Consider the following 57,671-nt stretch of genomic DNA (forward strand, 5'->3'; position numbering starts at 1 on the left):
GGCTACTGCCACTGCAATGCCTGTCGCCAGCGCTCCAGCGCGCCGTGTACCGGTTTTATGATGATGGACGAACCCAGTTTTGAACTGGTGGGCGAGACACACAGCTACCGCGAGACCGGCGGTTCTGGCGCTCCGATTGAGCACCAGCGTTGCAGCAAATGCGGTTCTGCGATTTATACCAAACTGTATGCTCTGAAAAATATTCTGGCGGTTCCGGAAGTACTGCTCGACGATAGGCAGGTATTCCAGCCACAGCAGCATGTCTGGGTCAGCGCTAAGCAGGACTGGTTCGAAATTAACGATGGTTTAATGCAACAACCCGGACCACCAAAACTGTCTGCAGAACTGCTGGCGAGGTTGCCGCGTTGATTCCGGGTTGATTCCGGGTTGGCGCTGGATTTATATCTCACTTCGGTAGTCCTCCTCCGGAAACGGCAGTTCATCAAACTCCAGCTGATGGTCATCCTCGTACTCAAAGCCGTCGTCCAGCTCTGGAGGCTCAATGTCATCCGCGGCATCATCGTCGAGCGGGTCGCTATGGTTGTCGTCAGAGTCATAGTCTGGCTCATCGTCCCGAACGTGGTCTGAATCATGTTCGTGATGATGAGGGTCATGATCGAAGTCACGTTGTGCGTCATCAAACCAGAACGCATCCTCGTCTTCATCAAAACCAATGCTGATGCTGTCGTCGATTTCCAACCCGTCGAAGGCTTCCGGCAGTTGCACTTCAAAACCTTCCAGATACAGCTCCGCATCTTCCATCGGGAACCCTTCGAGCCAGAATTCATCCGCCAGTTCCAGTAACCGGGTCAGTGGCATAGGGTGCCAGTCGTCGACGATAAACTCGTTGTTCTCCAGTTCACCGCTGAGCGTCAGTGGTTGATCCAGTGCTGGTATATCGTCTTTAAACTGCAGCTTCTGCTCACCCAGCATAAAGCTGCCTTGAAGCGCCGAAACGGGCCCGGCAAGCAGTGCAATTTGCTCTGGCCAATCGCGTATCAGGCTGGCGCGGATCGTTTGATCCGGTGCCCGTAAGCCACTGACTGCGAGCCATTGTCCGGCAACCAGCTGGTTTACCGCCAATGGCTGTTGATGCTGATCGAGCAGTCGTGTGCGGTTATCAACAATCACCCGTTGGCCAAGAATCTGTAACTCGGTTTTGTTGTTTGCCAGATTCTGCACCGATGTCAACGGGCCAATCACGTTATTCACCGAGTGAACTTCGATTGCCTGATAATCTTTACCGGATTCATCGGCGAGTACAGCAACCACCTGACCTAAGCGAATATCGTCGCGCTGGCTTTGCGCGCCGTCGCGGAAGTAACGGGTATGCTGCGGCAATAGGATATGGCGATCGTTCACCCAGATGCTGCCGAAGGCGCTAACGCTGCCAACAATGGTGGCTTTGCCGGGTTGCTTTCCGCTACCACCCAGACCATTTTGTGGGGTATTGGGTTGTTGCTGATCAACCGGGCTGCCGGTACCTCCGAGGCCATTACGTGCCTGCTGACCGGTGCCACCCAAACCATTTTCCGGTTTGGCGAAGGGGGCTTTGCCGGTTCCTCCGAGACCATTATCAACAGCCGGAGTGCGGGCTATTATGCGGCCCTGATATTCGATCTTACCGCTTTTGCTGGTTTCGACAGAGCGCCAGTGTGACTCCTGCGTTGAGCAGGCGATCAGTAAGCCACACAGCAGCCAGAGCAGTCGCTTACTGGTGCGGTTCATGACGCTCATCCTCGTCGAACACATACATGCCAACATTAACGCGCTGGTGAAAATTGCCTGGCTGATCCTGCTGCTTCAGTTCCAGTGCGCGCTGGTTCAGGCGTGTCAGCAATGCCATGCCTTCGTCGGCGGCCAGTTGTTTCAATTCTTCAACCGAGGCTTCCGACAATCCGTCGTAATACAGGCAGCGTTCAAATTTTGCCGGTTGTTGAAGCAAATTATTGCTGACGGTGGCGATATGGTCGGCGAGGTTCAGACCCAGGAAGAAGGCTTTCTCGTCGACACCTTGTTTCGGAACAAACGCATTAGGTGTGAGTTGAATCTTCAGCTCACCCTCTTGCTCAATTTCTTCTGCGGCACCCAGGCGCAGCCACTCATCCAGAACCACCCTGGCACGAATATCTTTCTTCGCAACTTGCTCAACCAGCGCTTCAAAGCTGGGTTGTGCATCCCCGGTTTGCTTAAACGGCAACGCCAGCGGCTGGGCATTCGCATCGCAATAATGGGCCATCCAGTATGCGGCAATCTGAACGCCAAGGCTGACCACCTCTGGCGTGTGTGTGGTTTGTTGTGGCTCGCCGCGCAGGCGTTTGATGTCTTTACGATGAATGCCGGTGAGCAAGCTGAGGCGGGTGTCGGTCTGGGGCTTGCCCGGTAGCGGGAAGTCACGTTCGGCGACATCAACCATGGCTTTTTTCAGCCATTCCTGCACCACCGGATAGGTGATCTGAAACGACAGCAATAGTTTTACCAGCGGTTTCAACAGGCGCTGAACCGCTTGATTGAGGGCTTTTGGAGCGGCGCTGCGGCTCGGTTGCTGTGTGTCGTGGGGCTTATTCATATAACAAGCATACCTAAGCGAGGGATTTTTTCCCACTGTTTTACCCGAATGTGATGCCTGTCACAAAACCACCAGTATTAATGTTTTGACAAGGGAAAAATTCCCTCGTAGTGTGGAAATGGAATTGAGGGAATATTTCCCTCGAATTGTCGGGTGTTAAATCAAGCACCAATTCCTGGTTACCCGGCAGAGCAATCACAACGAATCGGAAGGTGAAAGCTATGAAGATGATTAACAGTAAAACACTCGCGCTCAGTACCCTGGCGGTTGCGCTTTCAACGGCACTGCCGAGCTATGCCGGTGTCGTCAATGCACCTCAGCAGCGCATTATTGGCGGTGTTGATGCAGGAAAAACGGCATATCCGTGGATGGTATCGATTAAAAGTAAGACCAGTGGCCAACATTTTTGTGGTGCCAGTCTGATCGACAAACAATGGGTATTAACGGCGGCCCACTGTCTTGAGGAGGTTGGCGCCGACGATATTCAGGTCACTATCGCGGAATATGATCAGGAGTCGAAGGATAGCGGTGAACAAACCCTGCTGGTCAGCGCTATTTATATGCACCAGGACTATGACCCAGACCACGATATTGCGTTGCTTAAGCTGGCCGAAGAGTCGGATAAGACACCCGTTGCGCTGGCCGATGCAAACTTTATGGCCAATCTGAATGTTGGAACTGAGCTGACGACTATCGGCTGGGGGCTGACCAGAGACGGTGATTACAGCAGCCTTGCAACGATTTTACAGGAAGTAAAAGTCCCCCTTTACAAGCAGGCCGACTGTAAAATCAACTACGGCAAACTGGATGTCGAGATTACCAGCAATATGGTGTGTGCGGGGTTACCGGCAGGCGGAAAAGATTCGTGTCAGGCTGACAGTGGTGGCCCGTTATTTGTGCAGTCCGGCGGCAGCATGGTGCAACTGGGCGTGACCAGTTTTGGTGAGGCTTGTGCCAAAGCCAGCTTTCCCGGTGTATATACCCGTGTAGCGGCTTATCGCGATTGGATTATTAAAGCGAAAAAAGGAGAGGTGCCGGCACATAAGCCGGATGACCAATCTGGTGGTACCGACAGCCCGTTAGAACAAGAAGTGCTGGGATTACCGCAATCTATCGATTTATTCGTCGACAGAGGACAGCAATCTGCCAGCGACCAGCTGACGTTGGAGAATCCGAAAGAAGCCAAAGCCAATTTGCTGGTGAGTGATATGACCATTGATGGTGATGGTTTCTCTCTTAAAGAGAACAGCTGCGCTAACCAGGCGATTGAGCCGGGTAAGAGCTGTCGTTTCAGCGTGAGCTACCAAGCTCAGGGCAACAAGTCTTTTGCTGAGGGTCAGCTGCAGTTGAAAACGAATCATCAGACTCATCAAACCATTGAGGTCGATTTGTTTGCCCTGAACGGCAATGCTTTTGATGAAGCAGATGATGTGAGCTGTTCGATTTTTACTGAGCTTAATCTGACCAACGATAAAGAGGATGCTGATGGCGACAACGGCTGTGACAATAAAGAACCAGACGATAACGCTGATAACAACGATTCGAACGATGACAACACTGATAATAACAGCGATGAAAAAGATGAGAACAAATCCGAGGTTACGTTTGCTGGTGCACTGAATCCGCTGATGTTACTGGGCTTGTTAGCGCTGCCATTGGTGGGCCGTCGCAAATCATAATTACCAGAAGAAGAGATTCTCAGCCGGGGCAACCCGGCTTTTTAACGAATGAATAAGCTGGCCGTTGGTCAGCGAACTCAGGAGTCGCATAATGGAAAAATTCTCATTGATGTGCAGTTTGGTACTGATGGCCGGTTGCGGTGCAACCAGCACCAATAACCCTGCAGAGCCATCAACACTGGAAACCCTTTACGGTTATCGCTGGCAGGGAAATGTTCTGTTTGTGGATGTGGTGAGCCATGGTTGCACCAAACCGCAGGATTTTGAACTCGACTGGCCAGACACAGACAGGCTGGTTATCAAACGCTTAAGGCCAGACCGTTGTCGGAAGGCTGCTACAATAACGACGTTGAATTTCGAAACCGACCAGCGCAGGGGTCAGTCGATTCAGGTTATTAACCCGATTCAGGCGACCCGGATTAAAGCGTTCAATAACTGATTTCCCGACTGCAATTTCAGCGGCTGGCGCCAGATACAGAGAATATGAGCAAACGTCTTCTGATTATTACGGTTATGCCGATTGCGATGTCTGTCGCAGCCGCAGAGCAAGTACAGACCTCCTGGTCTTCGTTCTTTTACCAGGGCGATTATGGTGGCGACTCTGACACCGATACCTGGGTTAATCAGCTGCGCTTGAATTATCGCCACGATAACTGGCAGCTGGGGTATAGCCAGGCTGTTATTCAACAGCACGGCAGTCAGCGAATTGTTGATGGCGACAATCTGGATGAAGAACAGCCAGATGATGATCAGCTGGCTGATGAATTTGATGTGGACAGCCCGGATAATGACGATCCGGATCCAGAGCAAAACGAACCCGAGCGATATTCAACCTTCTCCCATCATCGCAGTGGTTTGTCGGACCCAAGTGTGCTGCTGAGTTATCGCTGGGCAGACAGACGATCTTTGCTGGACAAAAGCCAGGGAAGCTGGCGACTGGCGCTGCGTTGGAAGTTACCACTAACTGATGAGCAGGAATTTTCCAATGGCCGTCATGAGTGGCGCTTGTCGATGCATCGTTCGCAGCGTTTTGAGCAGCTGACGTTGAGTGCTTCACTGGGTCACCACTGGCGACAATATCAGGCCAACAAAGACAACGATCAGCGCTGGTACACGCACATAGGTGTGATGTTTTTTCCGGGTAAGTCAACCGGTTTGGGCGCGTCCTATTTTTATAAACAAAAACTGGAATCACAGTCTGAGGCAGCGCGTTCGGTTGCAGTAAATGGCTACTGGCGGCTAAACCGTGCGCTCTCGTTGACCGCCAACGCCGGCTTTGGGTTATCGGAAATTGTGGCTGACCATTACCTTGGTATCAGCGTTAATTACCGTTGGCGGCTGTAGGGCTTGCAGTAAAGCGCAATGCGGTACCAATCCTGTGCATATCTTCTGGCATCGGGGCATAATGCTCGCCTTGCAAAATGTGTGTGATGGTTATGATTTTTCTGTTGTTCCTCGCCGTGGGTGCGGTTGCGGGTTTGTTAGCGGGTTTGTTTGGTATTGGCGGTGGTATGGTCATTGTGCCGGTACTGGTGTTGACCTTTGCGGCTCAGGGCATCAGTGCAGCGGTGTTAACCCATATGGCGGTTGCTACCTCATTGGCCACCATTGTGTTCACATCCATCAGCTCTGTACGAGAACATCATAAAAACGGTGCGGTCGACTGGCCATTGGTCAGCATGATGAGTGTTGGCATTATTGCTGGCACCGCCGTTGGTGTATCGCTGATCACCAGTGTGCCGGGTCCGGTTTTACAAAAAATTATTGGTGTATTTGCCTTATTAGTCGCGATCAAGATGTTCTTTGGTCTCGATCCCAAGAGTGATGGTTCACGTCCGGGTCATACTGGTTTGATCACAGCCGGTGGTGTGGTGGGATTTGGTTCTGCCTGGTTTGGCATTGGCGGTGGAACCTTCACCGTGCCGTACCTGACCTGGATGCAAACCCCGATGCGACGCGCAGTTGCCACCTCGGCGGCCTGTGGATTACCCATTGCCCTGACCGGCGCCATAAGTAATGTGTTTGCCGGTTGGAATCACTCCGACTTACCGGCCTGGACCACCGGATTTTTATACTGGCCAGCAATTGGGGGGATTGTACTGACGAGTGTGCCGTTCGCTAAAGTGGGTGCCCGACTGGCCCATAAGCTTGACCAAAAATTACTGAAAAAAGCCTTCGCCCTGCTGTTGGTTGTGGTTGGATTGCGCTTCTTGTTGTCTTAACCGACGGTTTTCCATTTTCGCTTTAATAAAATTGCCGGATTCGTTGCTCATACTCAGCCGCTGATCCCGCCGCAAGGATGTTGTTATGTTGACTTACCCTGAGATTGATCCGGTTGCGATTGCGATTGGCCCATTAAAGGTTCATTGGTATGGCCTGATGTATCTGTTGGCCTTTGGTACCAGCTGGTGGTTGGCGAATCTGCGTGCCAGGCGCCCTGGTTCCGGTTGGACGCCGGAGCAGGTATCTGATCTGATTTTCTTTGGTGCCATGGGGGTTATCCTCGGTGGCCGTCTGGGCTACGTATTCTTCTATAACTTCCCGAAACTGCTCGAAGATCCGTTGATGCTGATCCGTATCTGGGAAGGTGGGATGTCGTTCCATGGTGGTCTGATCGGCGTTTTGGTGGCGCTGGCCTGGTTCGGTAAAAAATATCAGAAGCAGTTTTTTGATGTCGGTGACTTTGTTGCCCCTTTTGTTCCGCTGGGCCTGATGTTTGGTCGTATCGGTAACTTTATTGGTGGCGAACTCTGGGGTCGCGTGGCCGATCCACAGTCTGTGCCCTGGGCGATGGTGTTTCCGCGTGCCGGTGAGTTACCGCGTCACCCGTCGCAGTTGTATCAAGCGGCGCTGGAAGGCTTCCTGTTGTTTGTTATTTTGTGGTGGTTCTCGAATAAACCACGCCCACAAAAAGCCGTTGGTGCTGCATTTCTGATAGGATATGGCGTTTTCCGCACCATCGCCGAATTCTTCCGTGAGCCGGATGCCCATATCGGTTTTGATCTGTTTGATTGGGTCAGCCGTGGTCAGCTGCTGAGCATGCCGATGATTGTCATTGGTATCGCCTTTATGGTGTGGGCTTACCGCGGTGATAAGGTCCGTCAGACGGCCTGATGAACAACTTTTACTGAGAGCTAACGATGAAACAATACCTCGATCTGATGCGTCATGTACGTGAAAACGGCACCTTTAAAGAGGATCGTACCGGTACCGGTACTTACAGCTGTTTTGGCTATCAGATGCGTTTCGATCTGAGTGAGGGTTTCCCGTTGGTGACCACCAAAAAGCTGCACCTGCGCTCCATCATTCACGAGCTGTTGTGGTTCCTGAGTGGCGATACCAACATCAAATACCTGAAAGACAACGGCGTTAGCATCTGGGACGAATGGGCGGATGAGGAAGGTAACCTCGGCCCGGTTTATGGTTCCCAGTGGCGCAGCTGGCCAACGCCGGATGGTGGTCATATCGACCAGATTACTCAGGTGGTGGATCAGATCAAAAACAATCCGGATTCCCGTCGTCTGATTGTCAGTGCCTGGAACGTAGCGGAAGTGAACAATATGGCATTACCGCCGTGTCACGCGTTCTTCCAGTTCTATGTTGCCGATGGCAAATTGTCCTGCCAGTTGTACCAACGCAGCGCCGATATTTTTCTTGGTGTGCCGTTTAATATCGCCAGTTACGCTTTGTTGGTTCATATGGTGGCGCAGCAGTGTGATTTAGAGGTGGGTGATTTTGTCTGGACCGGTGGTGATGTGCACTTATACGCGAACCATCTGGAACAAACCGATCTGCAATTAAGCCGCCAGCCGATGCCACTGGCGAAGCTGAAAATCGGCCGTAAGCCAGACTCGATCTTTGACTATCAATTCGACGATTTTGAGATTGAAGGTTATCAGTCCCATGCCCATATCAAAGCACCAGTTGCGGTTTGATATCGTTATAACCCCTTAAATAATAAGGGTTATGGCGCTCTGGAATGAGATTTGGATAACTTTTGATCAGCCCCTGTCCCAGCATGTCCATCGATTGCAAAAAAGTGGATAGCAGATGGGGTAAATGTCAGTCATGACAGGATGAGTCGCTGTCATTTGACGACTGCTGGCTATACTGAGAAAACGTTCATCGATCAGTTTTCTTATGTCTCCGACACCCCATTCGAAACCCGAGCTGTCCAAGGTTCATATATTGTCCCTGCTGGAACAACAGAGTGTGCCCGCTGATTTGCACTCGGCAGGCATACCGATGGTCGAGTGTGTGGACGAAATTTGCAGCTCTGCGATGAATCAGGACAGTACCATTGTGATTCTGGCAGAGCGCATCAACAGTGAACTGAAAGCCGCGATTGAACGGATCCAGCTGACTTTGACTGATGCTGCGATTATTGTGGCACTGCCTTCGGTGCAGCAACTGCATTACAACAGCGTTAACCTGATTGGCCTGGGAGTGCACGAATTGGCCAGTTGGGACGAGTCCATCATGACCGATTGGCAGCGCCTGATAGAGCAGGCACGTGCCCGGCGCGCCTATGAGTCGCAGTTGAAACGTTTTTCCCATTACGACCCTTTGACCCAGTTGGCAAACCGAAGTCTGTTTCAGGATCGGCTTGAGCACAGTTTGTTGCAGAATCAGCGTCGTGCCCGCGGCGTGGGTGTGTTGTTTCTGGATCTTGATCGCTTTCGGGTGGTAAATGATATTTATGGCCATCACATCGGTGATCAGCTGTTGGTGGCGTGCGCCGAACGCATGATGGAGAAGGTGCGGCGTTCGGATACGCTGGCGCGTTTGGGGAGTAACAGTTTTGCCGTCATTCTTGATGATGTCGACGACGATGACGGCATGTACCGGGTATCAGATAAACTGAATCAGGCTTTCACTCAGCCATTTGATATTGCCGGGCACGAGATTTTTGTCAGTACCAGTATTGGTATGCAGCTCGCTAGTCGGGTTAATTTTGATGTGGGTGAACTGGTGCGCCATACCGAGCTGGCATTGCATGATGCCAAACGTAATGGCCGCAATGCCAGGGTGTTGTACCGAGAACACCACTCGCCGGCAGATAAGGTCCGCCTTGGTTTGGAGAGCGCGCTGCATCATGCACTGGAGCGCCAGGAGTTGTATCTGGCGTACCAGCCTCAGATTGACTTGAATAGCTGTGAGTTCATCGGTGTCGAAGCGCTCATGCGGTGGCGCCATCCGGTATTGGGTAATGTGCCTCCGACGGTATTCATCCCGGTATTGGAAGATACCGGTCTGATCGATCGCTTTGGGTTATGGGCAATTCAGTCTGCTTGTGAGCAATTTTCTCGGTGGTTGCAACAGCAACAGATTCCGTCCGTTGCAAAACTGTCGGTTAACTTGTCGCCACGTCAGTTCCGGCAGCCGGAGCTGGCGCAGCAAATCAAAAGCGCATTACAGAGCAGTCGGCTTTCGCCAAAACGACTGACGCTGGAAGTGACCGAAAGTATGTTGATGAATAACCTCGACCAGGGCATCGAAATGCTGGCACATCTGCGACGCCTTGGTGTTTCCGTGGCTATAGATGACTTTGGCACCGGTTATTCCTCGTTGTCTTATCTGAAAGATCTGCCGATCGACTATCTCAAAATTGACCGTGTCTTCGTCAAAGATATCGTCACCGACGACAATGATGCTGCCATCGCCAATTCAATCATTGGTCTTGCTCACAATCTGGGGCTTAAGGTGATCGCAGAGGGTGTCGAGGATAAAGACGTGTTGGAACGCTTGATAGCCTTTGGCTGTGATCAATATCAGGGTTACTACTTCTCGCGGCCAATTCCTGCGGAGGAAATACCCGAAAAGGCAGGGCACTGCCGGGGCTGACTTTTTACAAGCTGCGGATGGCTGGTTATGATCGGCCCTCATTGTTTGTTCTGGGTAGCTGTTTTGAAACTCTCACTGATTGTAGCTCTGGCCGAAAATCACGTTATTGGCCGCGATAATAAACTCCCTTGGTATCTGCCGAACGACCTGAAATATTTTAAGCAGATCACACTGGGTAAGCCGGTGGTGATGGGCCGCAAAACTTATGAGAGTATCGGTAAACCACTGCCAGGGCGCAGTAACATCATCATTACCCGCCAAGCTGACTACCAGCCACCAGGAGCGAACAACAGTGTCAGGGTTGTTGCGTCGCTGGAACAGGCCCGTGAGCTGGCTGAGGATATTTGCCTGATTGATGGTCAGGGTGAGGCCATGATTATTGGTGGCGCCGAGATTTACACTCTGGCGCTGCCATTGGTTGATCGTATGTATCTGACTGAGGTGCACGCCGACGTCGAAGGTGACGCCCGTTTCCCGGAATTTGATCGTGCCGCCTGGCGTAAGGTAGCCGGTGAAGATTTTGCAGCAGAAGGGCCAAACCCTTATGCCTATAGCTTTAATATCTACGAACCTGCCTGATTGCGGGTTGTGTCTATAATCTTTGTCTAATCAGTAGCTTAAGAGAAATATATGGGTGTGGAAAGACCCCGGTGGCAGCGCGAGAGTCTGATTGCAGAGATGCCTGAGTTGCAATGGCAGCAGCCATGTCTGGCCGAAAGCGAGCAGTGGCGGGCTTATCGGCAATTCTACAAACTCGACTTCGCGGAGCTTGATCAGGTCAGCCATTTTGCCGGTTTGCTGAAAACGGCAGGTTACGATATTGCGGTGCAAATCTGGCGGCAGCCAGGAGCACGGGGCACGGCATTGCTGTTACATGGCTATTATGACCATACCGGTATTTACGGTTCTCTGATTGAATTTTGTCTGCGTCAGGGACTGGATGTCGTTATCTTTGATTTACCCGGTCACGGTTTGTCGTCTGGCGAACGTGCCGCGATTAACAGTTTTCAGGAATACGATGAGGTGTTCAGTCTGGTTTTACAGCAGGTAGAGGTGCACCTAGGCGGACCGCTGTATCTGTTTGGTCAGAGTACCGGTGGCGCTATCAGTATTAATTATCTGTTGAAGCGCCAGCTGACTCCGCAGCAGTCTCCATTTAAAGCGATCACCTTATTTGCGCCGTTGGTGCGTCCCAAAGGCTGGGCGAAAGCACGGGTGCTGCACAGTGTTTTAAGCCTGGTTCTTCGCCGCGTGAAGCGCAGCTTTAAGCAGAACTCGGCGGATGGACATTTCCTGAAATTCATCGCTGAACACGACCCATTACAACCACATCATCTCAGCGTTCGCTGGGTGGGTGCATTGCGACAGTGGATTCCATTTGTCGAATTAAGTCCAAACTGTGATGTGCCTCTCAATATAATCCAGGGTGACGCAGACAACACCGTGGACTGGTGTCATAATCTTGAAATACTGTCGCAGAAGTTCCCCAATCGGCAGGTTTTTATGTTGACCGGCGGACAGCATCATGTCGTCAACGAATCGGCTGAGAATCGCCTGAAGGTCTATCAGCAGGTTGCCAGTTGGCTGAATTTTGATTAGCCCGGCAGATTGAACGCAGCAGGAAAGCAACCAGGATGGTTGCTCAAGATACGGAAATCACATAATAGGAGTAACCCATGGAAGAACGAGCAGAAAATAATAAGAAGCTAATCCGGCAGTTTATTGAACTCACCTGGAACCAAAAACGCTTTAATCTGGCTAATTCGTTAGTCGCTCCGGAATTTACTTATCATGCCAGCATGATTGATCATCCGATGACTTTGCAGAATATGGGGGTTGTGGTGCAGACGATTCAGGACGCATTTGATGATTTCACCATAGCGATTGATGAGCTGGTGGCCGAAGGTAATCAGGTGGTGTCACAATCCACCTTCAGCGGCACGCTGGTTAAACCTTTCATGGGATTTGAGCCAACCGATCGCTTGCTGGCACTCAACGCCGTCACTTTCTGGAAAATCCGCCAGGGTGTTATTCAGTCTGGCCATTCGCTTCTTGATACCGCAGATTTGATGCACCAGGCCGCAGGTATCATGGGTAAGAAGCAGAGTCTGGCGGTTATCTGAAGCCGCCATTGCCCCGACTAATGGTTGGCCAGCTCGAGAATCAAATCCCATTGATCTTCGCTAACCGGCTGCACTGATAACCTGCCGCGGTTGAGCAGTACCATATCGACCAGCGCAGGGCAGTTCTTGAGTTCTTTCAGCGTTACGGTTCTGGCAAGTGGCCGGACTGCTTCTACTTCGACGGTAATCCAGCGCGGATTCTTCAGCGACGATTTCGGATCGTAATAATCGGAAGCCGGATCGAGCGCAGTTGGGTCTGTGATTCCCGTTGCCGTGATACGACAAACCCCGACAACTCCAGGATTTTTACAACTTGAGTGGTAGAAAAATGCCAGGTCTCCGGATTTAAATTCATCCCTAAGTAGGTTTCTTGCTTGATAATTGCGCACTCCATCCCATAATGTGCGCTGATTCGGCGCACTTTCAAGATCAGAATAACTATAAGCGTCGGGCTCGGACTTGAGTAACCAGTAATTCATTAGCTTGTTGTGTTGAGAAACGGATTGGTGCGGCTTTTGCTCAGCCTATCATCGTATTGTCATCGCTGCGAATCAGAATACTGGCGCAGAATAATTATTACAGCACTGAGGCAATCATAAGCTTCAGGCTCCGGGCAGTTTTATTTTGGGGAAGTAGATACATGAAGAAACCAGACCTGTTGGTGTTCCTGACCATCATCGTAGCGTTAGGCGCTGCTGTTACCGGCATGACCGCTGAGCATAAACGCCCAGCTCATGTGATCGCTGCAGAGAGCAGTATTCGTTAGCCAATGAACTCAGAAACGGCGGAAGGCAGCTTCAGTTGCAATGGCTGTGAGCGGAATATCCCAGGCTTCGGCGGGCAATTGCGGCAATTGCTGAAATTCGTAGGCGCAGCCTATTAATGCAGGTTTATGCCCAGGCAAGTGCATGAATTCCAGTGTGCGATCGTAATATCCGCCACCCATACCCAAGCGATTGCCATGTTGGTCGAAGGCAACCAGAGGTAAGCAAACGGTGCTCAGGTAGCGTGCATTGGCATGTTGACCAAAGCGGAAATCCGGCTCGCTGATACCGTAACGATTGCGCCTCATGCGGGTGTTTCGGCAATAACGAATAAAACGCAGATGGCCCTTTCTGAGCGGGTGTAATACCGGCAGAAAAATCTGTTTTCCTCGCTGTTCCAGATCTTCACAGACTCGTGCAGGGTCAATTTCACCGTCATTACTCAAGTACAGGGCGACTCGTTTGCCAGCCATAAACTGACTGCTTTTCCGTAATGTTGATAACAGGCCGCGGGCAGCACTCTGGCGGCGACGCAAGGGTAAGTTACGGCGCTTGTTGCGGATCAGTTTACGCAAATCAGATTTGTTCATGGATTGAGACAACAGAAGAAAAGAATGGAGCTCCCCACTGTGCCGCTGTCATAAATAAAGGCCTTGAACCCTGTGGTCCAAGGTGGCAGGCCAGACATCAAATTAGGCTTTCCGTCGAGCGGACATGCACACATTAACGAATGAACCTTCCATAATAAAAAGCATCGGCTCAGGTCTTTATTGACTGGCTAACACCCCAGGGAGCGCGGAAAAGTATAACAAAATTGGCGGGTTGTGGAGGCTGTTTTTGTTGCAGAAATACGGAGATTTTGTAGCTTTTTTGCTTGACCTGAAATGCGATTTCAGGAAGTGCTTCAATGTTGTGGGCCGGTCTGCGAGTTGCGGCCGTCCCTTTTCAGCGGGTGGCTTGAGCGTTCTGATGATGCCGATCAGAGCTCCAGTTGTGAATCTTTATCCAAAGCATCATCAATCATCTGATGAATCTTATCCAGACGATCATTTTGATGGCCTTGCTGCTGCTGCATTTCCAGCAGGTCGTGAGCCAGGTTCAGAGCGGCGATCACCGCAATACGGTCTGTGCCCAGTACCTTGCCAGCGGTTGAACTGGCGTTCTTTATTTCGACCATTTTTTCGTTCAGATAACGCGCGGCATCTTTCAACTGAGCTTCGGCACCATCCGGGCAATTCACCCGATAGTCACGATCAAGGATATTAAGTTCCAGAGTTTTCGCGTTAGCCACTGTTGCGCTCCAGCGTTTGCAGGCGGTTGATCATTTCGTTCACTTTGCGACGGGCAATCTCGTTTTGCTGAGTCAGCTTGGCACGTTCGGATTGCCACGACGCTTCAGCCGCACGCATCGCACGGTTCTGCTCGCGCAATTCATCCTGAACGCGCAGCAGCTTCTCGATTTTTTGTTGCAAATGTTGCAGTTGTAAATCTTGCATCGTCTTAACTATAAACAGCATGACCGGTTGAGCTCACTACTATAAGAGGCTGTTACCGGATGGGTCAATTGCAGTAACGCATCAGCGATCGTTTGCTGCCGCGAATATTTCTCCGCCATCGCTCTGCGCCAATGTTAGAATAAGGCATTTTTATAAGCCCTGTTTGAGTTTCCCGTATGAATATCGACTTTTCCGACATCGCTGACATTTGGCTGGAGTCGCGCTGTTACCAAACCCCTTCGGCATTGCACGGTTGGTTGACTGGATATTTGAGTGCCGGAGCGCGGTTAACGACCGATAAATGGCTGCGTGAAGCTGAAGATTATCTGGAGCTGGATGAAGCGCCCCAGGATAAGTTGAAAGCCGCGCTGGTCGATTTTTATGACCAGGTGTTAAAGGGTCTGAGTGGTGAAGATATGAGCTATCAGCCGTTATTGCCACCCGATGACGAAGCGGATGTGGTTGAACAGGTTGATTGCCTGGCCGAATGGAGTAAAGGCTTCCTCGATGGTATTGGCGCTTCCGGCAAATTGCAGGGCAATAAGCTGGCAGAAGACGTGACGGAGGTGTTGCGTGATTTGGATGCTTTCTCAAATGCCACCATTGAAGATCCGAAAGACCCGGATAATGAGGCGTTGTATCTGGAATTGGCAGAGCACGCCCGAATTTCTGCATTAACGGTGTTTTACGGTATGAACCAGAAACCCGCAGTAGAAACGGAACGCAAAACCCTGCACTGAGGCCCTTATGATCAAACTGGATTCCAGCGAATATGCCCGTCGTCGTCAACAGTTGATGGCGGCCATGAGCCCGAACTCGATTGCCATCGTTCCGACGGCGCCCCTGACCACCCGGAATCGGGATGTTGAGCACCCGTTTCGCCAGGATAGCGACTTTTATTACCTCAGCGGTTTTGCCGAAGAACACGCGGTGTTGGTTTTGGTACCGGGTCGTGAACACGGGGAATACGTGTTGTTTTGCCAGGAAAAAATCAAGGAGCAGGAAATCTGGACGGGTCGCCGTGTTGGTCCGGAAGCCGCTCCCGAGGTTTTGGGTGCTGATGACGCGTTCCCGATCACTGATATCGACGATATTCTGCCAGGCCTGCTTGAGGGCAAAGACCGGATTTACGCCAGCCTGGGTGTGCGCCAGGACTTTGATCATCAGCTGATGCAGTGGGTTAATCACATTAAAACTCAGGTGCGTAATGGCTCCACTCCGCCACGTGAGTTCAGTGCGCTGGATCATTTATTACATGAAATGCGTCTGATTAAAACAGAGGCTGAAATTGCAGTAATGAAAGCAGCAGCCGAAATCAGTGCCGAAGCACATAAGCGGGCCATGCAGATGGTTAAACCCGGCATGATGGAATATCAGCTGGAGGCAGAAATTCTGCGTACGTTCATGGCGGCAGGCAGTCGCTGGCCGGCTTATCCATCCATCGTGGGTACGGGCGACAACGCTTGTATCCTGCACTACACCCAGAACACCGATGAGATCAAAGACGGTGATCTGATTCTGATCGATGCCGGTTGTGAGTTGGATTATTACGCCGCAGATATTACCCGTACCTTCCCGGCAAACGGCACATTCAGCGCCCCACAAAAAGCGTTATACCAGTTGGTGTTGGATGCTCAGATTGCCGCTATTGAACAGGTAAAACCGGGTAATCACTGGAATCAGCCTCATGAAGCTGCGGTCCGTGTGCTGGTGGCTGGTTTACTGGAGCTGGGTCTGCTCGAAGGTGATGCCGATGCAATCATTCAGGAAGAAAAGTATCGCCAGTTTTACATGCATAAAACCGGACACTGGTTGGGTATGGATGTGCACGATGTCGGGGAATACCGTATTGACGGCGAGTGGCGCGAGCTTGAGCCGGGCATGGTATTAACGATTGAGCCGGGTCTGTATGTGAGTCCCGACGATGACACCGTGGATGAGCAATGGCGTGGCATTGGTATCCGCATCGAAGATGATGTGGTGGTGACCAAAGGTGGCTGTCAGGTATTGACTGTTGATGTGCCAAAGGCCATTGATGCCATTGAAGATTTGATGGCCTGATTGATCAGTATTGTCAGTCAACAATGCTGGTGACACGTTCTTGTTTTAACCGCTGGAGTGAACGAGTAAAACAATGAGTACCGAACACAAAGTTGATATCGCGATACTCGGTGCAGGCATGGTCGGCGCCAGTCTGATACATTTGTTGCGTCAGTCGCGCGAGCAAGGTTTAACGATCGGGTTGATTGATCGACAACCACTGATCAGTGAAGACTGGTCCCAGGATATCAGTCAGCGCCCACCCAGCTTTGATGGCCGGGCTACGGCATTATCCTATGGTACGCAGCAGCTGTTCGAGAAACTGAACCTGTGGAAAAACATTCAGCCTGCGGCCTGCGCTATAGAGCACATTCAGGTATCGGATCGGGGTCACTTTGGTCAGGCACACCTGCATGCGGCTGAGCAAAACACCGAAGCCCTGGGCTATGTCATAGAGAACGCTGCTCTCGGCCAGGGGTTGTTAGCCGATGCAGAAGAGCTGGCGAACGTTGAGTTGTTTGCACCTGCCGTGGCGGAAAAGGTACGTATGAATGCCAACGGTGCGGAATTAAGCTTCGCCGATGGGCACACACTGCAAACTCAGTTATTGATCATGGCGGACGGTGGTCGTTCTCTGCTGGCGTCCCAATTGGGTATTCAGCATTCACGAAAAGCCTACGGCACCCACGCATTGGTCACTCAAATTGAATGTGACAGCGATCATCAGCACTGGGCGTATGAACGCTTCAGCAGTGACGGTCCAATTGCGTTTCTGCCACTGCAGAAGCGATGTTTTGCGTTAGTCTGGACCATAAATGACGACGAAATCGATGCCGTTAAATCACTGAACGACGATCAGTTTTTACAGCGTCTGCAACAGCAAATTGGTATGCGTTTGGGTAAGTTTATCCGCGTTGGTGAGCGGGTGAGTTATCCGTTGGCGTTGGTTCAGGGTAAAGAGCAGGTGCGGCGCTCTCTGGTGCTGTTAGGAAATGCTGCACATAGCTTGCACCCGGTGGCAGGCCAGGGGTTTAACCTGGCACTGAGAGATGCCGCGGTATTGGCGGAACATCTGAATCGCGCGTTTGCTAATGGCGAAAATCTCGGCGACCTGAACCTGCTTCAGGCCTACGAACGGCAGCAACAAGCTGACCAGCGCAATACCATTGTTGCCAGCGATGCTCTGCCAAAACTGTTTGGCAGCAAAAATTCGGCGATGACTTTTGTACGCGATGCCGGGTTGTTAAGTCTTGCGGCAGCACCAACGGCGCGCCGCTTATTCGCCCGCCATGCCATGGGACTCGGACACAAGGCAGCAGCTTTATAAGAGATGCTTATGAACGATAAACACTACGACGTTGTAATTGTGGGTGCTGGTCTGGTCGGACAGGCGATTGCTGCAACGATCCTGATGCAGCAGGAGAGGCAGTCCTCACGCAAAACACTGTCAATGGCCGTGATCGATCCGACACACGTTTCAGAGCCGCCATTATCAACCCAGCTGGACGATTACGATCTGCGTGTCAGTGCACTCACCGCGCAGACTCAGCAGTTATTGGCGGATCTCGGTGCCTGGCAGAAAATCCCGGCGGAGGCATTAAGCCCATACACCGAGATGAGGGTGTGGGATGGTGAAGGTACTGGCGCGGTCAATTTTGCTGCAGCGGATCTGCATGTCGATAACCTCGGACATATTGTTGAAAACCGTCAGACGTTATGGGCGCTACAACAAGTATTGAACGATGCCGGTGTCGAATTTATTCATCAGCCGGTGCGTTATCTCGACAATCGTAATGCCAATGGCAACACGCCGGTTGTGTTGGGTAATGGTGACACCGTACAGACGCAATTGGTGATTGGTGCCGATGGCGCACTATCAAAGGTTCGCCAGTGGGTCGGTTTGCCAACCCGCGAATGGGATTATCAGCAGCATGCGATCGTGGCTTCGGTTGAGTGTGAAAAGCCGGTTGCTGCTACCGCTTGGCAACGCTTCCGCCAGCAAGGGCCATTGGCTTTTTTACCATTAGCTAACCATCCGAACTTTGCCTCTATCGTTTGGTCAACCACTCCTGAGGAGGCCGAGGAGCTGCTGGCGCTGGATGATGGGGCGTTCAGTAACGCGTTGGAGCAAGCGTTTGAAGGTCGTTTGGGCAGCATTGTTTCTGTCTCAAAACGATTGGCTTTTCCATTACGTCAGCGCCACGCCAAAGACTATTGGTGTGACGGTGTGGTGTTAGCTGGTGATGCTGCGCACTCGATTCACCCGCTGGCCGGCCAGGGCGTTAACCTTGGTTTTAAAGATGCCGCGGTCTTAGCAGAAGAGTTGGTGCGAGGTTTCAATAAGGGGCTGGATCTGGGGAGTGCGGCAGTGTTAGGTCGCTACCAGCGTCGTCGCCAGACGGATAACCTGGTTACAATGGCGGCAATGCAGGGGTTCAGAGAGTTGTTTGGTGCCGAGGCCCCAATGGTTCGCTTGTTGCGTAACGAAGGGATGCGCTGGTTCGATAAGCTGCTACCGGTGAAGCAACATATCATGCAGCAGGCAATGGGATTAAAAAACTAGCCCTGGCTAGCTGCGTCGCCACGACCGCCTTGCCACACCTCTGTAATGACTCACTGGCAAAGCGGTAGCTCACTTTAGTGTGGCCAGAGCGGGAGTGAGAGTTCTTTTAAACACTCTGCCTTTCACGATGTATTTTTGCCTTATTCTGACTGTGAAATCTGCAAAAATTCGCAGGTTTCTATGAGGATCGGGTCAGCGGTAATTCTGCATGCCAATGCCCATTTCAGAAAAATTCGCTTCCATTTGTTCCAGGTCGTACTCACCTAAGCCCAGGTAGGTCAGAACCTCATCCCCGAATGTTTGCCATTCGTGGTCTTCACGTTGTTTGCCGAGAATGCGGTAATTGCCACAGATATGCTCGGACATTTTGAGAATGCCGAGCAGCGTTTTCAGTTCCGAGTCTTTTTGGTTGGTGCAGTTAAAATAACGACCGACGTTATGATGTTCAGCTACAACGTCACAAAGAATCTTCGGTAGTTTCCATGACTTTGCTGTGTAATAGCCAATGACTGCATGATTGGTATTCAGCAGCTGGTTCTCGATATCAATCACCCGTTGGGCGGGGTCATGGGCGTAGGATTTCTCCATTACCTCCAGATAGTTATCGAAGCGGGCCATCAATAACGGGATTCCACAATTGTGAAATAGCCCAAGCAGGTAGGCTAAATCCGGGTTGGGATAACCCACTTGCTTGGCAATCTGGGTGGCGACCTGAGAGATATCGGTGGCGGTGTCCCAGAAGCGGTTCATATTCACAATGGTTTCATCACTCATCTGGCTTTTAATCGAAACGCCATTGATGATATTGACCACACTGTTCAGACCAATCAGATTAACGGCCTGTTCTACCGAGGTAATACGATTGCTGAGTCCGTAAAACGGCGAATTGACCACTTTTAACACGGTGCCTGCCAGGCCAACGTCCTGGCTGATCAGTTTGGAAATTGAACCCATATCCGGATCTGGCATCAGCTGCTCGATCTGTAGATCCACAAGAATCTGTGGCTGTGGCGGGATGCGGATACCTTGCAGGATTCGTTTGATTTGCTCTTCGCTGAGTTCCTGAGACATATCTGTGAGTGTTTGCTGGCTGTGATGTTTCAAGTTTAGGATAAATTTCAGACTTGGTATGTGGCGCTTTGTTATCTCAAATGTCTTTATGTAATAGGCGATTTTTTACTCAGTAGGGGTATATAATGCGCCGCCGTTTTACTGTGCCCTTGTGCAACCTCTGAGGATCTTATGCTTGCTTCCCTGCGCCTTAAAAATAAAGCCGAACGTCGCCTTAAAGGTGGTCATCTTTGGGTGTATTCCAATGAGGTTGATACCCAGCAAACGCCCCTGAAAGGTCTGCAGCCGGGTCAGGAAGTGGTGATTGAAGCGGCTAACGGCAAAGCTCTGGGTCGTGCGATTGTCAGTCCGGAGCAGCTTATTTGCGCGCGTCTGATCAGTCGCGACAGTAAACAAACATTAGATGGTTCATTGATTGTGCATCGTCTGAAAGTCGCCATGAGCAGCCGCGAATTATGGTACCCACACCATTGTTACCGCTGGGTTTATGGCGATAGTGATGGTCTGCCAGGCCTGGTGATTGATCGCTTTGGCGCGGTAGTTGTGATTCAGATCTCTAATATGGCGATGGAGTTACGTCGCCAGGAGATCGTTGATGCGGTGCTTAAAGTTGCCAAACCGGACACCATCGTACTGAAGAACGACGGCAAGTTGCGCGCAGTGGAAGGTCTGGAAGAATACGTTGAGATTGTTCATGGTGAGCTGGAAGATAACTGTGCGCCATTGATCGAAAACGACACCAGCTTTATGGCACCGGTTATCCATGGCCAAAAAACCGGTTGGTTCTATGATCACCGGGAAAACCGCGCTGTGCTGAATCGTCTGGTGAACGGTAAGCGGGTACTGGATGTGTTCAGCTACGTTGGTGGCTGGGGTGTGCAGGCGGCCAACCATGGTGCCAGTGAAGTACATTGCATTGATGCATCTGGCCAGGCGCTGGACTGGGTTGAGCAGAATGCGGCGCTGAATGGCGTAGAGGAGAAATTACATTGCTGGGAAGGTGACGCGTTTCAGGCAATGAAACAACTGAAAGATGCCGGCGAGAAGTTCGATGTTGTTGTCGTTGATCCTCCGGCATTTATTCCGCGCCGCAAAGACATTAAGGCGGGTGAGCAAGCTTACCGCCGCCTGAATCAGCTGGCGATGCGGTTACTAAATAAAGACGGCTTGCTGGTGGCCGGTTCCTGCTCAATGCATCTGGGTGATGATCGCCTGCCGGATATGTTGCGTATTCTGGGGCGGGAGCTGGATCGTGAGGTAATGATTCAGCACCTGGGTAGCCAGGGGGCCGATCATCCGGTGTTACCAGCGATTGCTGAAACCCGGTACCTGAAAGCCGTCTTTGCCCGCGTTCTGCCTACCCGATAGCAAGCTGAATAAAAACATAAGGCTGGGTGACGAATCAGTGCCTGGCCAGATCCTCGCTGCGTGGTAACCGCAGACTCAAACTGGCGGCCGACTTCTCCAGCAGCGACAGCAGACCAATAAACTGCTGACGTACCTGTTGGTTGACTGCCGCGCTCGCCAGCCCTTGTTCCTGCCACAGCGTCAGAGTCTGTTGCAGTTCGGCAAATTGTTGTTGCCAGTGCAGCTGCAGCTCTGCGTTCAGCAAACTGATGATTGCCGTTGGCTGCTCCGCTGTTCCAAGCATCAGGGTTTTCAGCCCATTGTTGATAGCAATAATGTCATCGATACCGGTATTGCTGAATTCACTGCTGTTGGTTCCGAGGCGACGGTCGAGCAGTTCTTTCGATAGCAGCGACTGGCCGGCCATCATTGCCGCAAGTAACGCCTGATTCGGTTGTGTTTTGTTCAACAGCTCGGTGTAGTAACCATTACTTGGTTGCCAGCGGCGTTGCAGACGATGCAGTTGCTCAAGCAATTGATCAGACAGCAACTGCAGGTACTGGCGACGGCGATTATGATTCTGAATTTTGGGTAGGGTGGGTGCTGTTGTGTCCAGGCTTCTGTCGTCTTGTTGGCCGCTGTTTCCTTCGCTTGGCATGAGCACCGGAGCCGTATTTTCTTTGGCGACAAAGTCGCCGGCCTCACGATCACCATTTGCGCCCCAAAGCATAAACTCCATTGGATGGTATCCAAGGCTTGCGTAACTGGGATCGGAAAAGCCATGTTGAGCCAGCAGGCTTTTTTCATTCAGCTCCAGTGACAGATCATTAACAATACCGCTGAACGGATAGCCGGGCACATGATCAATGTAACCACCTTCGATTGGCCAGCTGTCCAGTAATACCACGGTGGTTTTGTAGTCGATTCCTTTCTGGCGCCATTCAACCGGATCTTTTACCGGCAGATAGGTGTAGACCAAGGTGTTCAGATAAGCGTCGTAAGCCTGGCGCCATGCGCTTTGCACCCGTACTAAATTCGTTGCATCGGGCTGGTGTAAAAACGCTGAAAGGCGCTGGTCGAGCTGCTGCGCTTGCTGTGTGGCGTGAGATAAACTGGTGTAGGCGCTCAAGCCGAGAAATGAGTGAAAACTACTGGCGTCAACCGTCTGCTCAGCACTGTCGCGGGTGGCTTTGACGGCGGTGTTGGATGACACCGAGGTGTTGCTCTTCTCGCAGCCAGAAATAACGATGGCTGCCAGAAGCAAAGCTGTACGAGTGTTGCGGCTGAGCGCGGCCATGCTGACGTTCTCCGTTACAGACACAGGCTGATGATGGGCCAGTTCTGTTCTGTTGCGCGTTGTTTCAGGGTGTCATCCGGGTCAACTGCTACCGGGTGATCGACTTTCTCTAACAGCGGTAGATCATTATGGGAGTCGCTGTAGAAGTAGCTGCCATCAAGATCGAGCTGTTGATCAGCCAGCCAGTCCAGCAGACGGGTAACTTTGCCCTGCTGGAAGCTAGGAATACCTACTATGCCACCAGTATAAGCGTCGTCAATAAACTCGGGCTGTGGCGCGATGATATGGTCAATACCAAGAATGCCGGCGATGGGTTCAGTAACAAAACCATTGGTGGCGGTGATGATCAACAGCGTATCACCGGCTTCTTTGTGTTTGCTGATCAGGTCACGGCTCTTCTGGCTGATCAGTGGTTTGATGCGTTCCTGCAGAAAACGTTCACGCTCCGCCAGCATCAACGCCAGCGGATGCTCTGTCAGCGGCTTCAGAGCAAATGCCAGGTATTCCTGAATATCCAGAGTGCCCGCTTTGTATTGTTCATAAAAGTGGTCATTGCGGCGCTGATGTTCTGCCGGGTCGACCAGATTGCGGTCTACCAGATATTGCCCCCAGGCGTGGTCGCTATCACCAGAGAGAAGCGTGTGGTCGAGATCAAAAATTGCTAATGCCAAAAGAGTCAGCCTCTTTACGAAACAAGATAAAAATAAATCGCTATTCTAAGGGCAAGACTGGATTCTTTCCTTATAATTATGGGTTTCTAACCGATATATGTTTACAACTTCCTGGTTCTAAAGAGTCTGTCGGCGCGAGTGGGCGGAAATCTCGCCTTTTACGCTCTAATACGGTGATTTACTTGACCTTTGCTTGGAAATCAGCAAGTTTTGGAAGCATATTAAACAGATACGGACGGCATTGTGATTGATGAACAGGGTTACCGCCCCAATGTCGGCATCATACTTTGTAACAACAAAGGTCAGGTGTTATGGGCGCGGAGAATTGGTCAAGATGCCTGGCAATTTCCCCAGGGGGGAATAAAAAAGGGTGAATCCCCGGAAAAGGCCTTGTATCGGGAACTGACTGAAGAAGTGGGTCTGACAAAAAAAGACGTGCAGATTATCGGCACTACCCGGGGCTGGCTAAGATACCGATTACCACGGCGTATGATTCGCCATGACAGTCACCCGGTGTGCGTCGGCCAAAAACAAAAATGGTATTTGCTGAAGTTGATCAGCGACGACTCCGCTATCAACGTTCGCGCCAGTGATAAGCCTGAGTTTGATGGCTGGAGCTGGGTCAGTTACTGGTTTCCACTGGGTAAAGTGGTGGCCTTCAAACGCGATGTTTACCGCCGTGCGATGACGGAGCTGGCTCCGCGCATTGCCAAATTGCAGCGCCATAACGGATAGCCTAATTACAGGTACAGGAAATTATGCTCGATATTCTCAGACGCATCGTTCAGGAGGTCAGTTCAGCGAATGATCTGACGGATGCCCTGAAGGTCGTTGTGGCTCGCATTCGTGAAGCCATGGAGACAGAGGTGTGTTCTGTTTACCTGTACGATCCCGACATCAAACAATACGTATTAATGGCCACCGAGGGTTTGAAGCAAGCAGCGGTTGGCCGCGTAACCTTAAGTTCCTCTCAGGGGCTGGTTGGCTTGGTTGGTGCCCGGGAAGAGCCGCTGAATATTGATGATGCGCCATCGCATCCCAAATTCCATTTTGTTTCTGAAACCGGTGAAGATCCGTTCCTGTCGTTTCTCGGTGTGCCCATTATTCATCACAAACGGCTGATGGGCGTGATGGTTGTGCAGCAGCGCGCGAGCCGCCAGTTTGATGAGAGCGAAGAAGCGTTTCTGGTAACCATGTCTGCCCAGCTGGCGGGTGTTATTGCTCATGCCGAGGCCACCGGCAATATTCTCGATTTACCCACCGAGAAATCCTCAAAGAAGAAAAAGAGTGCCCGCTTTAATGGCGCGCCGGGTGCACCGGGCGTTGGACTGGGCACTGCATTCGTCATTACGCCGGCCGCTGATCTGGCGTCGGTCACCGATAAAGAACCCAAAAGCATCGATCTTGAGCTGGAGCGGTTTGATAAGGCGCTCGAAGCCGCACGTAACGAAATCAAAAAGCTGGGAGGTCAGCTGAAAGGTGAGCTGCGGCCGGAAGAGATGGCGTTGTTTGACGTTTATCTCAATATGCTCGACGACAACGCGCTGGGGGCAGAAGTTAAAAATCGCATCCGTAATGGCAATTGGGCGCAGGGTGCATTGCGTGAAGTGGTAATGGAGTATGTTGGCCATTTTCAGTTGATGGAAGATGTTTACCTCCGTGAGCGGGCAACCGACATTCGTGATCTGGGTACACGGATTCTGGCCCATCTGCAGGGCAATGAAACCAGCACCAGTGAGGGCGATTTTCCAGATGACACCATTCTTGTCAGCGAGGAACTGACGCCTTCGATGTTGGGTGAAGTGCCATCCGATAAGTTACGTGGACTGGTATCAGTTAAGGGTTCCTCCAACTCCCACGTCGCCATTCTTGCGCGGGCCATGGGTATTCCAACTGTAATGGGGGTGGTCGATGTACCTTACGCACAGTTGCACGGCCTGGAACTGATTGTTGATGGTTATCGCGGATTACTGCTGTCGTCACCCAATCAAGAACTGCGTGAAGAATATCAGGCGATTTACCGTGACGAACAATTGTTGCAGCAGGATCTTGAAGGGCTGAAAGACCAACCGGCTGAAACTCTGGATGGTCATCGTATTCCGCTGTGGGTTAATACAGGCTTGATTACGGATGCGCTGCGCAGCCTCGATCGCGGCGCGGAAGGCGTGGGGCTCTACCGAACCGAAATTCCGTTTATGATGAAGGATCGTTTTCCAAGTGAAAGCGAACAACAGAAAACCTATCGACAGCAATTGGAGACGTTTGCGCCAGCGCCTGTCACCATGCGTACACTGGATATCGGTGGTGATAAGGCTTTGACTTACTTCCCGATTAATGAAGCTAATCCTTTCCTGGGTTGGCGAGGCATCCGGGTTACGCTCGATCACCCTGAAATCTTCCTGGTGCAGGTACGGGCCATGCTAAAAGCCAGCGAAGGCCTGAATAATCTGCGCATAATGTTGCCGATGATCAGCCACACCAGTGAAGTGGATGAAGCACTGCACCTGATCTATCGCGCCCATGCCGAAGTACAGGAAGAAGGTTTTCAGGTAGAGATGCCGGAAGTTGGTGTGATGATCGAAGTCCCCGGAGCGGTCTATCAGATTAAAGAGCTTGCTCAGCGTGTCGATTTCCTGTCGGTCGGCAGTAATGATTTGACTCAGTACCTGTTGGCGGTTGATCGTAATAATCCGCGCGTTGCCGATCTCTATCAGACGTTTCACCCTGCTGTATTAACTGCGTTAAAGAACATTGCGGAAGGCGCCCGTGATCAGAATACGCCGGTCAGTGTTTGTGGTGAGCTTGCCGGCAACCCGCTCGGAGCTGTGTTGCTGATGGCAATGGGTTATGACATGTTATCGATGAATTCGACGAATTTACTGAAGGTTAAGTCGGTCATGCGTGGTGTTAGTCTGAAATGGGCCAGACAGCTGTTGGATGAAGTGATGCAGATGGACAGCGCGCCGATTATTGTCGCAACGATTCAATTATCACTGGAAAAGGCTGGTTTTGGTCGGATCATCGGCCCACAGGGTGCAAAAAATTAATTAACTGCCATTTCCACTAATGCCACTTTTACAACCGCTTCTTCGAAGCGGCTTCGGTTGAACATTGTCGGAAAATTCAGTCTTACAAGACGGTTTTCGCTCTAGAAAGAGCCACGTAAATGGCTCTGAACTATCCCTGCCAGTGACGACGGCGTCCGGTATCAATATGAATAAAACCACTCTTCGGGTAATAACCCACACCTCCTGAACGCATCGCGACTGCGGCTTTGTGCAGATGACGGTGCGACACACCAGGAATACGAATATCAATCGCTTTACCCTGCATATGCATACTGCCTTCAGCAACACCCCCAGAGTGGCGGCGCAGGTCAGCATTGGTTTTCGGAGCACGATAGGCGGAAACCACATACAGCGGTTCTTTGGAGCCAAACATAGTTTGCAGATGATAGAGCTTTTCATACAGGCGGCGTTGCATGGCCATCGCTTGATTGGCCCGGTGGTCGCGCATCAGCAGATCAATTTGTTGTACTTCGTCATCAACAAACTGGCCATCTGCCCAGAAGGTTGCCTGCAACGATTCGCCTGTGTGGATGTTGTACAGCCTGAGCGTACGTTCCGCGGCAATTTTCTGGTCGTGTTTAAATTGTTCTGCAAAGCTGAGCTGGCTGGTACCGACCAGGGCAGCAGCACTACTGGCTCCGGCGATTTGTTTCAGAAACTGACGACGCGCTGGCATCGGACTTCCCCGTTACATCAATTAACATTGCGATATTGCGGCAGTATGCCTAATACAGGGGGTCAGCTGTCGCTTATCTTGGGCGTGTTCTGGGAAAAAGTCTTCAATGTCATTAATGACATGAAAACTTGTGTAACCCGCTGTCGCAAACGGCCTTCTGTTGATTGGTTTGTAAATATTGATTCAGAGGCTGACTGCCGGATTGGTGGGCGCAAGACCAGCAATCAGATCACGCTTATACACATCGTCGCGCATGTGTAGCCGGCCGTCTTCATCGACCCAGCTGGTCCAGTACATCAGATAGACGGGGACTTTCTCATGTAAACGGATGCGCGTCGTGCGGTTCTGATCAATGGCATTATCGATATTCGAACGGTGCCAGCCTTGTTGGCCGCGCAACAACTTTTCTGCCAGTAAGCGCGGTTTTTCAACCCGTACACAGCCAGAACTTAATGCCCGCTTATCCAGGCTGAACAGCTGCGGCTGTGATGTGTCGTGCAGATAAATATCTTTATCATTGGGAAACAGGAACTTAATGGTGCCCAACGCATTATCCTTGCCGGCTTTCTGAATCAGGCGATAAGGGAAATAGCGTGCATTGAGTTTTTTCCAATTGATGGTTTTTGGATCGATAAACTGATCAACACCATTCACCTGTTGAATCACCTGATACCCTTTCTGGTGCAGGTAGTCGGGATTGCGTTTGAGTTTTGGCAATAAGCTGGTTACCGCAATACGGCGTGGAACCGACCAGGTTGGCGCCAATTCCAGGGTGCTGATCTGTTGCACCATCACCGGAGTACGGCGTTGCAGATTACCAATAATTACCTTCATATCGATTTCAGCGGAATCGCCATCCATTAGCTGCAGCCTGTAGTCCGCCATGTTTACCATCACATGGCGTTGAGCCAGATCGCGTGGCAGGTGGCGCCAGCGTTTCATATTCAGTGCGATCTTTTGCGCAACCTGATAAGGCGGTACGTTGAGCTGTTGCAGTGTTGCCTTGTCCAGAGCACCGGTCGCATCCAGATTATGACGCTGTTGGAAGTTTTTCAGCGCGTCGCTTAACGACTGATCCAGCAGAAATTCCGCACGATGCAGATCGTACTGCGCATTTGCTGCCGGCGATAAGGTGCGTTCAGTCGCATCCTTGAATAACCACGACAAGGCACCTTTTGGCAGATCACCGTACTGGCTGAGCATCCAGCGCATGTGTGGCACCAAGCGATGGCGGTCGCCTTGTTGCAGTGTCAGATTCTCATGCAGTGGATACCAGCGTCCGCTGTTAGCGATCTCACGGTAGCGATTCAATTCGTTGCGCAGGCGCAGGTAGCCGGGATGAGACGGCGTCAGGTTATCCACCAGATTATCCAGGTCATTATTGGCGATGGCCTGATTCAGCAAATCGACAATTTGTTCCTCACTGATCTGACTTGCCAGCGTATTCCCCTGGCTGAGTGCCACTTTACGGATCGGATGGTCACCTTCACCGGTATCGGGTAGCAACTCCGAGTTCAGTGCCTGTTTGGCGTAGGTGACAAAGGCATCTGTCAACAGCACTTCGACTGCGGTGGCTTGCTTGGGAATATTGGACAGACGACTGGTTTCGCGTTCCAGTGTTGCCAGTTCGTAGCCATAATGACGCCAGTCATCGGCAGCAGTCTCGCGCAGTACCTGCAGCAACTCCTGACCAGCCTGAGTCAGCTCGTAACTGTCCATCCAAACGGGCTGGTAGTCGCGACGCAGATAGAAAGGTTCGATGGAACGAACGTGCTTCAGGCGCACGTCTCCCGCCACACGTCGTGCGGATTCAATTAACCAGTGCTCCATATATTTTTGCGCCACCTTGGGTGGCATATATGGCTTGGTATTGATGCTCGCCGCCAAAGCCGCAAACAGAAGCACCATGCAGGCAATGGCGATCCAGCCAGTGGCACCGATTGCTCGATTGGTTTTTGACGTTGGGGTTAAGGTATCCATGCGACAAAGTATGGACGGCGATTTGCCGAAATGTGACACGAATCGCGCTACTGTTTACAAATATTTGTAAGCGTGTGCAACAAAACAGGGGTGTCAGATAAAAGTTTCTATATAGCTCAATGAGTTAGCGAGGGACTTTGTAACTCGTTGAATTACGACGAATTTTCGTCAAATACGAATTTGGTGCCGGAATTCATGGCAATTTTTGCCCTGTTCATCCCAGCTGATTTCCTCCAGCAGAATTTGTCGCTCAGAAATGCTGATTGCACTGAAACAGCGCGTGCCATAGCTTGGTGTGTGAATAAACTGACTTGAGAGCATCTTTTCCCAGATAAAGGGCACGCCCGTGGTTGGTAACTGCGCATCGTCAAAAGGTTCGCGCCGACTGAGCAGGCTACCGGGTATCTCACTCGTTGCATCATGATTGCTCAGCCATTGTTGCAGCTGTTGCTTCGCCAGCAGGGTTTTAGGCCAGGGCGTATCGAGATGGGCATTGCTCAAACCATAATGACCACCATTGAGTATTTCAGCCTGAAAGTGTGGATGATTGTGGCCGTACCACAGCTGCTGGCCGTCGAAACACAACAAGTTAAACAAGCCGTATTCAGCAGCTTTGTCAGCGAGCGCCATCATGTATGACTCGGCGGAATCGTCAGACGTCAGAAAGTCGAGTACCAGATGACCGCGGGATCGCGGGTTTTGTGGCCCCTCTCCGGGCGCGCGAATATTCGTGAGTGCAGCGAAGCGGCGGTTTTGGGTTACGCCCAGCCAGGTACCGCCTTGTTCAAGGTCCTGACCAGCAAATAGGCCTGGGTGCTCTGGCCACTCCGCCATGGGCGCGGCGGGGCGTTTAAAAAATTCATCGCGATTGGCGGCAACAATTAACTGTTGTTGCTGCGGTTGCCAGGCAAAACTGATCAGGCACATCAGCGGCTTTCTTGCAGACTTTTATCGACGGCTTTTTTGATCGCCCAGTCGAACACAAACGGACCAAATGGCAGGATCGCGGCCAGTACCCCGGCAGGCATACCCCAAAGCGGGAATTTCACCCGATGTGCCGTAAACAGCAATACCATGAGCTGATCCGGCAAACCGCACGGCTTCGTTAACGCCCATCATATATTTCAACGGCATAGCCACGCCCAATAACAGCAGGAACGACATACCTTCGAGGAAGCCGATCTGGGTCAGGGTACTGAGGGGATGATTGGACTTAAGCATAAACAGACATGACAGCGGTAACGGGATTCTTCAGGATTCTGCACGATTTGTGTTACAGCGCCAAGTATTTGCAGCCTGGGCGGCATCTGAGCGAGCTGTACGTCAGACAGTGCCGCGTTTGTTGGCAGCGCAGACAGATAATAGCTCGAGTGTGGTGCGGTTTGCTCCAGTCTTGCGACCGGAGCCATACCCATATTACTGCTCGATCAGATAATTAAAATACTGATCGCGCAGGGTACGCTTCTGCAACTTGCCGGTGGCGGTATGGGGCAGTTCTGCGACAAAAATAACATCGTCCGGTAGCCACCACTTAGCTACCCTAGTTTCCAGGTACTGGTGAACATCCTCTTTGGTTAAGTCGGTATGTTCGTGTTTTACGATGAACAGCAGTGGCCGTTCATCCCACTTCGGATGTTTAACACCAATCACACAAGCTTCGCTGACATCAGGGTGACCAACCGCGGCGTTTTCCAGATCGATGGAAGAAATCCATTCACCTCCCGATTTGACCACGTCTTTGGCGCGATCAACAATTTGTAGATAACTGTTGCTATCGATCACGGCAATATCACCGGTATCGAACCACTGGTTGCCATTGTTGTCGGTAAAGAAAGACTCTGGTTTTTCGTTTTTAAAATAGGCGTTTAATACCCAAGGGCCGCGCACTCGCAAATAGCCACGGCTCTCACCATCGTGAGCAACCGTATTATCCTCGTCATCAAAAATTTCCAGCTCGATACCAAACATGGGTTTGCCAGCGGTGGTTTGTAAACGATAACGTTCGTCATCCGTCATCGACTGCATGGCTTTGGTCGGCGACCCCAGGGTTGCCAGAGGCGATGTTTCTGTCATGCCCCATATCGGTAATAAATAGACGCCGTATTCTTTATCCAGAGTCTCGACCAGAGAGCGCGGCGAGGCCGAACCTCCCACGCCGACGGTTTTTACTGAATCCATGCGCAGGTTATTTCGTTTCAGGTAATCGATTAACCCCAGCCAGACGGTTGGTACACCCAGCATTAAATCGATGTCGGCCAGTTCTATTAATTCATGCAGGCTTTTACCGTCCATGCCTTCACCCGGTAATACCAGAGTGGCACCGGACATCGGAGCGATATACGGCATGCCCCAGGCGCAAACGTGGTACATCGGCACAACCGGCATCACCACAGTATCGGAGCTGATATTTAATGCATCTGGATTGCGGCTGGCGTACGCATGCAGCAGGGTTGATCCATGGGAATATAAAACGCCTTTGGGATTACCTGTAGTGCCTGAGGTATAACATAAACAGGCGGCGGTATCCTGAGCCAGTTGTGGCCAGCTGAATTCCGTCAGCTGTGTTGTTACATCGGAGGAATTAATCAGAGTTTCATAGCAGCTGACGTTCGGTAATGATGTTTGCGGCATCTTGTCTTCGTCGATCAGCAGAACAAACCCTTTAACAGACGTCAGTTTGTCGGCGATCGGTTCCAGCAGCTGAGCAAAACAAGCATCGAGGAAGACATAGCAGTCTTGCGCATGATTGATAATGTACTCGATTTGTTCTGTGTAGAGTCGCGGGTTGACTGTATGACAGATCGCACCGATACCGGAGATGCCGTAATAACATTCGAAGTGGCGGTAAGTATTCCAGGCCAGTGTTGCGACCCGGTCGCCCGGTTGAATCCCCAGTTGTTGCAGTGCAATAGCCAACTGCTTTGAGCGCTGTAGCGCATCGCGATAATTATAACGATGGATACCACCTTCTAATCGGCGGCTGATAATTTCGCGCGTGCCATGATGGGCTGCTGCGTATTCCAGTAAATCGGAGATAATCAGCGGTTGAGTCATCATATTGCCAGCAGGCACCGTCGCAACACTCGGGGCAGACATAAGCAAAGTCCTTTGCAAAGAAAAGTTTAATTGCAGAATAAAAGGCAATAATAGTCGCGGCAACCTACTTTGCTGCTGTCAGCGGGCAATTGCTGTTTTTGGCATAAAAAATCCCGCATAAACCTTATTTATGCGGGATTTACCGGGAGCGGTGAGTCTTTATTAGCGCTCAATCGCCAGTGACACCCCCATACCCCCACCAATGCACAGAGTCGCCAGCCCTTTATTCGCATCCTGACGAATCATTTCGTGCAGCAGTGTGACCAGAATACGGCAGCCTGATGCACCGATCGGGTGACCTAAAGCAATCGCACCACCGTTTACGTTTACTTTGCTGGCATCCCATTCCAGCCCTTTGTTGACCGACAGAGCCTGTACAGCAAAGGCTTCGTTGGCTTCTACCAGGTCCAGATCTGCGATGCTCCATCCCGCCTTTTGCAGACATTTTTTGGTCGCCGGAATAGGGCCTGTACCCATAATTTCCGGATTAACGCCAGCGTTTGCGTAAGCTTTAATGGTCGCCAGGATTGGCAGCCCCAGTTCTTCTGCTTTGGCACGAGACGCCAGTAATACCGCGGCAGCACCATCGTTCAGCGAAGACGCATTACCCGCCGTCACGGAGCCATCTTTTTTGAATGCCGCACGCATGCCAGCCAGCTTTTCTTCCGTGATTCCGGCGCGTGGGTTTTCATCGGTATCGAAGACGATATCGTCGCCACGACGTTGTGGAATTACAACCGGGGTAATCTCGTCCTTGAATTTACCGGCTTCGATGGCTGCCAGTGCTTTGGCCTGGGAGGCCGCAGCAAATGCGTCTTGCTCTGGTCGGTCAATCTGATATTTGTCAGCGATATTCTCGGCTGTAATGCCCATGTGGTAATCGTTGAAGGCATCCCAAAGGCCGTCTGAAATCATGGTGTCCACCATGTTCCAGTGTCCCATGCGTTGACCGTTGCGTGAGCCTGGCAGAGCGTGAGCGGCATTCGACATGGATTCCTGACCACCGGCAATGATGATTTCAGCATCACCGCATTTTATTGCTTGTGCTGCCAGATGCAGCGCCTTCAGGCCGGAACCGCATACTTTGTTAATGGTCATCGCCGGAGTAGTATCTGGCAGACCGCCTTTGATCGCAGCCTGACGGGCAGGGTTCTGACCACACGCGGCGGTCAGTACTTGCCCCATCAGTACTTCATCAACCTGCTCTGGAGCGATCTCGGTTTTTTCCAGCAGCGATTTAATAACCACAGCACCCAGATCGCTACCGGAAATACTGGCCAAAGAACCACCGAAGGTACCAATGGCCGTGCGGGTTGCGGCAACAATAACTACGTCGTTTGACATTACGTCAGTCATGCTTCACTCCAAATGAGATAATTAAGGGACACTGTTACCCATAGCACAGGGTTTATTACAAAAATAATCAGCGATCCTGAAAACTCAGGAATGATACTGGTATTTCGTCAGAAGTAGTATGGATTGTCAGCTTAGGCCATTACCACTTCTGACACATTGAGCGCGCCTTATGGCATCCGGAAATGGATTGGACAAAAGCCAACTAAAAAAGAACCGGGCTCTTTTAACCGTCATAACAACTGAAAAGATGCCCGGAAAGCAGAGTGCTTTTAGGGAAGATGCTAACCGGCAGTCTCATTCCGGCCTGCCGTAAACGTGTGATCAGAAACTGTAGACGAAGGCGATGCCCAGTTCACGATCGGTATTTTCGTTCTCGTCCGGTACTTCCTCTACGTATTTAAATTTGTAGGTGATTTTGGTCGCCAGGGCGCCAATGATTTTGCTCTTTAACCCGGTTTCAGATTTGTACGTGGAGTTGTCTTCGCCAATATCGGCGGTGAATTCTTCAATGAAAGATACCCCCTCGCTGATTTCCCAATCGAAGTTAGCGGCCAAGTGCAGGATGGAATCTTCGTTGACATCACCGCTTTCTTTTAATTTATCACGGCGATAACCCGGTGCAGCCTCAAGCGACAGATTCATCTTTTCTTCTTTGATGACGCGGTAACCATAACCGACTGAGAATACGCTTTGGTAGTCGAAACCACTGAAGCGATCGCGTTCCTGAGTGGCATCAATTGCCAGGTAGGAATGCTCACTAAAGTTACGATCGAGTTTGATCGCAGCATTGTATTTCTCTTTCGAGGTTACGTTTTCCTCTTCGCTGGTCAGTGCGGACAGTTTAAGAAACTTATCCCAGTTTTTGCCGATGTGCTTCAGCTCAAAAGCGCCATTGGTACTGCGGGTATCGGTGTTACCGGAGGTATCGATAAAACCCAGCTCCGCAGAGCCACCCCATGGAGACTGAGGAGTCTCTTCAGCCGCGAACGCAGTGCCAGCGGCCACTAATAACGTAGAAATCAGAATTTTTTTGCGCATAACAGGCCCTTATTGAATGGGTCACGTACAGAATGATAGTTGCAGGTTAACGACCGTATGGTGAACGAACAACCGGCCATTAGGTTGATTAAACAAGGTTTTACAATAATTCCGGAATAATCCTGGCCTTATGGCAACGCATTGTTCGATATCTGGCATAAAACTGCCGCCTGCAGTGAATCCAACTGGTGTAGAGTAACAACTCTGAAATTAATTTATGTGATGAGTTTGATTTGTGAGAGACGCTATTCTCAGCGCACCCGTTGATAACGTGTTGTACCAGCTGACCAAACCGATGGTGATTGGCATTCTGGCGGTATTTTTTTTCCAGCTGGTGGATACCTATTTTATTTCGTTGCTGGGTACTGCTGCTCTGGCCGCTGTCGGGTTTGCCATGCCGATTACCCTGTTGGTTATGAATTTGTCGATCGGGCTTGGTATTGCTGCCTCTGCCATTATTGCCAAGGCCTTTGGTGCCGGAGAGGAGCTGGTAGCAAAACGAGCAGCAATGGCCGCCCTTATGTTGAGTGTGGTGCTGGGCCTACTCATCAGTATTGTCGGGCTTGTGGTCAACGATTATTTGTTCCTGTCATTAGGTGCCTCAGAAGATCTGTTGCCGGAAATCTGGAACTTTATGTTGTGGTGGTGGCCGGGTTCTGTGGTGATGTTAGTGATGATGGTACAGAACAGCTCGATGCGGGCCATTGGAAATACCAGGCTACCGTCACAAATGATGCTGGTGGCGGCGATGCTTAATGCGGCACTGGATCCGCTGCTGATTTTCGGTTTCGGTCCCATTCCGGCGATGGGGGTGGGTGGTGCTGCGCTGGCAAGCACGCTGTGCTGGTTGATCGTATTGACGGTGATTATGACTAAGCAGCGGCGCTCGGGTTTTCTGAGCCGTCATGGTATGACCTGGGAACACACGATAGCACTGTGGCAACGAATGCTGTCGCTCGGTATTCCGGCCATGGTGACCAATATGATGGTACCTGTTGCTGGCGCCATCTTGTTGGTTATGGTCGCCCCACTGGGTGAAGAAGCCGTGGCTGGTTTTGGTGTGGGTATGCGTTTAGAGCCGTTTGCATTAGTTGTAATACTGGCGCTGACGTCGACACTTCCAACGTTTGTTGCCCAGAATCATGGCGCGCACCAGGACGAACGGATTTTTCAGGCATTATTTACCAGTTTTAAATTTCTACTGATTTTGCAGGGGGCAATTGTTGCGATCTTCTGGCTGACAGGCCATTGGTTGGCGCTGTTGTTTTCCGACGACCCGGCAGTGCAACAAACCATTATTGAATTTGTTCGTTGGCTACCGATTGGCTATTTCGGTATGGGGGTGGTTTTGTGTGTCAACTCTGCTCTGAACTCATTACAAAAAACCAGTTACTCGATGATTCTTAATGCTGCCCGTTTGTTCGTGTTTTACGTACCCGGCGCATTTTTGGGTTCGTATCTGATGGGGTACAGCGGCTTATTATTCGGGGCAGCATTGGGTAATCTGATTATCGGTCTGCTGGTCTGGCGCTGGGTGAAAAGAGTGGCCGATGGTGGTGATATCAATCTTGGTATTTCTCGCTTCTCTTTTAAAGACATTCAGCGCTGATATCTTGCTGCTGTTGATGCGGTCACTCAAAGATTTTACGCCGGCATCTAATGCTTCTGATGACAAATAAAGTGGCATAACGCATCATCACCAAAATTCGCACCTGAAAATCAGTACAGCTAAAAAGGAAACAACTGTGATTACTCTGTATCAGTTTGAGATGTCACCATTTTGCGACAAGGTCCGCCGGGTATTGAAATACAAGGGACTGAGCTATGAGACAAAGAATGTCAGCTTACAGCAGGTACAGTTTGGTTTTCTGAAGAAGCTGACTCCGATCGGTAAGTTACCGGTTTTAACGCTGAATGGAAGGAATATTTCAGACTCCTCAACCATCATTACTGAGCTGGAAAATCAGTACCCGGAAAAACCAGTATTACCGACGGATAAGCGACAAGCAGCTTTGGTTCACTTCTTTGAAGAGTGGGCAGACGAAGGGCTGTATTTCAACGAGGTGTATTTACGTTTTGTATTGCCTTCCAATGCCCCGGAATATGCGGCATTAGCCGCCAAAGAAGATAACGCTTTATTTGCTGCTATCGGAAAAATGGTAGCGCCAGGCATGATCGCGAAACAGGCTAAGGCTCAAGGCATTGGTCGCAAGCCTCTGTCAGACGTACTCACCGACTTAAAGAAACACTTTGGCCATTTGTCCGATTGGCTGGAAGAACAGGACTATCTGGTGGGTGATTCATTGACGTTAGCCGATATCTCAGTGGCCAGCCAACTGGCTTGCATTGTTGCGACACCGGAGGGAGGTGTTGTCGCAGCTGATTATCCTCGGGTATCTCAGTGGCTTCAAAGGGTGGAGCAGTTAACTGTCTGATTTAAAACACATGGACCCGGATATCATTTGAAATGGTTGTAGGTGTCAGACTGAAGTTCTTTTTGGTTGAACGGGAAAAATGGGCAGCATCCGCAAAGCCTGCCTGTAAACTGGCTTCGGTAAAGGGTACTCCCTGTAAGGTTAATAACAGGGCTTTGCGCATTTTTTCGAGTAACACGTAGTTTTTGATGGATACATCCAGCGAGTCTTTAAACACATGCGACAGGCGATCCGGGGAAATATTCAGCTCATCAGCATAGTCTGTGATCGGACTGACATCGGGTAACTCTTTGCGAATGCGCTGCGCTACGTACAACGCGCGACTATCAATTTTATGGCTAACGCTGCGATAGCCTGCGATTGATGTGAGCAGCTGAGCACAACCTTTGATAAAAGCACTGCTGTCTGCCTGACCTGACCGTGCTGCTGAAATCCAGCTGAGCTGAGCCAGCTCGGCATTGAATTCGATTTCGCGAATACTTTGATCGTTAATAAAACGATTGAGCGAGTGATATTCCATCGACAGCGGAAAATACTGCAGCGTAATAAAATCACAGTCACTGCTGATGATCACAGGTTGTGAACGTTTCACCACCGCATACTGAACGCGACAACGCTTGCCATTATCCTCTTCAATCTCAATTGAACCGCAGTCGAGTGCAATAAAAACGGTAATTCGCGCTTTAGTTTCGTTGCGATAACAGCCCGGAGAGAAAATACCAAAATAGAAGTCTTCCCAAACATAGACCTGGCTTGGGTAACTGGTCATGTTCTTCTCTCCAAGCTGCTGTTACATCATCATTCGAGCCTATTTTGTCGGATCAAACAAGCGATTTTTGATGGCGGCAAAGCAAATCGGATTGGCATATACGTGATGGCTCAGTCCCGGGTCGCTGCCCGGAGGTACGGTAACCAGGTCAGCAACATCAATCACGGGTACGGTGACGCCGACGGTCTGAAAATACTCGGCAGCCATTGAGGTATTATTAAACGGTACTGTGCCATCGGCACTGCTCGCACATAACATCATCGGCGCCTGAGGGATAAAATCGGTCAGTACCTCGTTACTGCGCAGCGCAATTCGTAATGGATGATGGGTATTTGAAAGGAAGTCATTCATATAATCCGGTTGCAAATACTGCTCTGCACTGGCAGGAAATAAGCCACCAAGAATCAGTGGAAAGACCTCGCTATCACCGGGAAACTTCTCCGCTACCGTGTCTGTGAATTGCGGCAGAAACACGTCCGCTATTTCATTGTAAATATCGCCATATATACGTTGGTAAGATTGCACCGTATAAGACAATAAAACGCCGGAAGCGATATTGCTGATTTCCGGATTCACACCTTCTAAAAAGGTATTTTCCAGCTTGTAAGGCCCCGCCATTGGCGCACTGGCCACCAGATTAAATTCTTCGTTATGGTTGGCTTCAATCGCCCGCTGAGTGGCCATTACCGTGTGGCCACCCTGTGAATAGCCTGCCAGCATCACCTTACCGGATAATTGCTCTGACTGCTCCAGTTCAGCCATGACTGTGCGCGCTGCCCGTAAGGCATCGATCATTGATTGGGCTTCGGTATCGCGGTGCAGATACGGATGATAGTTGTAGTCTGAAGTACCCAGGCCAATATAATCCGGGCTAACCACCACATACCCATGGGCGGCAAATAACGCCTGGTCAACAATGGCTTTTGCTGGGTCAGCTTCGCTGTAGGTGGTTAACGTACGGGTACCGTGTGCCTTAGCCAGCAGCGGATAAGGCCCTTCACAGCCAGGGCCCGCAGGCACAGACAATGCGCCTGACAAGATTACTGGTTCTCCGTTTACGCCTGTGCTGCTGTACTCAATCTGAAAAAGATCAACATCGCAGGCGGCTTGTCCTGTCAATGCGATCAGCCCCTGATCCGTCATCGCGCTATCGATGGCCTGTTGCGTCACGCTGGTGACGAGGGTGCTGCTGACCCGCTGTGGCTGAGGCTGTTCGTTGCCGGCTGAGTTATGGCTGTCATCACTGCCACAGGCTGAAAGCATCACTGTACCCGTAATGATACAAATGCATGCGATGGTTGATTCAAAGTTAAACTTCATACCCTGATTCCTGTTTTTATTTTGGGATTGGGCAGGGTAGCGAAGTGGCTGTCGGAGTTCTTGAACGCAGCTGCTATGGAGTCGAATCGGCGTTCTGCACGTTTAGCGAAGAATAAGAAGTGAATGAGCATTCATTTCTTTGTTGAACCTAAGCAGGAATAGTGATTCACTGACTTGGTCTTAAGCTGATCCGATCAACCCTGTGGCCTATCGCGAAACTGAACATACCAAGGCTAAAAAGGCCCATACCCGCCAGCGGTTGCTGAAAGCGGCCCGTGCTCAGGTGGCAGAGGGCGGCTTTGCAGCGGCGACAGCAGCGGCTGTGGCGCAACGCTCTGAAGTCGCGGCAGGCAGCATCTATCGTCATTTCCCGAATAAAGCGGAATTAGTGGCGGAGGTATTCCGTTACGCGACCGAACATGAAGTCGGGATGGTGTATCGGGCGACCCAAACAGATCGCAGCTGTGCTGAGCGTTTGCAGGCAGGAGTAACTGTATTTGCTTTGCGGGCGTTACAAGGCCCGAAGTTGGCGTATGCATTACTCGCTGAGCCAGTTGATCCGCGCGTCGAAGAAGAACGCTTAAAGTATCGTCTGGCTTACGCCGCAATTTTCGAAGATTTGATTCGTGAAGGCATGGCTGCTGGAGAGTTCGCTGAACAGGATCCTGAACTCACGGCGGCGGCTGTGGTTGGAATGTTATCCGAAGCATTAATAGGACCGGTATTTTTACAGCGTGATCAAGCGCTAAAAAATAGCAACGATCAGCACGATCATGGGTTATTGATTAACCAGCTTAATACGTTATGTCTGAGAGTTGTTGGCTGTCAGAAAAAATAAATACACTCTTTAATGAAACGATAAAAACCCGTGAGGAAACCGTTATGCGCCAAAAGCTTGAATCGGAGCTGGAATTTGATGCAGAAAAACACAAAGCGGCAGCGGAAACTCATCCGGTGTTTAATCAGCCCACCGCATTGGAAAACTATAATGCTTATACCAGCGATGTTGCGCTGCAATATTGGACTAAGGCATACGCTGGCGCATGGGCTGAAGAGCGTTTACAGCAATACGGAGCATTAGCCGGTGGCGAATTAATTGAGGCCGGTTTTCTCGCCAACGAAAACAAACCAACCTTTCAGTCACATGACCGTTTTGGCAATCGCATCGACTTAGCCAAGTTTCATCCGGCGTACCATGAGTTAATGAACTGTGCAATTGAAGCGGGTTTGCATTCGTTACCCTGGGTAGAAAAAGACTCAGAAGGCCATCGTCAAAAAGGTGCGCACGTTGCCCGGGCAGCCATGGAATACATGCATAATCAGGCGGATTCTGGATCGGGTTGTCCATTAACGATGACTTTTGCTGCGGTGCCAGCATTGCAGTATTCGCCTGAGGTGGCGAAACAATGGATTCCAAAAATTGTCGCTAAAAAGTACGACGGCCGTAATATCCCTTTTTACGAAAAAGCCGGTGTCACCATCGGTATGGCTATGACTGAAAAACAGGGAGGCTCAGACGTGGGTGCCAATACTACCCGCGCCTATCCGTTAACGGATGAGCTGGGTAATGGACAAGAGTATGAGCTGGTTGGTCATAAATGGTTTTGCTCTGCACCGATGTGTGATGCCTTTTTAATTCTGGCCTACACCGAAAAAGGTCTGTCGTGTTTTCTGATGCCACGCTGGCGCCCGGATGGCAGCAAAAATGCAATGTACATTCAGCGCCTGAAAAATAAGCTGGGTAATATTTCTAACGCGTCATCGGAAATTGAATTGCGAGGCGCGTATGCCTGGATGATCGGCGACGAAGGTCGCGGTGTTCGGACGATTATTGAAATGGTGTCGATGACCCGCTTCGATTGTATGGTTGGATCGGCTGCACTGATGCGCGGTGCCTTAGCACAGGCGATCCACCACACGTCTGGCCGAAGTGCGTTCGGCAATAATCTGCATCAGCAGCCATTAATGCAAAACGTCTTAGCAGACATGGCACTGGAATCCGAGGCGGCACTGGCAATGACCATGCGTGTCGGACATGCGTTGGATAATCTTGATGATGAACATGAAAATTTGTTCGCCCGCCTAGCCACAGCCGTTGGTAAATACTGGATCTGTAAGCGTGCACCACACTTCACGTATGAGGCAATGGAGTGCATCGGTGGTGTGGGGTATGTTGAGGACAATGTTTTGCCTCGTCATTACCGCGAAGCTCCGGTGAATGCCATCTGGGAAGGTTCAGGTAACGTACAGTGTCTTGATGTACTGCGAGCCATGGCAAAAGAACCTGCAGTGGTTGACGTTTTTATGAATGAACTAAAACGTGCTGCGGGTCACTACCCCGCTTACGACCAATACCTGGTTGCACTGCAGGCCGAGTTCGTTGATACGAGTACGCTGGAATACCGCTCAAGATCGGTGGTTGATAAGCTGGCCATTGCGTTGCAGGCATCGGTACTGATTCAGAAAGGTGAAAGAGACATTGCCGCTGCTTATGTCGGCTCGCGTATCATCCATAACGGTACGGTTAACCTGGGTACTCTGGGGACGGATGTTAACTGTGCTGCTATCATGAAGCGTGCTCAGCCACAGCTGTAGCCGTCTTCCTTTGGTGCTTTGCTAAAAAACGATGTCGTATACCACCGGGTATGCGACAGCAGTGTCATTGTTATCCTCTCTTTCTGGTTGCCAGACCTGCGTTATGGCAACTCGGCTGTAATTAAGGCAACATCAGGCGGCTATCTGTAGTCAGAAAGGAATGGGCATGGCGGCTTGTATTGCACGGAGTATTAAAAACCTGTTACGACTGGCTGCATTCAGTCTGATTTTACATGGTATTTTTCCGGCGGTTACGGTTCAGGCAGAAGCGCTGCTGGCGAATTTGACGCAGGCTGAGCGTGACTGGCTACTACAACACCCTGTGATTCCTCTCGGCGTCGATGGACGTTGGCCACCGGTTGATTTTCTGAATGAGGAGGGCGAAGTCTCCGGTATTCTTAAAGACCACCTGGATTATCTGCAACAGGTACTGGGTGTACAGTTTGAAGCGCAACGCTTCAGTAGTTTTGGCGAAATGGCCAAAGCAGCGCAACAAGGGTTAATTCCACTTGCTGCCACGATGGTCGAGACACCGGCCCGACAACAACACTTGTGGTTTACCCAACCTTATTTTGCAGCGATGAAGGTGCTGGTCAGTAATCGTACCGGTGAATACTTTGATAGCTTCGCTTCCTTGGAAGATAAAACGCTTGCTATTGAAGAGGGGTTTTATTTGGTTGATATCATTAAAAAAAACTACCCCGGTATTGAGACTCGTGTGTTTCCCTCGACGGAAAAAGCGTTAATTGCATTATCTACGGGTAGGGTTGACGCTTATATCGGTAATCAGGCCGTTGTGCGTTGGGTAATGAATAATCTGCAGTTAACGAATCTGGTGGTTTCAGGGGAAACCGGAATGCCATTGGCATTACAGCGATTTTCAGTTTTTAAAGATCCGGAATGGCAACCGCTGGTTGGTATCATTGATAAAGCACTGCTATCAATCTCTGAAAAGAAAAAACAAACGATCCTGTCGAATTGGATGGCATTGCGTAAACTGCCGGCGAATAACACACTATTTACGCTCACAGAGTTCGAAAAAACCTACCTGAAGCCGTTCTCTTCGTTGACCATGGGTAGCGATGCCAATTGGCCGCCGTTCGATTTTGTCGACGGTGACGGTAAACCCAGAGGGTTGTCTGTAGAGTATAACGAACTGGTTAGCCGCCTGATTAATAAACCATTTGAACCTGTGTATCACACGTCGTGGCAGCAAACCTTAAAAGCATTTGAGCGTGGTGAGCTGGATTTAATTTCAGGCGTAACTCCGACAATAGAACGACGTGAATATATGGCGTTTACTAAACCTTATATGGTGCATCCATATATGATTCTGGTACACAGCGATACTCGTTTTGTGAACAGTTTTTCTGACCTCAATGGCAAACGTGTTGGTGTTGGTGCCAGCTATGCCATTGAAGATATTCTCAAACGTGATCAGCCTGATATTGATCTGGTGTCTTTTATTAGCAGCGAAGAGGCACTCATTGCTCTGAGCGCAAAAGAGATTGATGCCTATGTAGGATTATTAGGCACTTCATCCTGGATACTGGAAACCGTTGGCATTCGTAATGTGAAGGTCGCGGCACCCACTAATTATCAATACAAGCAATCCATTGGTGTGCGAAAAGATAAACCTGAGCTGGTCGACATTCTTAATAAAGCCATTGATCATATTCCAGACTATAAACGTCAGGAAATTAAAAATAACTGGTTTAAAGTTGAATTCGAGCATCAGGTAAACCGGGCTCAGATAGTCGAAGCAGTAGTTATTACTCTGGCTGTGATTATCCCCATCATGATTGTGATTCTGATTTGGAATCGCACATTAAATCAGGCGCGGGAACGCCTTCAGGAAAGCCAGAAACATTTGGCAGAGGCAAAAGATGCTGCAGAACAAGCCAGTCAATTTAAAAGTCAGTTTTTAGCGAATATGTCGCATGAAATTCGCACGCCGATGAATGCCATTGTGGGTATGAATCATTTGCTACTGCGTTCTGGTTTGAACGATCGACAACAGCAATACGCCGATAAGATCAAACAATCGGCAACGGCATTATTAGGAGTGATCAACGATATTCTCGATTTTTCTAAAGTGGAAGCAGGGCGGCTCGATATTGAACACGTACCGTTTAATCTTCATCGTGTATTCACCGAATTATCGGACATGCTGGCATTAAAAGCGGCAGAGAAAGGCATCGAAGTATTGTTGGATGTTGAGCCAGGCATCGCTGTGAATCTGGTCGGTGATCCGCTTCGTCTTGGTCAGGTATTGATTAATCTAACGCAGAATGCGATTAAATTTACCGATCAGGGAGAAGTCGTTGTCACCGTGCGCGAGCTATCCCGTAAGGATGATCAGAGCGAATTGGAATTTACCGTTCGCGATACGGGGATGGGTATTGCTGCAGATAATATGCAGCGTTTATTCGAACCTTTTACTCAGGTTGATGGCAGTAGCACCCGAAAATATGGTGGTACCGGTTTGGGTCTGAATATATCTCGTCAGCTGGTTAATCTGATGGGCGGTCAGTTAAATGCCAGTAGTGTCCCTGGCGAGGGCAGTTGCTTCAGCTTCTGTCTGAATATTACCACTCAGGACGACAGTAACCAAAATCAGTTCGTACCCGACTCGCAGCTGAAGGGTTTAAAAGTTCTGGTGATTGATGATAACCCAAGCGCGCGCCAGTTATTTCGGGAAATGCTCGAGTCCTTCTCTTTTCAGGTTGATACCCTGGCCGGCGGAGAGGAAGCTGTATTCCTGTTACAACAACAGGAACTCTATGACGATCCATATGGCCTGGTGATAGCCGATTGGCAAATGCCAGGCATGAATGGTATCGACACTTTGCGGGGTATTCGCCAGGCATCGTTGTTGCACAAACCAGCGACGATACTGATCACGGCCTATGGTCGTGAAGATGTGTTGGCCAGCGCTGAGAATCATCAGCTGGATGCATTATTAATAAAGCCAGTTAATGCGTCGACTTTATTCGATACGGTTATGCGTATCTTTAATAAACGTATCCCAATTAATAATCGTCCGCACGATACGAGCAATGTGTGGCTGCAAGGTAATGTGTTGTTGGTCGAAGACCATGAAATTAACCAGGCTGTTGCTCAGGAGTTTTTGCACTCGGTCGGCATTATTGCAGACACCGCCAGTAATGGCGTTGAAGCGATTGAAGCTCTTAAGGATAAAGACTACGACCTGGTATTGATGGATTTACAGATGCCGGTGATGGACGGTTTACATGCCACTGCTATCATTCGTCAGAATGCGCGTCATCAAGAGCTGCCGATTGTGGCTATGACGGCGCATGCAATGGAGGGAGACCGCGAGCGTTGTTTGGCCACAGGTATGAACGATCACATTAGCAAACCGATCGATCCAGACCTGTTTGTCACGATGTTGCAGCAATGGTTGGAGCCTGCGCCACGGCAGCAACATCAAACCCTGGCAACCCAGCAACTGCAGGATCGCCTTGAACATGTTGGTGGTATTGATCTGGAATGGGGGATCGAACGTGTGGGCGGTAACCGCCCGTTGTACTTTAATTTACTGACAAGCTTCTATCACAAGCATTGCAACGACTATCATGCAATTAAGCACGCCTTAATTGAGCAGGACTTCGATAGGGCATTGCGACTGACGCACACACTGCGTGGTGTTGCCGGTAATATCGGCGCTCGTCTGTTCGAGAAAGATGCAGCTGAGCTGGAGTCCTTATTGCGCTATTCGCGACAACCAGGCCAGCAGGTGCTAGCCGGGATTTTATGGCAACGATTCTGCGAAAGCTTCCGGTTGGTATTTGCTAATCTGGGCCGCAGTGAGTTGATAAAACAACAGGGTAATAGAACCAGCGGTCAACCTGACAGCCGTGCATCTCTGGCGCAACAAGTAAAGCCGGATGATGCGCAGCAGACACTGAAAAAACTGGAAGCGTTATTACAGGCGGGTGATGCCAGTGCACAACAAGAGGTAGCTGCAGTGCAGACGCTGTTGTCACAGGAATTAGCGATTAAGTTGGGGGAGTTGGTTGACGAGTTTGAATTTGAACAAGCCCGCCAGCTGGTTACCAATGTTCTGAAACAACAGGAGTGAGGAATGGAGAAGGAACGTATTTTAATCGTCGATGATGAAGCCTTTTACATAAAAGTTCTGGTGGAACTCCTCAGTCCTGACTATCACATCACGTTGGCAAAAAGTGGCGAGCAGGCACTGAAGCTGATGGAAGCAGAGCCTTTGCCCGACCTGATATTACTGGATGTTCTGATGCCGGGTCTGAGTGGCTATGAAGTGTGTCAGGCGATTAAAGATGACGCACGTACACAGGATATTCCGGTTATTTTCCTTACGGTTAAAAGCGAAGTGGAGGACGAGATAAACGGGTTCGAAAGTGGTGCCTGTGATTACATTGCCAAACCATTTTCACCGCCGATTGTAACCGCCCGAGTGGCCACGCACCTGGCGCTACAGCGCTCGCGTAACGAGTTAAAAGAGTATGCTGAGCATCTTGAGCAACGTGTTCGGGAGCGCACTCAAGAGATTTCCCGAACCCAGGATGTTGCCATTTTCTGTATGACATCCCTTGCTGAAACGCGTGATATTGAAACCGGTATGCATATTCGTCGTACTCAGCATTATGTCCGTGCGTTAGCCGAGCACCTGAGTAGCCATGAGCGTTTTAATACGCTGCTAAACGATGACTTTATTGAATTATTGTTTAAGTCCGCACCACTGCACGATATTGGTAAAGTGGGTGTGCCTGATGGGATTTTATTAAAGCCTGGAAAACTCGATGCCAATGAGTGGCAGGAAATGAAACGCCACACGGAGTATGGCAGAGCGGCGATTGATAATGCTGAAAAAGAATACGGCTCGTCGCCATTTCTCCGTGTCGCCAAAGAAATTGCCAGTTACCACCATGAACGTTGGGATGGCAGTGGGTATCCAGAGGGCCTAAAAGAGGAACAAATTCCACTCGCTGCGCGACTGATGGCGGTTGCAGATTGTTTTGATGCGCTGATTTCTAAGCGGGTTTATAAATCTGCATTCAGCTTTAAGCAAGCCGGGCAGATCATTCGGGATGGTCGTGGCAGCCATTTTGATCCAGATGTTGTGGATGCCTTCATAGCGCTGGAGTCGGTATTTATCGACATTGCAGAGCGCTTCGCAGATGAGGAGATAACGGCTCCCGGTATGTGACGGGAGCCGTCGGTGGTGATTATTCGCTGGCAGCAACAGGCTCTTGTTCGTTAGCCGAAGGCTCTGCGTCCTGAATTAATTCTTCGTCGGTTTGGCTATTATCAGCCGCAGCATTCTGACAATCCCAGCCCCAGCCTTGTTGCTTTGCAACAAATGCCTGGGCTTTTTCTTCACAATAGCCTTCCGCATTCTGAGCGTTCCACAGCGTTTGTGTGCCGGTTGATTTGGTATATTGCACCTCACATGGCACGCTGCTTTCACCGTTGTAGACCACTTCAATGACACGGGTTTCGGCATCGTGTGTACAAACAGTTTTGCTGTTTTCAATTGCCATAGTGGCGGAGGTCAACAGAGTCAGTGAGATTAAGGCGAGTGATTTTTTCATGACGATTTCCTTTCTTGTGTGAATAATTAACAGCGTTAATAGAAAGGATTTTGCTCCAATGGTCAATCTCAGGTTGAGGGTATCTTTTGAATGGACAGATGCTGGTCGGTTTGTGGCAGTCTGGAGCAGACAGGTCGGACTAACAGGCATAAAAAAACCACCTTGCGGTGGTTTTTTTATGCCATTGGTGTCGGGCTTACTTGCCGCCACGCATGGAATCAAAGAACTCATCATTGGTTTTGGTCTGGCGCAGTTTATCGAGCATAAACTCGATTGCCTGCACATCTTCCATTTCGCTCATCAGCTTACGCAGAATCCACAACCGTTGCAGATCGGCTTCGCGGAACATCATGTCTTCACGACGGGTGCCTGAACGACGGATATTGATTGCCGGGTAGATACGTTTTTCAGCAATCTTACGATCCAGGTGTAACTCCTGGTTACCGGTACCTTTAAATTCTTCGAAGATCACCTCGTCCATTTTTGAACCGGTATCGACCAGCGCAGTTGCAATGATGGTCAATGAACCACCTTCTTCAACATTTCGCGCTGCACCAAAGAAACGCTTTGGCTTTTCCAGTGCGTTGGCATCAACACCACCGGTTAATACTTTACCCGAGCTCGGTACAACGGTGTTGTATGCACGTGCCAAACGGGTGATGGAATCCAGCAGAATGACGACGTCGCGTTTGTGTTCAACCAGACGCTTAGCTTTTTCGATCACCATCTCAGCAACCTGAACATGACGCGCTGGCGGCTCGTCGAAGGTCGATGCCACAACCTCGCCACGAACGGAGCGACGCATTTCAGTAACTTCCTCCGGACGCTCGTCGATCAACAATACGATCAGTTCTGCTTCAGGGTTGTTGCGGGTAATCGCTTGTGCTGTGGTTTGCAGCAGCATCGTTTTACCGGCTTTTGGCGGCGCGACAATCAGACCACGCTGACCTTTACCGATCGGAGCAATCAGATCGAGTACACGAGAGGACAAATCCTCCGTAGAGCCGTTACCGACTTCCAGTACCAGGCGCTCATCCGGGAACAACGGCGTCAGGTTTTCAAATAAGATTTTTGATTTTGCATTTTCTGGTTTGTCGTCGTTAATTTTCGCGACTTTCAGCATTGCAAAATAACGTTCGCCATCTTTTGGTGGGCGAATTTTACCTTCAATCTTGTCACCTTTACGCAGGTTGAAGCGACGAATCTGGCTCGGAGATACATAAATATCGTCCGGACCTGCCAGGTAGGAACTGCTGGCACTGCGCAGGAAACCGAAACCATCCTGAAGGATCTCAAGCACACCCTCTCCGTAAATGTCTTCACCACCTTTGGCGTGGTTTTTTAAGATCGCAAAGATGATGTCCTGCTTACGTGTACGGCTCACGTGTTCCAGGTTCATTTCTTTAGCGATGGCTAACAGCTCAGGTACAGATTTGAGTTTAAGATCGGAAAGATTCATACAGGTAGGTTTGTGATATTAGACAATTAAAAGATTTAAATAGAAGAGGCGCCAGGACGGCGTTGGATGATTCAAGACTATAGACAGGAATTTTTGGGGTGTCTACAGCGAAAACGCATAAAAAGTGTAGTTTCCGGTTTTTTATGCCTTTCTCGCCCGAAAACGGCAAGGTTAAGCCGTCTTCGTGCAGGAAACACTCTTATAAAGACTGTTCAATAAAAGCAGTCAGCTCAGACTTGCTCATGGCACCGATTTTGGTGGCTTCAGCATTGCCATTTTTGAACAGGATCAGAGTTGGGATAGAGCGGATACCAAATTTAGGCGCAGTCGCTTCGTTCTGATCGATGTTCAGCTTGGCGATTTTCAGCTTGCCCTGGTATTCCTCAGCGATCTCTTCCAATACCGGAGCGATCATTTTACAAGGACCACACCATTCAGCCCAAAAATCCACCAGTACAGGTACGTCAGAACCCAGTACGTCAGCGTCAAATGAATCGTCAGATACGGTCAGGATATGGTCACTCATGTGTTTCCCCTTAGTTTCCAGATTGGAATGTTAGTTGTGCTACTCAGCAGAATGCGCCTATTGTACGCCCGGATTGTATGGAATCAATTCGAGATTCCCGCTCAGGCGTGTATTCTTCTGAATAGAGGTAATTCCTCTATATAGTGTCAGCATAAAGAATTTCAAGAGCGCCTTATGACAGAAACCACCACTGTTACACACAACGACCCGTCTCAGCACTCGGAAGACCTGATTGCAGCTATCGATTTAGGTTCCAACAGCTTTCATATGGTGGTCGCTCAGGAACTGCAGGATGAGATCCGAACCATCGAAAAGCGCGGTCAGAAGGTGCAGCTGGCAGCGGGTCTTGATGCTCAAGGCTATTTATCGGAAGAAGCGCAACAACGCGGTTTACTGTGTTTACGTGAATTCGCCCAACGTATTCAGGGTATGAACGCGGAAAGGATCAGTGTGCTGGCGACCAATGCGCTGCGGGCGGCGCGTAATCGTGAGGAGTTTATTGAACGTGCCGAGGCCATTCTTGGTTACCCGATCGAAGTCATTGCCGGACGAGAAGAAGCCCGCCTGATTTACCTCGGGGTGTCGCACACCTTGGCAGACGACCAGGGTAAGCGCCTGGTGGTTGATATTGGTGGCGGATCAACCGAGTTTATAATCGGTGCCAAATTTGAACCCAAGGAACTGGAAAGTCTGCACATGGGATGTGTGTCTTACACCAACCGTTATTTCCCTGACGGCAAAATCAATAATGCAAATTTTAAAGAGGCTGTGACTGCGGCAAAGCAAGAACTGCAGAATATTGCTGGCGCATACAAAAAGTTGGGATGGAAAACTGTTGTCGGGTCGTCTGGCACAATCCGTGCTGCGGAGCAGGCTATGTTGGAAAATGGCTGGAGTTCAGAGCATCTGACTTTCGCGGGTCTGACAAAACTGCAGCAGCGTATGATGGAATTTGCGCATATCGATGAGGTGGCATTGCCGGGAGTGAAACCTGAGCGTGCTCAGGTATTAGTCGGTGGCTTAGCCATTCTGACGGCGATTTTTGAAACCTTCGACGTCGATCAGATGATGTACTCGGATGGTGCACTACGAGAAGGCGCATTGTGGGATCTGGTGGGACGCTCAAGTCACGAAAATGTCCGTGCTCGCGTGGTGCAATCGCTTGCCGAGCGTTTTTATGTGGATACTACCCAGGCTGATCGGGTAAAAGCGATGGCATTGGCTCTGTTTAAACAAGCAAAGAAAGACTGGGGCCTGTCCGGGCGCTGGAAAGACTGGTTGGGATGGGCATCCGACGTACATGAGATCGGCCTGAGTATCGCTCATGCCGGCTTCCACAAGCATGGTGCCTATTTATTGCAATATTCCGATTTGCTGGGGTTCACCCGCCAGGGACAAGCGGCTCTGGCACTGCTGGTTCGCAGTCACCGGCGTAAATTTCCGCAAGCCGAATTCGACGTGATTTCAACCAGCCGTCGCGACACTATCAAAAAGCTGGCCGTGCTATTACGCCTGGCGGTCGTACTGCATCACAGTCGGGGCGCGCACGCTGTGCCTGTGCCGGAGCTGATGGTAAAAGATTCGTTAATTATGCTGCGGTTGCCGCAAGATTGGCTGGAAACACATCCATTGACGGCACGTGATCTGGCTACGGAAGCAGAGTACCTTGCCGCGGTTGGTTGGGAGTTGCGATTCTCCTGATTCATGACAGACATGGCAACAGAGAGTTAATTGTCTAATCGGTCAGCTTTTGCTGGCATCTCTTTTGCTAAACTCCTCAATAACTTCAGAACTATTGGGCGGTTGCAGTGCATCAAACCAGAAAAATGCGAGAAATCTTGGCACGAACGCCAATTATAACGGGAGCCCCGTTCATCATTGTGCAGGAAAATTCCAACTTGCATCATTTTGGTGCCATCTGTGAATAATACTGCGCCTCGACGAGCAACATCGTTGGCGGATGCTGGCGCAGATTGCGAACACCCAGGGTTGGATGGTCAGCGTTGGCTGGCACGTTTCAGTGCCGAATTTTCCGCACAGCAGGGTACGACCCGACTTGGGAAAACCGAACACTTCGGACCTCTGAGGGTGCAGCGACCGTTTTTCCCGGAAGGCCCGGAATGTCTGCACTTCTATTTATTGCATCCACCGGGTGGTCTGGTGGGGGGCGATCAGCTATCAATTGACCTGTCATTAAACGATGGTGCGCACGTGTTAATGACGACACCGTCAGCCGGTAAAATTTACAATAACATCAGTGGCATTCCTCAGGGTCAGCATGTCTCCATTAAGGTTGCTGCTGGCAGTGTTCTCGAATATTTACCCCAGGAAAATATCGTTTTTAACGGTGCTGACGGTCAGCTCACTACCACCATCGACATCGCCGGGGATGGCTTGTTTGTGGGTTGGGAAATTACCTGCCTCGGCCGCTTCGAAAGTGCGCAATTTTTTGAACAGGGCCAGCTGACGCAAAGCCTGATATTGCGTCGTGATGGACAGCCTCTTTTTTCTGATCGATTGCAGCTGTCTGCTCCCTCTGCACTGCAATCCAGTCGAGTGGGTTTTCAGAATCATCACGTGTTTGGCACGTTTGTGATCAATCGCACAGTGATGACGGATACCAATGAACTCGGTGAGAAAATTGTCGCCTGGCAAGAAAACGTTAATAACCGTCACCAACCGTTAGCCGTCGCCGTAACACAAAAGCCTGATGTATTTATCGCCCGGGTTTTGGGTAATAAAGCAGAGCAGGTACGTCACTGTTTAGAGCAGTTATGGGCACAACTACGCAGTGACATGGTTGGACGAGTACCGTGTGCGCCGAGAATCTGGCGAACCTGAACGAATTTTTTATATTTAAACATCAGACAGGAGAATAAACGTGGAACTGTCTCCCAGAGAAAAAGATAAATTGTTGTTATTTGTGGCCGCTGAACTGGCACAAAAACGCAAAGACCGTGGTGTGAAATTAAATTATCCGGAAAGTATCGCATTGATCAGCGCTTTTATTATGGAAGGGGCGCGTGATGGTCGTACGGTTGCTGATTTGATGAATGCCGGGCGACAGGTATTGAGTCGAGAAGACGTGATGGAAGGTATCGCCGAGATGCTGCCAGAAGTTCAGGTTGAGGCGACATTCCCTGATGGTACGAAACTGGTCACTGTTCATAATCCAATTGCCTGAGAGCTGGCTGCATCGTTTGGATTGCGCTAACGCTCTCCCTATGAAATGGAGGAAAAAGAAAAATGATTCCAGGTGAAATTATTTGCGCCGACGGCGATATCGAAATTAATGTCGGTCGTAAAACGGTTGAAGTTGAAGTGGCTAATACGGGTGATCGTCCGATTCAGGTCGGCAGTCATTATCATTTTTACGAAACCAATTCAGCGTTACGGTTTGACCGTGAAGCCACAAGAGGTTTTCGGTTAAATATTGCCGCAGGCACAGCAGTTCGCTTTGAGCCGGGCCAGGTCCGTACCGTCGAGCTGGTTGAATATGCCGGCAAAAAAGCAGTCTACGGATTCCGTGGCGATGTTATGGGCAAAATATAGAAAGGTATAAGGGGAATTCAAGATGGCTAAAATTGATCGTCGCGCTTATGCCGATATGTACGGCCCAACAGTGGGTGACAAAGTCCGTTTGGGCGATACTGAGTTATTTATTTCGCCGGAGAAAGATTACACCGTTTACGGCGATGAAGTGAAATTTGGTGGCGGAAAAGTGATTCGTGATGGCATGGGCCAAAGTCAGGCACTCAGCGTCGATGTGCCGGATACTGTTATCACTAACGCATTAATTCTCGATTATTGGGGCGTGGTAAAAGCCGATATCGCAATAAAAGCCGGGCGCATTACTGCCATTGGTAAAGCCGGTAACCCGGATACCCAGGAAGGTGTCACTATTGAAGTGGGTGCCGGGACCGAAGTGATTGCAGGCGAAGGCCAGATTGTGACACCGGGTGGTATCGATGCGCACATTCATTTTATTTGCCCGCAGCAAGTAGAAGAAGCACTGATGAGTGGTGTTACCACCATGTTGGGTGGCGGCACAGGGCCGGCAACCGGTACGAACGCAACTACCTGCACACCAGGCCCATGGCATATCGGTAAGATGCTGCAAGCGGTTGAAGACTTACCTATGAATATTGGTTTTTTAGGTAAAGGGAATGCCAGTTTGCCCGGCCCTTTAAATGAACAAATTGAAGCCGGTGCGATCGGTTTAAAACTGCACGAAGATTGGGGAACCACACCGGCATCGATCGACAACTGTTTATCCGTTGCCGAAGAATACGATGTGCAGGTGGCGATCCATACCGACACGTTAAACGAATCCGGCTTTGTTGAAGACACGCTGGCAGCATTTAAAGATCGCGTGATTCACACGTACCACACCGAAGGAGCCGGCGGTGGTCACGCACCGGACATTATTAAAGCCTGCGGTTCGGATAATGTGCTGCCGTCTTCCACTAATCCGACTCGCCCATACACAGTGAACACTGTTGACGAACATCTGGATATGTTGATGGTCTGTCACCACTTAGATCCGAATATTCCTGAAGATGTAGCATTTGCCGACTCCCGTATTCGTCGCGAAACCATTGCCGCTGAGGATATTCTGCATGACCTGGGTGCGTTCAGCATGATCTCTTCAGATTCTCAGGCCATGGGCCGTGTCGGTGAAGTGATTACCCGTACCTGGCAAACTGCGCACAAAATGAAAGTACAGCGTGGCCCCCTGCCTGAAGACTCCGCAGATAACGATAACTTCCGTTGTCAGCGCTATATCGCTAAATACGCGATTAATCCGGCCATCACCATGGGTGTTGCTCACGAAGTTGGTTCGATTGAAGTCGGTAAATTAGCGGATCTAGTTTTATGGAAACCTGCTTTTTTCGGAACGAAACCGTCGCTGATCGTAAAAGGCGGCATGATTGCCGGTGCTCCGATGGGCGATCCGAATGCCTCGATTCCAACACCGCAACCGGTTCACTATCGTCCAATGTTTGGTGCGATGGGGAAAGCGGTACACGAAACCAGCATCAGTTTTGTTTCTAAAGCATCGTTAGAAAAAGGCACGCTCGAATATCTGGGCCTGAAAAAACAATTAAGTGGTGTGCGTGATACCCGCTCAATTCGTAAGGCTGATATGAAACTCAATGACTACCAGCCGGTGCTGGAGGTAGACCCTCAGACTTATGTGGTGACGGCCGATGGTGTCGAGCTGAAATGTGAGCCGGCGACGGAGTTACCGATGGCACAGCGCTACTACTTGTTCTAGAGCGAGCTGCATGATCACAGCGGCGTTAAAAACTGACTCAGAATGCTCATTTATGATGTATAAAATCCGCTTCTTCGTCAGTTTTTGCCTTGCATTGACTGCTTCGCTAATGCTGTAACTGAAAACAATAAAGTAAGGTTTGATTATTTGGTAAACAACCCTCGGCTGCAGGGGTGCTGCGGACGAGCCTCCAGGGACGGATTCACGGCGTGTTGGGTACAAATAATTAAGCCTGACTTTGAGAAGATAGAATCAGAAGTAAATTATGAAAATCTTTACTCAATTAGCAGAAAACATGGCTCCTTCCGATGCGCCTGCTGCGGAAGTTATATGCCTCACATTTGATGATCGAAAACGGGGACGCCTGAAAATTAAAACGGAGTCTGGTATGGATGCCGGGATTCAGATAGAGCGCGGCCAGGTTCTGCGTCATGGCACGGTTTTAACTAACCCAGACGGCGATTGTTTAATTGTGAATGCGGAAAGCGAAAAAGTATCGATCGCATACATCGAAGACCCAATGTTGTTTGCCCGAGGCTGTTATCACTTAGGTAATCGCCATGTGCCGTTACAAATAGGAGAGGGTTTCCTGCGTTATCAGGAAGACTATGTGTTAGATGATATGTTGCATGGGTTAGGGATTCATGTGACCCATGAACTTGCTACCTTTGAGCCGGAAAACGGTGCCTATGCTCCGGGTACCGGTGGCCATCATCACCATCCGAGTGACAACGATCATGCTCATGCGCACAATCAAGAGCACAATCACTGATGTCCGAGCGAAATGCGGCTTCTCTATTAGCGTTATTGCATATTTCCAGCCCCGCGTTACCGGTGGGAGCGTTTGCGTATTCGCAAGGGTTGGAATACGCACTGGATAAAGACTGGTGTAAAAGTCGTGATGACGTACAGCAGTGGATTGAGCACAGTTTTGAGTTTGGTATTGGCCAGCTCGATCTGCCGCTTTATCTGCGTCTTTATCGAGCCTGGAAAAGCCATGATTTTGAAGCCGTGAATTCATGGAACCAAACATTATTGTCGTTCCGGGAAACCAAAGAACTCTATTTGGAAGATGTTCAGGTAGGTGGTGCATTTGCTCAGTGGCACCTCGGCCAGAACCCAGAACGTAAGGGGTATTTAGAGCATTGTCCTCAGCCGACGGTGGTCGCCATGAATGCACTGGCGGCAGTGTTGTCGGATATTGATGAGCAAACGGCGTTATTGGGCTTTGCCTGGAGTTGGGTAGAAAATCAGATTGCCTGTGCCAGTAAGGCGATGCCAATGGGGCAAACGGATGGCCAGAAAATTCTGCAGCAAATCATTCCACTATTAACGCGGGTATGTGATGCGGCAAACACGATTGAGGATGAACAAATCGGAACGGGATTGATGGGGTTGGCGATGGCGTCGTCGTTGCACGAGCAACAATATTCTCGTTTGTTTCGATCCTAAAAATTGCGGAGATTTATAGGATGGTTGCTTTTCCAAAGTAGCAACAGGATGTTGCAAGAGCACCAAGACCACCGGGGTGTGGCTTTGGTTGATTCGTCTGGGAGAGTCTCCGTCTTAGTATCCCGGTTGGTATAAATGAAATGTTGAGATGCCGGCTGTTGGGGCGCTATATGTTCGTCCATGAAGGCTTATAAATCACCGGTCTGTGATTTATCGCTCTCGCCAATACCATCAATATTTCACATTAGAAATGACGAAAAATCAGGTAGGAAAAATGAAACAAGTATTACGTGTAGGCGTGGGTGGCCCGGTTGGTTCCGGTAAAACCGCACTGCTGGAAAAAATCTGTCAGACCATGCGTGAGCATTACAATATTGCCGTGGTAACCAACGATATTTACACGAAAGAAGATGCAAAGTTTCTGATGCGTAAGGAAGCTTTGGAAGAAGATCGTATCCTGGGTGTTGAAACGGGCGGATGTCCACATACTGCTATTCGTGAAGATGCCTCCATGAACCTGGCCGCTGTAAAGCAACTTCAGGATACACACGAAGGTCTGGAGATGGTGTTGGTCGAAAGTGGTGGCGATAATTTATCAGCAACCTTCAGTCCGGAACTGTCAGATTTAACAATATATGTGATTGATGTATGCGCTGGTGATAAGATCCCCCGCAAAGGCGGTCCGGGTATTACCAAGTCTGACTTGCTTATTATTAATAAAGTAGACATTGCTGAACACGTTGGCGCGTCTCTGGAAATCATGGATCGCGACGCTCGCCGGATGCGCGGTGATCGCCCCTTTGTGCTGGCCAATGTCGAGACGACGAAGGGTATCGGTGAAATTATTCGCTTTATCATCGATCATGGCATGTTGGAAAAACGTGAATCCATAGAACCTGCCCTGGCAACGATGATTCCGGGCCATGATCCGTCAAAAGATGGCAGTGTTGCTTCGACTCGCTCTGAATAAATGACAAGAGGAACGTTAAATGACTATCGCAAAAAAATCACTGCTGACAGCTGCTGGCTTAGCAGCTTCTGTTGAAACATTCGCTCATGCAGACCACAGCTATTCAGTTGGAGGGATTGTGGCCAATCTGATTCATCAGTTAACCCAACCAGATCATCTGGCGATGATCATTGCAGGGGTTGCTGTTGCTGTTGTCGGGTATAAAGTACTGAAACCTAAAAATTCAGAAGACTCTGAAAATTTCTGAGTGCTGACCGTCGTGACAGGCTAAAAGATCCAGCGCCCTCACTGACAAAGATGACATTTCTGTTGTTCAAAAAATAAAAAGCCGGCAATTGCCGGCTTTTTATTTTTTGAACTGGTACTTTCTAATTAGAATTATCAATTATCGCACCAGCATGGTGAATTTGGGTTGCTCAATGATTATCTCTGGTGCGCGACTCGGTCATATTTATTATCAAAAGGGAGAGAATGCCCCAAATTATACAAAGAATGCTTTAAAAACAGGCGCATATAAAACTGGTACACGCTTTGCTCTGCATTGTTCATACGAAGATTTAAATCTTTTAAATAACGTATCCACTTCGGTGGCACC

At 50.1% G+C, this 57,671-nt stretch carries 54 protein-coding genes and 1 other RNA gene (1 of these 55 running past the window's edge); 33 read left to right on the top strand and 22 right to left on the bottom strand.

Annotation, left to right across the window (positions count from 1 at the left end; genetic code table 11):
* Nucleotides 1-369 carry the 3' portion of a GFA family protein gene (locus tag MK185_15255; GenBank protein MCH2041986.1) on the top strand. The gene continues 96 nt to the left of window position 1, outside the view, so the window shows 369 of its 465 coding nt (coding positions 97-465); the start codon falls outside the window, past its left edge; its stop codon occupies nt 367-369.
* Between the two features lie 30 nt (nt 370-399).
* Here the strand turns inward: MK185_15255 and MK185_15260 are convergent, their stop codons facing one another.
* Both MK185_15260 and MK185_15265 read right to left on the bottom strand, forming a co-directional pair.
* Nucleotides 400-1,728, bottom strand: coding sequence for a DUF5666 domain-containing protein (locus tag MK185_15260; protein MCH2041987.1), 1,329 nt, complete (start codon nt 1,726-1,728; stop codon nt 400-402).
* On the bottom strand, nt 1,712-2,569 hold the full coding sequence (locus tag MK185_15265) for a DUF6502 family protein (protein MCH2041988.1): 858 nt from the start codon (nt 2,567-2,569) through the stop codon (nt 1,712-1,714). The genes MK185_15260 and MK185_15265 overlap by 17 nt, the downstream gene beginning before the upstream one ends.
* Nucleotides 2,570-2,790: 221 nt before the next feature.
* Here MK185_15265 and MK185_15270 point away from each other — a divergent pair, with 221 nt between their 5' ends.
* From MK185_15270 to MK185_15315, 10 genes are all read left to right on the top strand, one after another.
* The gene (locus MK185_15270; protein ID MCH2041989.1) at nt 2,791-4,248 is read left to right on the top strand and encodes a serine protease; all 1,458 of its coding nucleotides are present in this window, start codon (nt 2,791-2,793) and stop codon (nt 4,246-4,248) included.
* Between the two features lie 91 nt (nt 4,249-4,339).
* A complete protein-coding gene (locus MK185_15275) occupies nt 4,340-4,687 on the top strand; it encodes a hypothetical protein (protein MCH2041990.1) in 348 nt (115 codons plus the stop codon).
* A gap of 44 nt (nt 4,688-4,731) precedes the next feature.
* Entirely contained in the window at nt 4,732-5,592 is an 861-nt protein-coding gene (locus MK185_15280; protein ID MCH2041991.1) for a transporter, read from the top strand.
* A 92-nt stretch (nt 5,593-5,684) separates the two neighbouring features.
* Nucleotides 5,685-6,470 (top strand): sulfite exporter TauE/SafE family protein, encoded by a 786-nt coding sequence (locus tag MK185_15285; protein ID MCH2041992.1) that lies wholly within the window; start codon nt 5,685-5,687, stop codon nt 6,468-6,470.
* An 85-nt stretch (nt 6,471-6,555) separates the two neighbouring features.
* Nucleotides 6,556-7,362 carry a prolipoprotein diacylglyceryl transferase gene (gene lgt, locus MK185_15290; GenBank protein ID MCH2041993.1) on the top strand — a complete coding sequence of 269 codons (807 nt, stop codon included), beginning with the start codon at nt 6,556-6,558 and terminating at the stop codon, nt 7,360-7,362.
* 26 nt (nt 7,363-7,388) lie between these two features.
* Nucleotides 7,389-8,183: a thymidylate synthase gene (thyA, locus tag MK185_15295; GenBank protein MCH2041994.1), complete on the top strand. Its 795-nt coding sequence runs from the start codon at nt 7,389-7,391 to the stop codon at nt 8,181-8,183.
* Between the two features lie 253 nt (nt 8,184-8,436).
* On the top strand, nt 8,437-10,092 hold the full coding sequence (locus MK185_15300; protein MCH2041995.1) for a bifunctional diguanylate cyclase/phosphodiesterase: 1,656 nt from the start codon (nt 8,437-8,439) through the stop codon (nt 10,090-10,092).
* Nucleotides 10,093-10,155: 63 nt separating this feature from the next.
* Nucleotides 10,156-10,671, top strand: coding sequence for a dihydrofolate reductase (locus MK185_15305; protein MCH2041996.1), 516 nt, complete (start codon nt 10,156-10,158; stop codon nt 10,669-10,671).
* 57 nt (nt 10,672-10,728) lie between these two features.
* Nucleotides 10,729-11,691, top strand: coding sequence for an alpha/beta hydrolase (locus MK185_15310; protein ID MCH2041997.1), 963 nt, complete (start codon nt 10,729-10,731; stop codon nt 11,689-11,691).
* 77 nt (nt 11,692-11,768) lie between these two features.
* Nucleotides 11,769-12,215, top strand: a complete 447-nt coding sequence (locus MK185_15315) for an ester cyclase (protein ID MCH2041998.1) — start codon at nt 11,769-11,771, stop codon at nt 12,213-12,215.
* Nucleotides 12,216-12,232: 17 nt separating this feature from the next.
* On the opposite strand, the gene MK185_15320 is transcribed toward MK185_15315, so the two are convergent.
* From MK185_15320 to MK185_15340, 5 genes are all read right to left on the bottom strand, one after another.
* Nucleotides 12,233-12,694 (bottom strand): EVE domain-containing protein, encoded by a 462-nt coding sequence (locus tag MK185_15320; GenBank protein ID MCH2041999.1) that lies wholly within the window; start codon nt 12,692-12,694, stop codon nt 12,233-12,235.
* 296 nt (nt 12,695-12,990) lie between these two features.
* Nucleotides 12,991-13,569 carry a 5-formyltetrahydrofolate cyclo-ligase gene (locus tag MK185_15325; protein MCH2042000.1) on the bottom strand — a complete coding sequence of 193 codons (579 nt, stop codon included), beginning with the start codon at nt 13,567-13,569 and terminating at the stop codon, nt 12,991-12,993.
* Nucleotides 13,570-13,596: 27 nt separating this feature from the next.
* A non-coding RNA gene (gene ssrS / locus MK185_15330) (6S RNA) lies at nt 13,597-13,775 on the bottom strand.
* Nucleotides 13,776-13,958: 183 nt separating this feature from the next.
* On the bottom strand, nt 13,959-14,270 hold the full coding sequence (locus tag MK185_15335; protein ID MCH2042001.1) for a cell division protein ZapA: 312 nt from the start codon (nt 14,268-14,270) through the stop codon (nt 13,959-13,961).
* Nucleotides 14,263-14,475, bottom strand: coding sequence for a TIGR02449 family protein (locus tag MK185_15340; protein ID MCH2042002.1), 213 nt, complete (start codon nt 14,473-14,475; stop codon nt 14,263-14,265). Before MK185_15340 ends, MK185_15335 begins: the two co-directional genes overlap by 8 nt.
* A gap of 176 nt (nt 14,476-14,651) precedes the next feature.
* On the opposite strand from MK185_15340, the gene MK185_15345 reads away from it, so the two are divergent.
* The 4 genes from MK185_15345 to MK185_15360 all read left to right on the top strand — a co-directional run bounded on the left by MK185_15345 (nt 14,652) and on the right by MK185_15360 (nt 19,078).
* The gene (locus MK185_15345; protein ID MCH2042003.1) at nt 14,652-15,215 is read left to right on the top strand and encodes a UPF0149 family protein; all 564 of its coding nucleotides are present in this window, start codon (nt 14,652-14,654) and stop codon (nt 15,213-15,215) included.
* Nucleotides 15,216-15,222: 7 nt separating this feature from the next.
* The gene (pepP, locus tag MK185_15350; protein MCH2042004.1) at nt 15,223-16,536 is read left to right on the top strand and encodes a Xaa-Pro aminopeptidase; all 1,314 of its coding nucleotides are present in this window, start codon (nt 15,223-15,225) and stop codon (nt 16,534-16,536) included.
* A gap of 73 nt (nt 16,537-16,609) precedes the next feature.
* Nucleotides 16,610-17,842, top strand: coding sequence for a 2-octaprenyl-6-methoxyphenyl hydroxylase (gene ubiH, locus MK185_15355; GenBank protein MCH2042005.1), 1,233 nt, complete (start codon nt 16,610-16,612; stop codon nt 17,840-17,842).
* Nucleotides 17,843-17,851: 9 nt separating this feature from the next.
* Entirely contained in the window at nt 17,852-19,078 is a 1,227-nt protein-coding gene (locus MK185_15360; protein ID MCH2042006.1) for a UbiH/UbiF/VisC/COQ6 family ubiquinone biosynthesis hydroxylase, read from the top strand.
* 192 nt (nt 19,079-19,270) lie between these two features.
* Here MK185_15360 and MK185_15365 read toward each other — a convergent pair whose 3' ends face one another.
* On the bottom strand, nt 19,271-20,149 hold the full coding sequence (locus MK185_15365) for an HDOD domain-containing protein (GenBank protein MCH2042007.1): 879 nt from the start codon (nt 20,147-20,149) through the stop codon (nt 19,271-19,273).
* Between the two features lie 171 nt (nt 20,150-20,320).
* Here MK185_15365 and MK185_15370 point away from each other — a divergent pair, with 171 nt between their 5' ends.
* Nucleotides 20,321-21,517 carry a class I SAM-dependent rRNA methyltransferase gene (locus tag MK185_15370; protein MCH2042008.1) on the top strand — a complete coding sequence of 399 codons (1,197 nt, stop codon included), beginning with the start codon at nt 20,321-20,323 and terminating at the stop codon, nt 21,515-21,517.
* Nucleotides 21,518-21,551: 34 nt separating this feature from the next.
* Here MK185_15370 and MK185_15375 read toward each other — a convergent pair whose 3' ends face one another.
* Both MK185_15375 and MK185_15380 read right to left on the bottom strand, forming a co-directional pair.
* Complete coding sequence (locus MK185_15375) at nt 21,552-22,793, bottom strand: hypothetical protein (protein ID MCH2042009.1); 1,242 nt, start codon at nt 22,791-22,793, stop codon at nt 21,552-21,554.
* Nucleotides 22,794-22,807: 14 nt separating this feature from the next.
* Nucleotides 22,808-23,464: an HAD-IB family hydrolase gene (locus MK185_15380; protein MCH2042010.1), complete on the bottom strand. Its 657-nt coding sequence runs from the start codon at nt 23,462-23,464 to the stop codon at nt 22,808-22,810.
* A gap of 243 nt (nt 23,465-23,707) precedes the next feature.
* Between MK185_15380 and rppH the strand changes: the two genes are divergently transcribed.
* Together rppH and ptsP are read left to right on the top strand one after the other, a co-directional pair.
* A complete protein-coding gene (gene rppH / locus MK185_15385) occupies nt 23,708-24,199 on the top strand; it encodes an RNA pyrophosphohydrolase (protein ID MCH2042011.1) in 492 nt (163 codons plus the stop codon).
* Between the two features lie 23 nt (nt 24,200-24,222).
* Nucleotides 24,223-26,511 (top strand): phosphoenolpyruvate--protein phosphotransferase, encoded by a 2,289-nt coding sequence (ptsP, locus tag MK185_15390; protein ID MCH2042012.1) that lies wholly within the window; start codon nt 24,223-24,225, stop codon nt 26,509-26,511.
* A 130-nt stretch (nt 26,512-26,641) separates the two neighbouring features.
* Here ptsP and MK185_15395 read toward each other — a convergent pair whose 3' ends face one another.
* From MK185_15395 to MK185_15425, 7 genes are all read right to left on the bottom strand, one after another.
* On the bottom strand, nt 26,642-27,208 hold the full coding sequence (locus tag MK185_15395) for a DUF882 domain-containing protein (GenBank protein ID MCH2042013.1): 567 nt from the start codon (nt 27,206-27,208) through the stop codon (nt 26,642-26,644).
* A 183-nt stretch (nt 27,209-27,391) separates the two neighbouring features.
* Nucleotides 27,392-29,188, bottom strand: a complete 1,797-nt coding sequence (locus MK185_15400) for a L,D-transpeptidase family protein (GenBank protein MCH2042014.1) — start codon at nt 29,186-29,188, stop codon at nt 27,392-27,394.
* Between the two features lie 168 nt (nt 29,189-29,356).
* The gene (locus MK185_15405) at nt 29,357-30,115 is read right to left on the bottom strand and encodes an NRDE family protein (GenBank protein MCH2042015.1); all 759 of its coding nucleotides are present in this window, start codon (nt 30,113-30,115) and stop codon (nt 29,357-29,359) included.
* A gap of 21 nt (nt 30,116-30,136) precedes the next feature.
* Nucleotides 30,137-30,409, bottom strand: a complete 273-nt coding sequence (locus MK185_15410; protein MCH2042016.1) for a DUF3817 domain-containing protein — start codon at nt 30,407-30,409, stop codon at nt 30,137-30,139.
* 195 nt (nt 30,410-30,604) lie between these two features.
* Entirely contained in the window at nt 30,605-32,284 is a 1,680-nt protein-coding gene (locus MK185_15415; protein MCH2042017.1) for a long-chain-fatty-acid--CoA ligase, read from the bottom strand.
* Nucleotides 32,285-32,446: 162 nt separating this feature from the next.
* Nucleotides 32,447-33,640, bottom strand: coding sequence for an acetyl-CoA C-acetyltransferase (locus tag MK185_15420; protein MCH2042018.1), 1,194 nt, complete (start codon nt 33,638-33,640; stop codon nt 32,447-32,449).
* Nucleotides 33,641-33,961: 321 nt separating this feature from the next.
* A complete protein-coding gene (locus MK185_15425; GenBank protein ID MCH2042019.1) occupies nt 33,962-34,678 on the bottom strand; it encodes a DUF481 domain-containing protein in 717 nt (238 codons plus the stop codon).
* A 235-nt stretch (nt 34,679-34,913) separates the two neighbouring features.
* Here MK185_15425 and MK185_15430 point away from each other — a divergent pair, with 235 nt between their 5' ends.
* Nucleotides 34,914-36,287 carry an MATE family efflux transporter gene (locus tag MK185_15430; protein ID MCH2042020.1) on the top strand — a complete coding sequence of 458 codons (1,374 nt, stop codon included), beginning with the start codon at nt 34,914-34,916 and terminating at the stop codon, nt 36,285-36,287.
* 136 nt (nt 36,288-36,423) lie between these two features.
* Nucleotides 36,424-37,113: a glutathione S-transferase family protein gene (locus MK185_15435; protein ID MCH2042021.1), complete on the top strand. Its 690-nt coding sequence runs from the start codon at nt 36,424-36,426 to the stop codon at nt 37,111-37,113.
* A gap of 1 nt (nt 37,114) precedes the next feature.
* On the opposite strand, the gene MK185_15440 is transcribed toward MK185_15435, so the two are convergent.
* Nucleotides 37,115-37,882 carry a helix-turn-helix domain-containing protein gene (locus MK185_15440; GenBank protein ID MCH2042022.1) on the bottom strand — a complete coding sequence of 256 codons (768 nt, stop codon included), beginning with the start codon at nt 37,880-37,882 and terminating at the stop codon, nt 37,115-37,117.
* Nucleotides 37,883-37,921: 39 nt separating this feature from the next.
* Nucleotides 37,922-39,202, bottom strand: coding sequence for a lipase family protein (locus tag MK185_15445; protein ID MCH2042023.1), 1,281 nt, complete (start codon nt 39,200-39,202; stop codon nt 37,922-37,924).
* Nucleotides 39,203-39,404: 202 nt separating this feature from the next.
* Between MK185_15445 and MK185_15450 the strand changes: the two genes are divergently transcribed.
* The 4 genes from MK185_15450 (at nt 39,405) to MK185_15465 (ending at nt 47,006) form a co-directional block, all read left to right on the top strand.
* Nucleotides 39,405-40,040 (top strand): TetR/AcrR family transcriptional regulator, encoded by a 636-nt coding sequence (locus tag MK185_15450; protein MCH2042024.1) that lies wholly within the window; start codon nt 39,405-39,407, stop codon nt 40,038-40,040.
* A gap of 44 nt (nt 40,041-40,084) precedes the next feature.
* Nucleotides 40,085-41,797 (top strand): acyl-CoA dehydrogenase family protein, encoded by a 1,713-nt coding sequence (locus MK185_15455; GenBank protein ID MCH2042025.1) that lies wholly within the window; start codon nt 40,085-40,087, stop codon nt 41,795-41,797.
* Nucleotides 41,798-41,963: 166 nt separating this feature from the next.
* Nucleotides 41,964-45,902, top strand: coding sequence for a transporter substrate-binding domain-containing protein (locus MK185_15460; GenBank protein ID MCH2042026.1), 3,939 nt, complete (start codon nt 41,964-41,966; stop codon nt 45,900-45,902).
* Nucleotides 45,903-45,905: 3 nt separating this feature from the next.
* Nucleotides 45,906-47,006, top strand: a complete 1,101-nt coding sequence (locus MK185_15465) for a two-component system response regulator (GenBank protein ID MCH2042027.1) — start codon at nt 45,906-45,908, stop codon at nt 47,004-47,006.
* A gap of 19 nt (nt 47,007-47,025) precedes the next feature.
* Here MK185_15465 and MK185_15470 read toward each other — a convergent pair whose 3' ends face one another.
* The 3 genes from MK185_15470 to trxA form a co-directional block, all read right to left on the bottom strand.
* A complete protein-coding gene (locus tag MK185_15470; GenBank protein ID MCH2042028.1) occupies nt 47,026-47,391 on the bottom strand; it encodes a hypothetical protein in 366 nt (121 codons plus the stop codon).
* 196 nt (nt 47,392-47,587) lie between these two features.
* Nucleotides 47,588-48,850, bottom strand: coding sequence for a transcription termination factor Rho (gene rho, locus MK185_15475; GenBank protein MCH2042029.1), 1,263 nt, complete (start codon nt 48,848-48,850; stop codon nt 47,588-47,590).
* A gap of 199 nt (nt 48,851-49,049) precedes the next feature.
* Nucleotides 49,050-49,376, bottom strand: coding sequence for a thioredoxin TrxA (trxA, locus tag MK185_15480; GenBank protein MCH2042030.1), 327 nt, complete (start codon nt 49,374-49,376; stop codon nt 49,050-49,052).
* A gap of 174 nt (nt 49,377-49,550) precedes the next feature.
* On the opposite strand from trxA, the gene ppx reads away from it, so the two are divergent.
* The 9 genes from ppx (at nt 49,551) to MK185_15525 (ending at nt 57,323) form a co-directional block, all read left to right on the top strand.
* Nucleotides 49,551-51,077, top strand: coding sequence for an exopolyphosphatase (gene ppx, locus MK185_15485; protein MCH2042031.1), 1,527 nt, complete (start codon nt 49,551-49,553; stop codon nt 51,075-51,077).
* Nucleotides 51,078-51,296: 219 nt separating this feature from the next.
* Nucleotides 51,297-52,217: an urease accessory protein UreD gene (locus MK185_15490; GenBank protein MCH2042032.1), complete on the top strand. Its 921-nt coding sequence runs from the start codon at nt 51,297-51,299 to the stop codon at nt 52,215-52,217.
* Between the two features lie 40 nt (nt 52,218-52,257).
* Entirely contained in the window at nt 52,258-52,560 is a 303-nt protein-coding gene (ureA, locus tag MK185_15495) for an urease subunit gamma (GenBank protein MCH2042033.1), read from the top strand.
* 62 nt (nt 52,561-52,622) lie between these two features.
* Nucleotides 52,623-52,928 carry an urease subunit beta gene (locus MK185_15500; protein ID MCH2042034.1) on the top strand — a complete coding sequence of 102 codons (306 nt, stop codon included), beginning with the start codon at nt 52,623-52,625 and terminating at the stop codon, nt 52,926-52,928.
* 22 nt (nt 52,929-52,950) lie between these two features.
* The gene (ureC, locus tag MK185_15505; GenBank protein MCH2042035.1) at nt 52,951-54,654 is read left to right on the top strand and encodes an urease subunit alpha; all 1,704 of its coding nucleotides are present in this window, start codon (nt 52,951-52,953) and stop codon (nt 54,652-54,654) included.
* A 265-nt stretch (nt 54,655-54,919) separates the two neighbouring features.
* Nucleotides 54,920-55,426 carry an urease accessory protein UreE gene (gene ureE / locus MK185_15510; protein MCH2042036.1) on the top strand — a complete coding sequence of 169 codons (507 nt, stop codon included), beginning with the start codon at nt 54,920-54,922 and terminating at the stop codon, nt 55,424-55,426.
* Nucleotides 55,426-56,106 carry an urease accessory protein UreF gene (locus MK185_15515; GenBank protein ID MCH2042037.1) on the top strand — a complete coding sequence of 227 codons (681 nt, stop codon included), beginning with the start codon at nt 55,426-55,428 and terminating at the stop codon, nt 56,104-56,106. Before ureE ends, MK185_15515 begins: the two co-directional genes overlap by 1 nt.
* 274 nt (nt 56,107-56,380) lie before the next feature.
* A complete protein-coding gene (ureG, locus tag MK185_15520; GenBank protein MCH2042038.1) occupies nt 56,381-57,076 on the top strand; it encodes an urease accessory protein UreG in 696 nt (231 codons plus the stop codon).
* Nucleotides 57,077-57,095: 19 nt separating this feature from the next.
* Nucleotides 57,096-57,323 carry a hypothetical protein gene (locus tag MK185_15525; GenBank protein ID MCH2042039.1) on the top strand — a complete coding sequence of 76 codons (228 nt, stop codon included), beginning with the start codon at nt 57,096-57,098 and terminating at the stop codon, nt 57,321-57,323.
* Nucleotides 57,324-57,671: the final 348 nt, after the last annotated feature.

This window comes from Saccharospirillaceae bacterium (assembly GCA_022448365.1).
Lineage (GTDB): Bacteria > Pseudomonadota > Gammaproteobacteria > Pseudomonadales > Oceanobacteraceae > Bacterioplanoides.

What these genes read in the sequence shown, in the direction of transcription:
- MK185_15410 (MCH2042016.1), bottom strand. Translation starts at nt 30,409, where the DNA reads ATGCTTAAGTCCAATCATCCCCTCAGTACCCTGACCCAGATCGGCTTC.
- MK185_15500 (MCH2042034.1), top strand. Translation starts at nt 52,623, where the DNA reads ATGATTCCAGGTGAAATTATTTGCGCCGACGGCGATATCGAAATTAAT.
- MK185_15425 (MCH2042019.1), bottom strand. Translation starts at nt 34,678, where the DNA reads ATGCGCAAAAAAATTCTGATTTCTACGTTATTAGTGGCCGCTGGCACT.
- MK185_15315 (MCH2041998.1), top strand. Translation starts at nt 11,769, where the DNA reads ATGGAAGAACGAGCAGAAAATAATAAGAAGCTAATCCGGCAGTTTATT.
- MK185_15440 (MCH2042022.1), bottom strand. Translation starts at nt 37,882, where the DNA reads ATGACCAGTTACCCAAGCCAGGTCTATGTTTGGGAAGACTTCTATTTT.
- MK185_15265 (MCH2041988.1), bottom strand. Translation starts at nt 2,569, where the DNA reads ATGAATAAGCCCCACGACACACAGCAACCGAGCCGCAGCGCCGCTCCA.
- MK185_15280 (MCH2041991.1), top strand. Translation starts at nt 4,732, where the DNA reads ATGAGCAAACGTCTTCTGATTATTACGGTTATGCCGATTGCGATGTCT.
- MK185_15375 (MCH2042009.1), bottom strand. Translation starts at nt 22,793, where the DNA reads ATGGCCGCGCTCAGCCGCAACACTCGTACAGCTTTGCTTCTGGCAGCC.
- MK185_15400 (MCH2042014.1), bottom strand. Translation starts at nt 29,188, where the DNA reads ATGGATACCTTAACCCCAACGTCAAAAACCAATCGAGCAATCGGTGCC.
- MK185_15345 (MCH2042003.1), top strand. Translation starts at nt 14,652, where the DNA reads ATGAATATCGACTTTTCCGACATCGCTGACATTTGGCTGGAGTCGCGC.
- ureG (MCH2042038.1), top strand. Translation starts at nt 56,381, where the DNA reads ATGAAACAAGTATTACGTGTAGGCGTGGGTGGCCCGGTTGGTTCCGGT.
- MK185_15320 (MCH2041999.1), bottom strand. Translation starts at nt 12,694, where the DNA reads ATGAATTACTGGTTACTCAAGTCCGAGCCCGACGCTTATAGTTATTCT.
- MK185_15455 (MCH2042025.1), top strand. Translation starts at nt 40,085, where the DNA reads ATGCGCCAAAAGCTTGAATCGGAGCTGGAATTTGATGCAGAAAAACAC.
- MK185_15460 (MCH2042026.1), top strand. Translation starts at nt 41,964, where the DNA reads ATGGCGGCTTGTATTGCACGGAGTATTAAAAACCTGTTACGACTGGCT.
- ubiH (MCH2042005.1), top strand. Translation starts at nt 16,610, where the DNA reads ATGAGTACCGAACACAAAGTTGATATCGCGATACTCGGTGCAGGCATG.
- MK185_15405 (MCH2042015.1), bottom strand. Translation starts at nt 30,115, where the DNA reads ATGTGCCTGATCAGTTTTGCCTGGCAACCGCAGCAACAACAGTTAATT.
- thyA (MCH2041994.1), top strand. Translation starts at nt 7,389, where the DNA reads ATGAAACAATACCTCGATCTGATGCGTCATGTACGTGAAAACGGCACC.
- MK185_15525 (MCH2042039.1), top strand. Translation starts at nt 57,096, where the DNA reads ATGACTATCGCAAAAAAATCACTGCTGACAGCTGCTGGCTTAGCAGCT.
- MK185_15395 (MCH2042013.1), bottom strand. Translation starts at nt 27,208, where the DNA reads ATGCCAGCGCGTCGTCAGTTTCTGAAACAAATCGCCGGAGCCAGTAGT.
- MK185_15270 (MCH2041989.1), top strand. Translation starts at nt 2,791, where the DNA reads ATGAAGATGATTAACAGTAAAACACTCGCGCTCAGTACCCTGGCGGTT.
- ptsP (MCH2042012.1), top strand. Translation starts at nt 24,223, where the DNA reads ATGCTCGATATTCTCAGACGCATCGTTCAGGAGGTCAGTTCAGCGAAT.
- ureE (MCH2042036.1), top strand. Translation starts at nt 54,920, where the DNA reads ATGAAAATCTTTACTCAATTAGCAGAAAACATGGCTCCTTCCGATGCG.
- ureC (MCH2042035.1), top strand. Translation starts at nt 52,951, where the DNA reads ATGGCTAAAATTGATCGTCGCGCTTATGCCGATATGTACGGCCCAACA.
- lgt (MCH2041993.1), top strand. Translation starts at nt 6,556, where the DNA reads ATGTTGACTTACCCTGAGATTGATCCGGTTGCGATTGCGATTGGCCCA.
- ppx (MCH2042031.1), top strand. Translation starts at nt 49,551, where the DNA reads ATGACAGAAACCACCACTGTTACACACAACGACCCGTCTCAGCACTCG.
- trxA (MCH2042030.1), bottom strand. Translation starts at nt 49,376, where the DNA reads ATGAGTGACCATATCCTGACCGTATCTGACGATTCATTTGACGCTGAC.
- MK185_15260 (MCH2041987.1), bottom strand. Translation starts at nt 1,728, where the DNA reads ATGAACCGCACCAGTAAGCGACTGCTCTGGCTGCTGTGTGGCTTACTG.
- MK185_15325 (MCH2042000.1), bottom strand. Translation starts at nt 13,569, where the DNA reads ATGAACAAATCTGATTTGCGTAAACTGATCCGCAACAAGCGCCGTAAC.
- MK185_15415 (MCH2042017.1), bottom strand. Translation starts at nt 32,284, where the DNA reads ATGTCTGCCCCGAGTGTTGCGACGGTGCCTGCTGGCAATATGATGACT.
- MK185_15365 (MCH2042007.1), bottom strand. Translation starts at nt 20,149, where the DNA reads ATGTCTCAGGAACTCAGCGAAGAGCAAATCAAACGAATCCTGCAAGGT.
- MK185_15465 (MCH2042027.1), top strand. Translation starts at nt 45,906, where the DNA reads ATGGAGAAGGAACGTATTTTAATCGTCGATGATGAAGCCTTTTACATA.
- MK185_15420 (MCH2042018.1), bottom strand. Translation starts at nt 33,640, where the DNA reads ATGACTGACGTAATGTCAAACGACGTAGTTATTGTTGCCGCAACCCGC.
- MK185_15285 (MCH2041992.1), top strand. Translation starts at nt 5,685, where the DNA reads ATGATTTTTCTGTTGTTCCTCGCCGTGGGTGCGGTTGCGGGTTTGTTA.
- pepP (MCH2042004.1), top strand. Translation starts at nt 15,223, where the DNA reads ATGATCAAACTGGATTCCAGCGAATATGCCCGTCGTCGTCAACAGTTG.
- MK185_15275 (MCH2041990.1), top strand. Translation starts at nt 4,340, where the DNA reads ATGGAAAAATTCTCATTGATGTGCAGTTTGGTACTGATGGCCGGTTGC.
- MK185_15360 (MCH2042006.1), top strand. Translation starts at nt 17,852, where the DNA reads ATGAACGATAAACACTACGACGTTGTAATTGTGGGTGCTGGTCTGGTC.
- MK185_15445 (MCH2042023.1), bottom strand. Translation starts at nt 39,202, where the DNA reads ATGAAGTTTAACTTTGAATCAACCATCGCATGCATTTGTATCATTACG.
- rho (MCH2042029.1), bottom strand. Translation starts at nt 48,850, where the DNA reads ATGAATCTTTCCGATCTTAAACTCAAATCTGTACCTGAGCTGTTAGCC.
- MK185_15370 (MCH2042008.1), top strand. Translation starts at nt 20,321, where the DNA reads ATGCTTGCTTCCCTGCGCCTTAAAAATAAAGCCGAACGTCGCCTTAAA.
- MK185_15470 (MCH2042028.1), bottom strand. Translation starts at nt 47,391, where the DNA reads ATGAAAAAATCACTCGCCTTAATCTCACTGACTCTGTTGACCTCCGCC.
- MK185_15515 (MCH2042037.1), top strand. Translation starts at nt 55,426, where the DNA reads ATGTCCGAGCGAAATGCGGCTTCTCTATTAGCGTTATTGCATATTTCC.
- MK185_15340 (MCH2042002.1), bottom strand. Translation starts at nt 14,475, where the DNA reads ATGCAAGATTTACAACTGCAACATTTGCAACAAAAAATCGAGAAGCTG.